This window comes from Methylocystis sp. L43, assembly GCF_015709525.1.
GTDB lineage: Bacteria > Pseudomonadota > Alphaproteobacteria > Rhizobiales > Beijerinckiaceae > Methylocystis.
Genome location: NZ_JADNRA010000011.1, coordinates 1 through 42,917 on the forward strand (window position 1 = coordinate 1; position 42,917 = coordinate 42,917).

At 59.5% G+C, this 42,917-nt stretch carries 34 protein-coding genes, 6 pseudogenes and 1 riboswitch; of the genes and pseudogenes, 19 read left to right on the top strand and 21 right to left on the bottom strand.

Features of this window, described 5'->3' with window-relative positions; translation table 11 throughout:
* The 8 genes from IYX23_RS00850 to IYX23_RS00880 form a co-directional block, all read right to left on the bottom strand.
* Positions 1-1,065 (bottom strand): efflux RND transporter periplasmic adaptor subunit (locus IYX23_RS00850; protein ID WP_196398813.1); only part of this gene is annotated, 1,065 nt, incomplete at its 3' end.
* Positions 1,062-2,216 carry a TolC family protein gene (locus IYX23_RS00855; protein WP_245435099.1) on the bottom strand — a complete coding sequence of 385 codons (1,155 nt, stop codon included), beginning with the start codon at positions 2,214-2,216 and terminating at the stop codon, positions 1,062-1,064. The genes IYX23_RS00850 and IYX23_RS00855, both read right to left, overlap by 4 nt.
* An 89-nt stretch (positions 2,217-2,305) precedes the next feature.
* Complete coding sequence (locus tag IYX23_RS00860; RefSeq protein ID WP_245435141.1) at positions 2,306-2,707, bottom strand: FixH family protein; 402 nt, start codon at positions 2,705-2,707, stop codon at positions 2,306-2,308.
* A gap of 2,352 nt (positions 2,708-5,059) precedes the next feature.
* A complete protein-coding gene (locus IYX23_RS20025; protein WP_109026906.1) occupies positions 5,060-5,356 on the bottom strand; it encodes a DUF6522 family protein in 297 nt (98 codons plus the stop codon).
* 957 nt (positions 5,357-6,313) lie between these two features.
* On the bottom strand, positions 6,314-7,060 hold the full coding sequence (locus IYX23_RS00865) for an ABC transporter ATP-binding protein (protein ID WP_109026905.1): 747 nt from the start codon (positions 7,058-7,060) through the stop codon (positions 6,314-6,316).
* Between the two features lies 1 nt (position 7,061).
* Positions 7,062-8,195 (bottom strand): FtsX-like permease family protein, encoded by a 1,134-nt coding sequence (locus IYX23_RS00870; protein WP_109026904.1) that lies wholly within the window; start codon positions 8,193-8,195, stop codon positions 7,062-7,064.
* Entirely contained in the window at positions 8,192-9,442 is a 1,251-nt protein-coding gene (locus IYX23_RS00875; RefSeq protein ID WP_109026903.1) for an efflux RND transporter periplasmic adaptor subunit, read from the bottom strand. Before IYX23_RS00875 ends, IYX23_RS00870 begins: the two co-directional genes overlap by 4 nt.
* 288 nt (positions 9,443-9,730) lie before the next feature.
* On the bottom strand, positions 9,731-10,384 hold the full coding sequence (locus tag IYX23_RS00880; protein ID WP_109026902.1) for a TetR/AcrR family transcriptional regulator: 654 nt from the start codon (positions 10,382-10,384) through the stop codon (positions 9,731-9,733).
* A gap of 494 nt (positions 10,385-10,878) precedes the next feature.
* On the opposite strand from IYX23_RS00880, the gene IYX23_RS00885 reads away from it, so the two are divergent.
* The 3 genes from IYX23_RS00885 (at position 10,879) to IYX23_RS00895 (ending at position 12,820) form a co-directional block, all read left to right on the top strand.
* On the top strand, positions 10,879-11,448 hold the full coding sequence (locus IYX23_RS00885; protein WP_109026901.1) for a hypothetical protein: 570 nt from the start codon (positions 10,879-10,881) through the stop codon (positions 11,446-11,448).
* Positions 11,449-12,315: 867 nt separating this feature from the next.
* Positions 12,316-12,567, top strand: a complete 252-nt coding sequence (locus IYX23_RS20030) for a transposase (protein WP_246695852.1) — start codon at positions 12,316-12,318, stop codon at positions 12,565-12,567.
* 88 nt (positions 12,568-12,655) lie between these two features.
* Positions 12,656-12,820: a hypothetical protein gene (locus IYX23_RS00895; RefSeq protein ID WP_154454016.1), complete on the top strand. Its 165-nt coding sequence runs from the start codon at positions 12,656-12,658 to the stop codon at positions 12,818-12,820.
* A gap of 16 nt (positions 12,821-12,836) precedes the next feature.
* Here the strand turns inward: IYX23_RS00895 and IYX23_RS00900 are convergent, their stop codons facing one another.
* Complete coding sequence (locus tag IYX23_RS00900; protein WP_124740573.1) at positions 12,837-13,385, bottom strand: hypothetical protein; 549 nt, start codon at positions 13,383-13,385, stop codon at positions 12,837-12,839.
* A 749-nt stretch (positions 13,386-14,134) separates the two neighbouring features.
* On the opposite strand from IYX23_RS00900, the gene IYX23_RS00905 reads away from it, so the two are divergent.
* The 9 genes from IYX23_RS00905 to IYX23_RS00945 all read left to right on the top strand — a co-directional run bounded on the left by IYX23_RS00905 (position 14,135) and on the right by IYX23_RS00945 (position 23,338).
* On the top strand, positions 14,135-15,112 hold the full coding sequence (locus tag IYX23_RS00905; RefSeq protein WP_158273654.1) for a YncE family protein: 978 nt from the start codon (positions 14,135-14,137) through the stop codon (positions 15,110-15,112).
* 287 nt (positions 15,113-15,399) lie between these two features.
* Complete coding sequence (locus IYX23_RS00910; RefSeq protein ID WP_245435097.1) at positions 15,400-16,101, top strand: sigma-70 family RNA polymerase sigma factor; 702 nt, start codon at positions 15,400-15,402, stop codon at positions 16,099-16,101.
* 21 nt (positions 16,102-16,122) lie between these two features.
* Positions 16,123-16,368 carry a hypothetical protein gene (locus IYX23_RS00915; protein WP_109026897.1) on the top strand — a complete coding sequence of 82 codons (246 nt, stop codon included), beginning with the start codon at positions 16,123-16,125 and terminating at the stop codon, positions 16,366-16,368.
* 112 nt (positions 16,369-16,480) lie between these two features.
* Entirely contained in the window at positions 16,481-17,458 is a 978-nt protein-coding gene (locus IYX23_RS00920; protein ID WP_204982133.1) for a multicopper oxidase domain-containing protein, read from the top strand.
* 28 nt (positions 17,459-17,486) lie between these two features.
* Entirely contained in the window at positions 17,487-19,328 is a 1,842-nt protein-coding gene (locus tag IYX23_RS00925; protein WP_245435095.1) for a hypothetical protein, read from the top strand.
* A gap of 191 nt (positions 19,329-19,519) precedes the next feature.
* Positions 19,520-20,125, top strand: coding sequence for a GTP cyclohydrolase I FolE (gene folE / locus IYX23_RS00930; RefSeq protein WP_109026895.1), 606 nt, complete (start codon positions 19,520-19,522; stop codon positions 20,123-20,125).
* Between the two features lie 495 nt (positions 20,126-20,620).
* The gene (locus tag IYX23_RS20035; protein WP_246716394.1) at positions 20,621-21,277 is read left to right on the top strand and encodes a hypothetical protein; all 657 of its coding nucleotides are present in this window, start codon (positions 20,621-20,623) and stop codon (positions 21,275-21,277) included.
* A gap of 3 nt (positions 21,278-21,280) precedes the next feature.
* The gene (locus IYX23_RS00940) at positions 21,281-22,927 is read left to right on the top strand and encodes a cbb3-type cytochrome c oxidase subunit I (protein WP_246716395.1); all 1,647 of its coding nucleotides are present in this window, start codon (positions 21,281-21,283) and stop codon (positions 22,925-22,927) included.
* 12 nt (positions 22,928-22,939) lie between these two features.
* A complete protein-coding gene (locus tag IYX23_RS00945) occupies positions 22,940-23,338 on the top strand; it encodes a SirB2 family protein (RefSeq protein ID WP_109026893.1) in 399 nt (132 codons plus the stop codon).
* Positions 23,339-23,380: 42 nt separating this feature from the next.
* Here the strand turns inward: IYX23_RS00945 and IYX23_RS00950 are convergent, their stop codons facing one another.
* From IYX23_RS00950 to IYX23_RS20045, 9 genes and pseudogenes are all read right to left on the bottom strand, one after another.
* The gene (locus IYX23_RS00950; RefSeq protein ID WP_109026892.1) at positions 23,381-24,589 is read right to left on the bottom strand and encodes an NnrS family protein; all 1,209 of its coding nucleotides are present in this window, start codon (positions 24,587-24,589) and stop codon (positions 23,381-23,383) included.
* A gap of 413 nt (positions 24,590-25,002) precedes the next feature.
* Positions 25,003-25,622 (bottom strand): annotated as a pseudogene (gene nthA, locus IYX23_RS00955) (nitrile hydratase subunit alpha).
* 72 nt (positions 25,623-25,694) lie between these two features.
* A pseudogene (locus tag IYX23_RS20570) lies at positions 25,695-26,615 on the bottom strand (SH3-like domain-containing protein); the annotation flags it as partial.
* Between the two features lie 292 nt (positions 26,616-26,907).
* Positions 26,908-27,633, bottom strand: a complete 726-nt coding sequence (locus IYX23_RS00965; RefSeq protein ID WP_246716396.1) for an RNA polymerase sigma factor — start codon at positions 27,631-27,633, stop codon at positions 26,908-26,910.
* 16 nt (positions 27,634-27,649) lie between these two features.
* Positions 27,650-27,775, bottom strand: coding sequence for a hypothetical protein (locus IYX23_RS20415; protein WP_281431664.1), 126 nt, complete (start codon positions 27,773-27,775; stop codon positions 27,650-27,652).
* A 66-nt stretch (positions 27,776-27,841) separates the two neighbouring features.
* Positions 27,842-28,534 (bottom strand): hypothetical protein, encoded by a 693-nt coding sequence (locus tag IYX23_RS00970; RefSeq protein WP_109026890.1) that lies wholly within the window; start codon positions 28,532-28,534, stop codon positions 27,842-27,844.
* A 506-nt stretch (positions 28,535-29,040) separates the two neighbouring features.
* Positions 29,041-29,568: a DUF488 domain-containing protein gene (locus IYX23_RS00975; RefSeq protein ID WP_109026889.1), complete on the bottom strand. Its 528-nt coding sequence runs from the start codon at positions 29,566-29,568 to the stop codon at positions 29,041-29,043.
* A gap of 12 nt (positions 29,569-29,580) precedes the next feature.
* On the bottom strand, positions 29,581-29,790 hold the full coding sequence (locus IYX23_RS00980) for a DUF2945 domain-containing protein (protein ID WP_109026888.1): 210 nt from the start codon (positions 29,788-29,790) through the stop codon (positions 29,581-29,583).
* Positions 29,791-29,873: 83 nt separating this feature from the next.
* Complete coding sequence (locus tag IYX23_RS20045; protein WP_245435091.1) at positions 29,874-30,158, bottom strand: family 1 encapsulin nanocompartment shell protein; 285 nt, start codon at positions 30,156-30,158, stop codon at positions 29,874-29,876.
* A 544-nt stretch (positions 30,159-30,702) separates the two neighbouring features.
* Positions 30,703-30,762, top strand: a riboswitch (Fluoride riboswitch).
* Between the two features lie 115 nt (positions 30,763-30,877).
* On the opposite strand from IYX23_RS20045, the gene IYX23_RS00990 reads away from it, so the two are divergent.
* Complete coding sequence (locus IYX23_RS00990; RefSeq protein WP_245435089.1) at positions 30,878-32,443, top strand: MFS transporter; 1,566 nt, start codon at positions 30,878-30,880, stop codon at positions 32,441-32,443.
* 53 nt (positions 32,444-32,496) lie between these two features.
* Positions 32,497-32,823: pseudogene (locus IYX23_RS00995) on the top strand (transposase); the annotation flags it as partial.
* Between the two features lie 61 nt (positions 32,824-32,884).
* Here IYX23_RS00995 and IYX23_RS01000 read toward each other — a convergent pair.
* Positions 32,885-33,508, bottom strand: a pseudogene (locus tag IYX23_RS01000) (TniB family NTP-binding protein); the annotation flags it as partial.
* A gap of 560 nt (positions 33,509-34,068) precedes the next feature.
* Between IYX23_RS01000 and IYX23_RS20050 the strand changes: the two are divergent.
* Positions 34,069-34,827: a DUF3600 domain-containing protein gene (locus tag IYX23_RS20050; protein ID WP_245435143.1), complete on the top strand. Its 759-nt coding sequence runs from the start codon at positions 34,069-34,071 to the stop codon at positions 34,825-34,827.
* Positions 34,828-35,461: 634 nt separating this feature from the next.
* Here the strand turns inward: IYX23_RS20050 and IYX23_RS20575 are convergent.
* Positions 35,462-35,635: pseudogene (locus IYX23_RS20575) on the bottom strand (LysR family transcriptional regulator); the annotation flags it as partial.
* A 455-nt stretch (positions 35,636-36,090) separates the two neighbouring features.
* Between IYX23_RS20575 and IYX23_RS01015 the strand changes: the two are divergent.
* From IYX23_RS01015 to IYX23_RS01030, 4 genes are all read left to right on the top strand, one after another.
* Positions 36,091-37,173: an efflux RND transporter periplasmic adaptor subunit gene (locus tag IYX23_RS01015; protein ID WP_245435086.1), complete on the top strand. Its 1,083-nt coding sequence runs from the start codon at positions 36,091-36,093 to the stop codon at positions 37,171-37,173.
* A gap of 10 nt (positions 37,174-37,183) precedes the next feature.
* Positions 37,184-40,327 carry a CusA/CzcA family heavy metal efflux RND transporter gene (locus IYX23_RS01020; protein WP_109026884.1) on the top strand — a complete coding sequence of 1,048 codons (3,144 nt, stop codon included), beginning with the start codon at positions 37,184-37,186 and terminating at the stop codon, positions 40,325-40,327.
* A gap of 86 nt (positions 40,328-40,413) precedes the next feature.
* Positions 40,414-41,700 (top strand): TolC family protein, encoded by a 1,287-nt coding sequence (locus IYX23_RS01025; protein WP_109026883.1) that lies wholly within the window; start codon positions 40,414-40,416, stop codon positions 41,698-41,700.
* Between the two features lie 311 nt (positions 41,701-42,011).
* The gene (locus IYX23_RS01030) at positions 42,012-42,575 is read left to right on the top strand and encodes a helix-turn-helix domain-containing protein (protein WP_109026882.1); all 564 of its coding nucleotides are present in this window, start codon (positions 42,012-42,014) and stop codon (positions 42,573-42,575) included.
* 71 nt (positions 42,576-42,646) lie between these two features.
* Here the strand turns inward: IYX23_RS01030 and IYX23_RS01035 are convergent.
* Positions 42,647-42,917 (bottom strand): annotated as a pseudogene (locus tag IYX23_RS01035) (hypothetical protein); the annotation flags it as partial.

Sequence of the window (42,917 nt, forward strand, 5' to 3'; positions counted from 1 at the left end):
GAGATGGGGATAAATTAGCGCGACTTGTCCCTTAAAGGATCGATCGGAATACGCCCTTGGCCGCACGTCGACCTTTTGTCCGGGCGCAATCAAGGCGATGTCCCGCTCGGCGATGTCAGCCAAGACCCAGACCACGGAATGATCGACGATGCGAAACAGAATGTCCCCAGGCGCGGCGCGCATGCCGTTAATCGCCGCCCGCTCCAGGACATGACCGTCTTGCGGCGCCGGCCATGCAATCACACGTGGAACGCTGCGGGCGCGCCCGATCACGGCGATGGCGCTTTCGTCGAGGCCGAGATTGACGAGCCGCCGCTTGGCTCCCTCCAGACGCTGGGCGTCGATCCCGCCGCCACGCCGCATGTTGAGGACGGCGACATATTCGGCGGCTGCGCTCGAAAGATTCGGCCCATACACGCGCATCAGCGTCTGGCCCTTGCGAACGTAATCGCCCTCCGCAAACCTCCCGACCGATTCGATGAAGCCTTCGAAGCGCAGGGAGACGATCGAGATACGTCGCGGGTCGAAGTCGATCCTGCCCGTCGCTCGAACAGGGACGCTCAGCGTCCGGCGTTGGACGGGTTCGGAGCGAACGCCGGTCTTTTGCAGCTTTCCGGGGCTGATCGTGATGGTCGTGCCGTTCTCCGCCTCGTCCTCGTAGACGGGTACGTAATCCATTCCCATCTCGTCTTTCTTGGGAACGGGCGATGTGTCAGGCAGGCCCATTGGATGGCGATAGAAGCGCACGCGTCGTTCGCCACCAATCTTGGCGGAGCCTGCAGGAGGCTTGTCCTCGAAACTCACATCCTCGCTGGCGCGCACCGGCAGATAATCTTTGCCTGCCGATGTCTTCTTGGGCGTCGAGGAATAGGCTGGGCGACCGTCGGGATCCCTGTAGTAAATGATCGGGCCTGTCGTTGCAGGCGGCTTACCCGAGATACTAGGCCCGGCGTCACCCAGCGTTCCTGTAGGTGTGACCCATTTGAAACGTCCCTCGGCCAGCCAAGCGAGGCTGGCCGCGACGACGACAAAGCCCAAAAGAATTGCGAAGTGACGGCGAGTCATAGAGAGCCTCCCGCCAGACGTTCAAGCTCCGCGTATCTGGCTTGCTCTTCGACTTTGAGCTTAAGGATTTCGAGTTCGATCGCTCGCAGGCGTCGTTCGGCTTCCAGAGACGTCGCCAAGTCGGCGGCTCCGGCCGCAAAGCCGCTTCGCGCCGTCTCCACCGACAGCCGCGCCGGACTGAGCTGGCGTTGTTCGACGATCCGGATCGCCTTGCGCACCGCCTCCAGCCCGAACCACGCTTCGGCCACATCGCCGTCGAGCCGGATTCGGATGGCGTCGTAGCGCATCTGCGCGGCGCCGAGCCGCGAACTGGCGGCGCGCTGTTCGGCGTCTTTCGCTTCATATTGCAGCGGCACCTTGAATCCGAGCATGAACATGCCGCTATTGTCGCCGGTGGGACGCTGCACGAAATTCGCGCCAACGGTGACGTTCGGATAGTAATTCAGGTCCGTGAGTTCTTTAGTTCCGATCGCTGCGCGGACCTGCGCGCCGGTCGTGGCGAGGGCTGGATTGGCGACTCTCGCGAGCTCCTGAACGCCGGCGAGCGTCAGCTTTGTTTTCAGCGGCCGAAAGCCTTTGGGCATAGCGAGTGGCTCTTGCGAGCCGCGACCGACCAAGGCATTTAAGCGAGCGGCGGCGGCCTTTGCCTCGCCTTGACGGCGCGCGACCTCTGTTTCAGCCGTCGCCGCCTCGATCTCGGCTTTGATCACTTCCTGCTGGTCGACCGAGCTCGCGCCATAACGCAAGCGCAGGAGCGCGAGAATTTCGTCGAGCCGGCGCTTTAATCCAAGCGAAAGGTCGATCGCCCGATGCGCGGCGCCGTATTGCGCATAGGCGGCTTTGACGCGGGCGATCAAATCTGTGGCGACGGCGCGACTCTGATGCCTCGCAGCCTCGGCGTCGGCCTCTGCGACGCCGCGCTCCAGATCGAGTTTGCCCCAAAGTTTGAATTCCTGCTCGAAGCCGATCCAACGCTGGCCGATGCCGCGTCCATTCACATCCCATGCTTGCAGCGTTACCGTCGGATCGGCCAGCACGCCTGCCGCGCCCACTTTATGCGCTGCCGCATCGGCATCCAGCGCGGCCGCCGCTAGTTCAGGGCTTAGCTGATTTGCAAGGGCGACGACGCTTTCGACGTTGGCGCCGGGCAAGTTTCGCTCGGTTGCCGAAAGCGATGTTGAGCACATCAATACCGCCGCCGATTCCACAAATGAGATGGCGCGAAGGCGCCGTCCTCGACTCATGGCGCCACCTTTAGAATTAGTCGGCCTTGGACCGTGCCGCTCTCGCCCTGCACCTTTGCAGCGAGTGATATCCGCCACGTTCCCGCATCAGTCAGATCGACCTTGAATCGATAAATTCCGGGATCGGGGCTTTGCGCCGGTTCGATCATGCTGGTCATCGTCTCCATGCCATCTGGAGCCATATCGAGACGCATCGCGAAGATCACCGCGTCTGGCGCCGGCTTGTCGTCGGGCTTATGGACGAGACGTACCGATACGATCGCTTGCCCCGTCTTGAATTGCGCTGCGACGAGTCGGAATTCGTAGTCGTTGATATTGGCGCGGGCGAACGGCGCTAGGCCTAGGATGGCAAGCGCGACCAGCGCGAATAAGCGCGCCTTGCTCGAGGTCACGAGCATCATCAGATTCTCTCCGTATCCCATTAATGCGCATGGTCGTCGGGCGGATTGCAGCCGCGCTCAATCCCGACGAGGGACGTCATCGCGCCTCACGCGTCGATGCGACAACGGCGCTGGTTCCTGCGGGAATGGGATCGTGGATAACGATCCCCCTCGGCTAGCCGCAGCGACCGCTTGAGGTCGCGCCAAATCTGCTCCGGGCGCAACCGTGAGCGAGATTGGACTTTCGGCTTTAGACGATTGGAGGCCGAAGAGCGGGCGGGCTTCGCAATCCACCGAGCTCAATGTCGTCGGAGGGAATTAGCGGCGGCGCACACACCCAAAGAACGGCATCAACGAATGGTTGAAACTGCGGAAGCGCTGCTTGACTGGGCCCGCAGAGGATCTCAGCGCACACGGGGAGTGCTGCGCCGTCATGGCCGTTGTGGTCGGGACAATCGTCCATGCTCATTTCGATGCAAGCATGGTTCATCTTCGCGGCAAAAGCTCCGCCCGCCCCAGCTAAAGCTGTAGCGAGAATAACCACAGAGATCAAAAGGCGAAGGCAGCGAAGCATTTCTCTACTCTGTCAGCCGCAAACTACCATGGCAAGCGCCACGCCCAAACCATTTTCTGATCCGGCGAAGGTCGGCTACGGACGGTGTGCGCCCGGATAGCTGGACTCCGCTAGATTGTCTCTCGCCAGTGGCTGGCCGGAATAGGATTGGACTTGAAAAGCGTACTAAAGCGTGAAGGTGCTGAACTAAAACTTCGGAGCGGCATGATTTCGTGCTCATACCGTCGACTGTCGACCTATCGTGCGATGAGATTGTTGAAGAACTTTTGGCGCAAAGTTGTTTCATGCGCATGCCAGATACCGGCGCAAAGACCATCGTCGCTTGTCTGGCCGTGACAACGACCCAAATCGGAGCGATAGGCGATGCCCATAAGAAGGGCGAGAAGAAAGCGCCCGAGATCGACCGAAGGCGAAGGAAGGGCAGTTGCGGTGTTTGCCTGGAATGCGCCCTCGGCGTCCTTTCTCAAACGCGGTCCCCTGAGTTCCTGCCCCCGCGCACGCGAATCGGCCGTGTTCATGTTCCAAATCCAGCGACAGAGCTTCCTTGGTTAGCTCGGCTCGCCGACGTCCTTGTGATTTATCAGAGAAGATGCGCGTTCAGTAATAGCCTTAAGAGGAAGCCGAAGTTCGAAGATCAACCCGTTTGGGTTAAAATCGATCGTTGCTTGTCCACCGAACGGCTTTCCCGACTCGAGTAAGATGGTATTGCCGAATCCGTTCGCTGTCGGTCGAGGATGGATGGGCGGCCCGCCGGCTGGCGACGACATACGACGCCAGCCCCGTTTTTGCACGCGCAGTACAAGCGTGATGAATCTGTAGCCCAGAGTTTTCGAAAAAGGCATCTCGCTCTCTTTTTTTGTCCGCACCTAGTCCCTCACATCGCCCATCCTACGCCTATCGATGATGCACTTGGGTAGCGCGGCTCGAGAGAAGATGCCAAAGACGCTTAGGCTCTGCCTATGACAGAAAGGGTTCTTTCGATGTGGGTCAACCCCCGAGTTTCTTACGAGGACAAATTGAAAGCCCTCACATTAGCTTGCCTCCAAGCCAATCCGGAGCTGGTCAAAAGAATTGAAAGCCGTCCAAATTGCGCTGCAAGCGCGAGCGACGTAATCGGCATTGTCGACATTAAGGTGCTGCTTATGAAGGACGTCTCTGATCGCAGGTGCCTGTCAAATATTGAGACCCTGTCGTGTTGGTGGAATTTCAAGAAAGACGCGTTGAGTTCTCAATCAGACGAATGCATCGGTTTTTTATATGAAACTCTCCTCTATCTCACACGCTAAATTCAGATTCGCCATTCTGAACGAATCCGGGGCACGGCCAGGATCGCGGTCCTTTTTGTGGTGCGCATTGCGAGCCGGCGGGAATGGTCGATGGTAAGCAGCAGCGCCTCGTGCTGTAAATTAGAAGAGGTCGGCGAGTCGGACCCCTCAGAGGTTTGCAGACAGCTTTTCGTTGGCCCGAGCCCATAGGCCGCAGCTCGCGCGGCAACGCGTCAATGCTACGCCCTCGCCACGTCGGCCGCAGGGCGTCGGCGTCGTCATCGAGGCGGAGCACAGCTGCACGACGCTGTGGGGGTCAACACGACGGACTCGCTCCTGACGATGAGCCGGCTGCTCGGCGTGAACCGCGACCACTCGCGCACCCGCAAGGAATTCCTTGCCATGGTGCAGGGGAGGCGAGCGCTGCGCCTAGCAAGTTGTGGAAATTAGCGCCGCGCCGGCGGCGGTACTTGCAAGGCGCCCAGACGAGTCGATGTGATTTATTGGCAAGAGCGCCGGCGCAGCCATAGCTCATGGACGGGATTGTGGTCGCGAAGAGCTGGCGCGTTTAGCCAGGAGCGGGTCTTCGTGGACCGCGCCGTCCCCATCCAGGACGAAGCGCCAAAGCAATATTCCGCGCCGGAAGGTGAGGCGAGTTTTGCCATAATCCTCGCCTTCTCCCCGCTCGCAGGTCGCCACGATTGTTCCCCGCTGCAGTTCCGTGCGAAAGGCTTCGACGGAGAGTCCGAATTTTGGCGCAACGAAAGTCGCGTCCACAACGAAGTCTTCGCCGTCACGGACAATGTCCGCACATCTGGGATTGGCCATCCTGTCCTCCGCTCGCCGGGTCAAGGCCGGCACCCAAAATCAAGTGCCGTTGCTTTATAGCCGACGAGGCAGGGTCGTGTCGCGGCGAAAGAGGCGTGCTTCGATTCAGCGGTTCATCAAAACGCCTTTAGGCTCGGCTTCGGCAACAATGGGGCTGACCTGAGCTTAAAGGAGGTCGATTTTCGCTGGACCTACATCTCATCGCCGCTCAATCGCCGCCACGTGCCGTCCGGCTGAACAGCCGCGCGATCTTGCGTGCTAACGGCGCGCGTGAGCGCCGCAGAATGCGCTTCTCCGCTCTTTTCCTGCGCACGCGCCGCGGCCTTGGGCTCCAAAGCGCGCCGCAGACGCCGATACGCTCAGCGATCACCGCGTCCTGCCTTGGAGTGAAGATGACTCCTGGGAGCAGGTTGGAATGAAATCGGCGGAACGTGAGAATAGCATGGCTCTGCTCCTCTTCGAAATCTCAGACCTCATCAAAACTCACTCAGAGGGCTTATCTCATGAACAGGAACACCTTGGCGATTATAAGGGACTGGGTTGGGCGCTGGTCAGACGAACGTTTCGCCGGGGCGCTCAATCGAATGGTCATCCCTCCGGCAAGGGCAAACCTCAAGTGCGCTCCCGTGCGTCGCGCGCGGTATCCAAGCCTATAATCTTCAGAATGGCTGACGATGACCGAGGCGGCTCAGGCGTCGAGCATAATGAAAGATAGGTTGAGCCATCTTAGCAAGGCTGGCTATTTTCGCCCGCGGCAGGTTGTTTCCGCAGTGCGTAACAAATCCGTGTTAACAGGACCGATGAAATGGCGGGGCTCGAAAAGGGCGCCCGTATCGCATCGCCAACGAGAAGACGCTTCCAGTATTTTACTACGCACGCACCATGATGGGTGTCATCGCAGCTTCGACACGCGTTGTTGTTTTGGATGCTCCGCTTGAGACAAAAGAGCTCAGCCTCTCACAAAGGCGAGTCCAGTCTTGAGACGTCGATCTGCTCGTCGTGCATCCCGAACAGCCTGCCGTCCCGTAGCTGATGGATGTGATCGAAGCGATCGAAAATCTTCTCGTCATGCGTTACGGCGATGATCGCGGCGTCGTGCTCGACCGCGAGCTTGCGCAAGAGGTCCATGACGATGCCGGCGCGCTTGGAGTCGAGGGCGGCCGTTGGTTCGTCCGCGAGAATGATGCGAGGGCTGTTCGCTAGCGCCCGCGCGATGGCCACCCGCTGCGCTTCGCCACCGGAGAGCTTGGCCGGCATCGCTTTTGCGCGGTGGCCGATCTCGAGATAATCGAGCAAAGCCACGGCCCGCTTGCGCGCATTAGCAATGTCGACGCCGGCCAATTGCAACACGATCGCCACGTTATCGGTCACATCGAGGAACGGCAGCAGGTTGTGGAACTGGAAGATGAACCCGATCTTGTCGAGCCTGAGACGCCGCAAATCACCCCGAAGCCGGCGGCCATCGCGGACGACCAGTTCGCCGTCGAGCTCCATGCACCCCGAGGACGGATCCAAAATGCAGCCGATGATGTTAAGGAGGGTGGTCTTGCCGGAACCGGAGGGGCCAAGCAGCGCTACGACCTGTCGGGGGTAAACCTCTAGCGAAACATCGCGCACTGCATCGACGCGGGTTTCTCCCTCGCCAAAGTGTTTTGAGATGCGATCCAGCCGAACAAGCGGCGCGCCAGAGCTTGTGGTTTGCATCTCAGCCCCCAAGCGCGGTCGCCGGATCGACCCTGAGCGCGGCGCGGACGCCAAGGACGCTCGATAGAAGGCATACTACGAAGACAATGGCTCCCAGAATGACAACATTATCCGGCTCCAGCACCACACGTCGTGGAAAGTAGTCCTGAATATTGACGATAAGTGCGCCACCGATTGCAAATCCGATGAAGCCGAGCGCCATGGCTTGCTGCACGATCATCCCGATGATCGTTCTGTCGGGCGCTCCAATCAATTTCAAGGTGGCGATCTGCTTCAGTTTCTCCATGGTCATCGTGTAGATAATAAGCGCGATGATCACCGCGGAGACGACCAGCAGCAGGCCTGTAAAAAGCGCGATTTGTCGGCGCGCACGGTCAACGAGCGAAAGTGTCAGAATGTTCTCTTGAGCTTCCTGGGTAATGGCCGCGAGATGCTTCCACCGCTTGATTGTGCTAGCGACGGCCTCCGAAGAAGAGTTCGGATGCAGACGCGCCACGACCGCATTGACGGTGTCCCGAGTTGATCCGCCCTCGCCACGAGCGAGTTTGAGTCGCGCCGCCGACGGCGCGAGATCGAACTGCAGTTTCTGCGCGTCCTGCAGCGTGACGTAGACGGCCGGGTCGCCTCCCGAACTGACCTGGTGCTGCGTGAGACCAACCACCGTGAACATGCTTCGGCCGAGCGCGACCCGATCGCCGAGGACAAGACCGGCAGCGCGGTCGGCGACTATCTCATAGTGGCTGCGAGCAACTCCGCGACCTTCGATGATTACTGGCGGACCGCCTGGTCGCGTCGGCTCGTAACCGATGACGTAGAGCCGGAGCTTGTTGCCCATGTGCTCACTCTCTACCGTCTGATACGTGACGCTTCCGGCGGCGTCCACGCCCGCGATGCGGGCGATCGCCTCCCGCGTGTCTCCTGGAATGCGAGATATCTCCGCGAAGGGACCGCGCGTACTGGATTCCACAACCCACAAATCGACAGCCGGCGCTCGGGCGATGGTCAGCGCCTCAACGACGAGCCCGCGATAGATGCCGATCATTGCGAGCACGACTCCGAGCAGGAGGCCAAGTCCCAGGCAGGTCAATAGGAACCGACCGAGATTGTGCATAATGTCGCGATATGCAAGGTTCATTTCTTGCTGGCCTCGATCGTCCAAATAAAGCGGCCTTCGCGTAAGCCGCTCTCCAGGTTCGCCACGACACGCGCATCTCCGGGCAGGCCATCCACGATCTCAAGACGCGCGTCCTCCGTGCGATGTCGGAATTTTACCAGACGCCTCCGCAACCGGCCGGACTCGACCGTCCATACCCGGCCTTGCCGTCCGTCGTAGCCCTGCACGACGGCCTCTGGAACGAGGATCGCTCTATCAAGCTGAGCGACGGTGATCCAGACCTCCACCTGCTCGCCGAGATAGACTCGGAATGGCGGATTGTCGCCCTTAATGAGAACGCGCCGTTCCTCCGTAATGCGATCGCTTTCGAGGCCAATGCGGGCGACCCGTCCTGTGAACGCATCCTGCGGACGCGAGCGAAGGCGTGCATCGACATGTTGCCCTTCCTGGATAAATCCCGCGCGCGCTTCGTCGACATGAGCGAGACCCCAGTACGTGTCAGCCGCAATGAGCGTGAAAATTGGATCGCCAGCCTTGACGACAGAGCCCAGTTCCTTGTGGCGCTCCATAATCACGGCGTCGTAGGGAGCCGTGAGCGTCCTATGGCGCAACATCGTTTCTTCGAACTGATACTGAGCTCGCGCATCGGCCAGTTGCGCCTTCGCGCTGGCAATCTCGCTATCTGCAACGGCAACATCGGCGCGGGCTACGGCCTCGTCTCTGAAAGCCTCCTCTGCGACTTGCTTTGTGACGATGCTTCGCGCAACAAGCGCCTGCTTGCGCCGATTGGCTTCCTGTCTTTGCGCCATCACCGCCCGCGCCCTCTCGAGATTGGCATCCGCCCGGTTGATGTTCGTCTCGGCGATCAAGAGCGCAGCGCGCGCCTTTGCGACCTTGGCCTCTTGTTCGCTACTGGCGAGGCGCGCGAGGACCTGGCCCTTCGTCACGCGGTCGCCGTGGTCCGCGTGCAGTTCGACCAGCGTGGCCCCCACTTCGAAACCGATTTTCGACATCACACGGGCCTCGACCGTGCCAAGCCCAAAGACTCGGATCGGCACGTTCTTTTCAATTGACGCGACCTCGACGGCGATCGGACGGTTCGCGTAAACGATTAGAGCCACGGCGATGGCAAACAGTACGCCGGAGGTCGCCAGGGCGTATCTAGCGATACGCCCGCGAAGCGCTGCGGCATACAAGAGGCTGGCTCCGGTCTTTTCGCCAATAGACGTGTCAGGCCCCCTGGCCGATCGTTCGGAGGACTCATTCATGATCAGTCTCCCGGTCGCATAGAGTTCCGCTCCAATGAGGGACTATCGTTCATTCATTGCCGCCACGTCGGAGATCCTCCAGCCCTCGGCCAGCGTGCGAATGCGTTCCATGCCGGCCGGCAGTGGCGCGTCGCTCTCCCACTTCCTTGTCACGTTGAGCATGGATCGAGCCCGATTGGCCTGATCGGTAGTGTTTTCGCCATGTCGCGTCGGAGCCTCCCGACATGCCGAGCTAGAACGCCAGCGCGGCTCCCAAGTTCGTTCCCGCTTGCCATGAACTTGCGCGCATCATCGCCTGATCTTTCCTCTTGGAGTTCTTGCATTCAGCGTCTCAGCATCGGAGGCGCCTGACTTCACGCCACGGAGGTAGATGCCGAGAACTCCATGAGCATGGGTGCGAACGCCTTTGATGTCGCCCGACAGCAATGATTGCATCACCAGACCCTGGATCATCCCGATGAACAGGATCGCCGCCGCATGCGTGTCCAGATCATTGGCTGCTTCTCCAGCCGCCTTGGCCTCCTCAAGCTTTTTTGCAAGCCGCTCGGCATAGCGCTTGATGAGCATCCGTGCGATTTTCGTGGCGGGTGCGGCTTCGGCGCGCTGCAATTCACCGAACATCATTCGAGGCACGCCAGGATATTCGATCACGAACTCGATATGACTCATGAACATCGCTCGCAATCCGTCCATCGGCGAGCATGCGCCTTCTGCCGCATGATCAATGCGATCCAGCAAACGATTGGTCACCCACTCCATCACCGCCTCCCAGATCGCATCCTTCGTGGGGAAGTGACGAAACAAGGCGCCCTGCGTCACGTTCATGTGCTTAGCGATCGCTGCTGTCGTGATCTCGCTGGGGTTCTGCGCGCCGGAAAGTACGACAACTGCTTCGACGGTGAGTGATCGGCGCTCCTCGGCCGGAAGATACTTGGACTGCATGCTGCGGCTTGGCTCGGATAATAGTAAGCAATTACTATTATTGGTTAGCCGACTGCGTTGTCAAGGGACAGGCCTTCCTCTCCCGTGGCGTCGCGCTTAAGTAGAGTTGGATACGTTAGGAGCGCGGCGAGCGGGAGCTGATTACTCACTTTTCCGCTGAGCGGAACAAGCGGAGAACCGTGGCATTGATCCTCTCCATAGAGCGTTGGCTGGAAAAAAGGGGACGCCATGGCTGAGCTGCCCAGACGGCGATCAGGTTTTCTGGTTCAGCGAGATCTTAATCGAGCGATCGGAGACGTGGGATATAGGGCCCCATTAGCGTAACCGCCCCCATAACCAAGCTCTATCTTGATCTTTGTGGCTACCTTTTCATATCGCAACGCTTTACAGAGTTGCGAGATTAGGGTCGCCGACATTTCGCCGGGACCAAAGCGCTACGGCCGATGCCGCCAACTTGCCAGTTGCGCGAAGAAAGCCTTCCCTCCGGAGCTAGAATGCGCAACTTTTTTCGAACACTTGCGCCCGAGCAATTCGATGCGAGCGTCGCAATCCGCGCCGACGGAAGCTATTTTTATTCGTACGACGGCATTCTTATTTTCGTGCCCGCTCTTATTCAGGCCTGCCGAGCGGGTTTCCTGGAAGCACGCCTGGAGGCCCGACTTAAACATGCCGCTGCGCAATTGCGCGACGAAGGCTTTCGATATGCCCAATATCTTGCCCGAGGACGTTACGCAGTATTCTTGGAGCGATCGGTCGCTAGAGGCCAATCGTCCTGTTTCCCATCACGCGAGATGAAGGTGTTTTGCATTCAGCCGCAAGCCGACGGCGCTATCGTGATTGGCGGCTCTCGACCAGACGCTAACGCCCCATGTCAACTTTCCGGAACAGATGCAGAAATCGACGGACGGCTCACCGTCAGGTTAGAAAAAGGCGTCAATGTCGTCAAACATAATGCGCAGACCAAGCGGTCGAATTTGAACCATTTCCTCGTCTACCAATGGCGCATTAAATCACCAGACGCCGACCCGTTCATGGTCGTCCAGCTTCCAGAATTAGGTCGATAAGTCTGATAGCGCCTTGGTAACGCTCATCTTCGACTCGCCGGGCTGCCACGACTTCAGAAAATCGATCCAGCCCCGGCTCAACCAGGACGCTGCCGTTAGTTGCGTGCCATTTAAGCATCGGGTTTCGTTCTGGCGCGAGCGTATCGTCCTTTTACACCGATGCCCCTCATACAAGACGAGTAGAGGATCTCTCGAGCAGCGGCCATAACGCGGACGTATGCCGCCAATCACAGTTCGAGCACGGCATCATGAAGGCAATAAGCCCTTGCAGAAAGGTACAAATCTGATGACGCGCTCAGTCGCGTCGAACCAAAGCAGAGTAGCATCTAAGGCGGAGAGGATCGAGCTACCGAATTCGTTGACAGTGGACTGATGGCTATTTCGACGATGGCCTCCGCCCCGAGGCTGTTACAACTTTGGGCATGGCGCTCCGCGAACCAATGTCCAACGCCCCGTTTAACCTTGCTAAGAAAATCGAGACCGCGGTCGTCCGCCAAGTGACCGAGATCACATATCAAGTCCGCAATAGCATGCGCCTCGACAGTGCCGCACTCCTGTTGAAAAACGGCGACTGCATTAGCGCCGGCGGCTATGTGATTGGCCTTATTCATCGTTTCTCCAACCTGACAATTAGCTGGACCCTTGGAGCAGGATATCAAGTCGGGAACTTGCACAATCACAGAGCGATAGGAGCTGATCAGCGGTCAGTGCTGTTACGGCCCCACCTTCAAACGAACGATGAAAGCGGCGAGTCTGATCTCCTGATTTGGAGATAAGGCTTATGTCTAGACTTGATCTTTCGCTTGAGCCGAACGGCTCCGGGTTACGGCGCATCGAGGTGATCACTGGAGCTGGTGGTCGGCGCCGGTGGTCCGAAGGGGAGAAGGCGCTGGCAGTCGAAGGGAGTCGCTGGCTCCTGACGCGGTCGTCTCGCAGGTCGCGCGTCGACATGGCGCTACGCCACAGCAACTGTTCACCTGGCGAAGGGAGGCGCGCCGGAGGGCAGAGGCGGCGGGTTGCAATATTCTTCATCATTCCCCTCCGTTCATTTCTGATGCGGCAACTCAACTATGCCGAAAAAGGGGGGAGCCATTCCATAATCTTACGCTAAAGCGCTGATGGAGGTTCGCTGGTATCTCGGGATGGAGTTGCGCAGATAAGCCGGACCGCTGCGCGAAGGCCCTATTGCGCACCAAAGGAGCCGGCGATGAAGAAGCATGAAATCGTCTTGGCGCAGGCCCATGCGACGCTGTTCGATCTGCCCAACCGCCCCGTCCCCGACGGCGATCTTCGGCGCCATAATTTAATGGTCCCAGCGCGGAAAGCCGCGTGGGTCGTCGGATGCAAAGAAATCTCAATTGGCAACTATTAGCGAAACGCAGAATGCCTCACATGGCGCCTTGCGGAACGTCTCGGTGATCCAGACGAGTCATCGAATACCGTATGATACTGGTTGTGACAGGCAACAGTAGCGCTCCTCCAAGTATGGCTACGATCATGATCGCTATCCACGTCGTCCTGTAGTTTGCGAGCGCTTCTTCGGGCATCAACCCTTGGAAGGGCGGCATCGCTCCAATGTCAATGATGAGGCCTAGAAAGGCAAAAAACAAAGATAGCACGATCATTTGCGCAGGGGGATTCTTCGCCCAGGCATATAAATCGGCTCCAGAAGTGCGGTTGCTTTCATTTTTTGTTTCTGCAGCGCTATTTTGTGCATCATCTCCGACAAGCTCTCCGCACCGAAACACGCCGACTTGCATTCCGCCATTTTCAACACTTTTCGCGCCAGTTCCGTTCACTTGATTTGCGGAAGGCGGAACCCCGGGGCGGCTAAGGAACACGTCGTCGGATCGCCAAGGTAGTTCAATGGCGTTTGCCGCCGGCGGAGGCGTGAGTAGGAAAGTGGCGAGCGCAAGTAGGTAGAAAACGTGGTTCATGCCATTGGGTCCTGCTACTTGGAGTTATTCGCCGACTCGGAGATCGCCCATCGTGCCGAATGCATGACGCCTCTTAGATGTGATGAAAAGACGAAATCTTACTTAGAGTCGGACTCAAATTCACATCTCGATTATCCAGGGCGATGCGTCGATGGATGCCTCCGATCTCTGGAGAGCCTTAGCGGCGATTGAGCCAAGCGAGCGTTCGTTCGACCAACGCCGTGCGCGAGGATGAATTCCAAGGTATCGATTTCGGAGGACCGCAAGCCTCGCTCGCGCTATTGCGGAAGCGAGCGGTGTGGTGCCCCCTTAGCATCGACAGTCACGCGGGAAAGGCAATCCGTTCTCAGCCGCGACGTTCACTCACACGCGCCAATCACGTCACCCTTTTATAGCGGGCGTTGCTTGCTATTACCGCACCGAGCGGCTTGCGTGTCGCAGCTTTCGTTGACAACGAAGGAAATTGGTGGATCATCGCGCCTGCGAGGGTGGCGATCCCTATTCCAGGCGGTATGCCCAAGCATCGCGGACGGCTCTTCAAAGCCGAGGATTCCGGATGCCGTCTTTATATCGACGTCTGTCTATGGACTTGACCGCTCGGCTCTACATTTGGCGGCGTGCCCCGGAGCGTCTGTTGTCGCGCCAGCAAAGCTGCGCGCGCAGCACGCGGCGGCTTTCTCATTGCGCCTCGCCTTGAACGCAGGCCGGCGGGCGCTTCGAATCCATCCAAAATCAAAAGGAGAAAGCACTTGGTTTCCGCGATCATTCGCATTGTTCTCTTAACGAGCGCCCTGGCGCTTGCAATAGGCGCGCCGCAGCTGCGCGCCGAACCTGCGACGCCCATCAAGGGGACCGCCTATGTGACCTCGTGGTTCGGCGGCGTCGTTTCCGTTATAGATCTCGCATCAGGCGCACTGAAGAAGAAAATCCCAGTCGGCATCCACAATCATAACGTCACGCTGCGTCCCGATCAGAAACAAGCTTGGGTCACGAACAACAACGCGGGGACCTTATCCATCATCGATACGCAAGCAAACAGCGTGATCAAAGCGCTGCCAACAGGAAAGGGTCCGCGACACATCTTTTTCAGCGCCGATGGCAAGGAAGCATACGTTACGAACGAGTTCGACGACCGGGTCGAAATTTTTGACGCGCAGGCGGGTGCATCGCTTGGCGTCGTCAAGGTCGGCGCGATGCCGCATTTCGCGCTCGCTTCAGGCGACAGGCTTTTCGTCTCCAATTTCGGCGGCGGCGACGTGACGGTGCTCTCACGCGCAAAACGCCAGGCGCTCGCGACGATCGCTGTCGGAACAGGGCCGCTGGGCCAAGGCGCGACCAAGGACGGCAAGCGCGTTTATGTCGCCTGTCACAACGCCAATCTCGTCGCCGTGATCGACGCCGAAAGCCTTCGGCGGATCGCGGATATCGAGACCGATGCGGGACCGGTGCAAGTCACGGTCGCGCCAAATCAGACCTTCGCTTATGTCGCTAATGACGGGGCGGGCACGGTGCAGAAAATCGACCTTGCCGTGAACAAAGTCATCAAAACGATCTCCATAGCGCCGGACGCGGGTAGTCACGGCGTCGGCTTCGCCGGCGACGGTCGCTGGCTCCTCATCACCAATACGGGAGCCAACAGCCTCTCGATCTTCGACACGCAGACGGATGAGATTGTGAAGACAATCTTCGTTCCGACAGCGCCTGAAGGCGTTGCGGTCCGGCGTTGAATAGCATCTTTTTTGCGAAACGGGGGAGACGCTCGCAATTCAATGGCGCCAGACTGCCCGAATCAGTCTTGTTCTCTTTAGCTATAACGGCGCTTCGAAATTCCAAGGACTATCGTCCATGCCGCGGGCGCCGTTTAGCAGCTTTCCCTGCCCGCAGCGGATCAGAGACTTAGTTGCGCCGCAAAAAATCCCAGCCGTTCATGAGGATGGCATTTCCCTAAAGTGTTGCTACATTTGGCTGCGGTACGCGTTTGTCACGCACCCGCGTTAATTTCTCCTGAGCCGTGATGGAAATTATGCAACGATCCAATGCAGAGTGGCTGACGGCGCTTCAGGAGAGCGGTCGAGACCAACAGTTGGCGCTTGCGGACCTTCGAGCACGACTGCTTGCGGCAATTCGGGCCTATTTGGCGAAAGGCTACGCCACGCAAGAATCAACGCGTTCAGATGAAGCGCAGCACCTTGCTGAAGACTGCGCACAAGAGGCCATTCTCATTATACAATCAAAACTTGGAGACTTTCGCGGCGAAAGCCGCTTTATGACTTGGGCTTATTCAATCGCAATCAGAGTCGTGCTCGGAGAGCTGCGCCGCCGTCGCTGGCGAGAAGCTACGATCGAGCGCGCTCAGCTTGGACAGACTTTGCCGGCTTGGCCGATTCAAGAACCGGGGCCGGAGCGCAGTCTACAGCAGCGCGAAGCGTGGACTCTACTTGCGCGACTTATCGGCGCCAAGCTTACTCCCTTGCAACGGACCGCACTTGTCGCTCACGCTTTTCAGGGGATGCCCTTGGACGAGGTCGCCGAATGGTTGGGTTCTAATCGGAATAATCTTTACAAACTCATCCACGATGCGCGTAAACGGCTCAAGCAGGCTTTGCTCGAAGAAGGCGTGACGCACAAAGATCTTATTGCCGTGTTTGACGAGCCAAAATCGGGAACCCATCTCCATTCGGAGGGTAAGACTTCCTCCGTTCAACGCATCTTATAGTCAGTCGTGCCGGAACCCGACATGAAACACAAAGACTTTACCCGCCTCATTGACACCGTCTTCGCCGCTAAGAGCGGAGAGGAGATGCTGTGCACGGAATATTTTGATGAACTTCCACGTTACGTCGACATTGAGGCATCCGGTCAGGACGCCGGAGCCTTATTGCCCGAGGTTAAACACCATATGCATCAGTGCCCCGAGTGCGAAGAGGTTTATCTCGCCCTTCTGAGACTCGTGAACGCAGAAAAAACTTTTCCTTCGAGGTAAGACCTCAGCGTTCCGTCGCATCTAAGTCGTATCGGATCGAACTGGTTGGCGCGCGCGATCGGATCGATCGCCGGCATTGTCCCCGGTTCTCCGCTCGAAGGAGTGTGATGCGATGCTAAGAACCTGGGCGCAGTTGGGGATTTCACGTTCGTTCGCGTTTTTGCTCATGTGGCCAGCCGCGCTTCTCGCCGCTAGCGCAGCCTCTGCCGCCGACCAACATTTGATCACGCTCAAAGCAAGCGCAATGCCGTCGGGTCAGCTGGCCTATGAGATGGTCAGTCACAAGGTCAAATCTTCCACGGGAAAAGAAAGCGACCTTACGGATCGGTATGCGAGCGGTCCTACCATCCCTGGTCCCACGCTCGTCATGAAAGAGGGGGACGTCGCCGAGGTGACTCTTCAACATGGCATCGCCGACTCGGCGTTGCCGGTCAGCATCCATGTCCACGGCGTGCACTTCAAGATCGACAGCGATGGCACCATGAAGGTTTTGAATGGCGTCGCCGACGAAGCTGCGTTCCCAGACAAACCTTACACATACAAATGGACGGCCGCGCCTGGAACGGCAGGCACGTGGGCCTATCACGATCATGCATTCGGCAATCCGATGCTCGGAGCCGAGGACAAGGGGCTGTTCGGTACGCTCATCATCAATCCGGCGAGCGGGAAGGTTCCTGCGCTCATCGACGGCAAGATCGTCGACGTTGATCTTGCCGATGTGAAACGCGAATTCATCATCTGGATGCATGAAACGACCTTTTGGGGTCAGGAGCTCAATCATATCATCGAGGGCGGCAAGGAGATTCCGTTATGGACTAATCCGACCGTCGGCGCGCGCCTGGGCGAAAAGGTTCGCTTCCACGTCATGGGGATTGGCACCGCGTTCCATACTTTCCATCTCCATGCGCATCGCTGGATCGAGCCCGGAGCAACCGCCGGCGTTGACACCGTCAACATCGGTCCAATCAGCCGCACCTCGTTCATCGTGAAGGCCGGCGAGGGTGTTGGCCCCGGCGACTGGCACTACCACTGTCACGTTATCCAACACATGCAGTCTGGAATGATGGGTGATTTCCGCGTCATCGAATGATCAATGGCGGAACGGGGGAGTTAAAGGCATGAACCACGCAACAATCATGAACCGCGTATCCTTTCTGACGTTGGCCGTGGCGACGACCTCGCTTGCTGCGCCGCTGGCGGCGCAGGCGAAAGACGCCGTGAAATCTGACGACGTCATCATCAGCCGCCCCGGGGTCCTACCGTCGGCCGTGCTGGAGATGACCGACGAGCCCGGCAAATGGTTCAAGGATCCCAAGAGCGGCGGCTCGCTCGTTGTGGTGAAGCCTGGCGAGGCGGTGCTCATCAAGATGACGGACACCAATACGGATCACACCATCACCAGTCTTGCCTGGCAGCCTGGCGCGGACAAATTCCCGGTCGATCAGGAGAAGCCGTCGAACGCCAGCGTTACGCAGACCTTCGACAAACCGGGGCTCTATGTCTTCACTTGCAAGGTCCATCCCTACATGTTCGGCGCCGTTGTCGTCGACGATCCGAAGACGGAAGGGCTGGACATCGGCGGCGAATTGCAGCTCGTGACCGGCGCCAAAGTTCCGACGACAAGCGACATCGCCAAGAAGCTGCTCCGCACCTTCTTCGTCGCCACGACGCCGGCGCTATGGCGCGACTATCGGCAGCCGAAGTGGGAGGTGAAGCTTCCCGATCTCGGACTCAATCTCGGCGGCGCGCAGATCAATCTGAGCGCGCTCAGCCTTTCGGCGCCGAACACGCTGCTGACGCCCAAGACGCCCGGCGTCGGCGAGGTCTGGGTCAACACGCAGTTTGAAGGGGTGAGCGGCAAGACGAAGTTCGGAACGGCGACGCAAATCGACGCGGCGGATTGGACGCTCAAGAAAAAAGTCAAGGGCGTCGAGCAGAATATGAACAACCCTCACAATATGTGGCCCGATCCGACATATAAATACATTTATCAGACGGAATGGTTCGACAAACGGCTGACCACCTTCGACCGCGAGAGCGGAAAGGTTCTTAACACGCAGGTCGTTGGACAAAATCCGTCTCATGTGATGACGAGCCCGGTAAACGGCATGCTCTATGTCGCCATCAATGGCGAGGACCGCGTGGCGAAACTGTCGCCTGGCGAATTCCCTTCGGCGATGGGCAACATTAATGTCGGCCCGCATTCCGGCCCCCACGGCCATCACATCACCGACGACGGCAAATATATGATGACGCCGAACGCGCTGGCGGGAAGCGTTACCGTCGTCGATCTCGCGACCGAGAAAGCGACGGAAATTCCGACCGGCGGCGTTATTCCGATCGCGATCTGGAGCGACATGAACCATAAGGGCTATGCCGCCAATCTGCTCGGCACGCCCCCCGCCATGCTCTCCTCATTGACGGTCATCGACATTGACAACAAGAAGAAGGTCAAAGACATCGACCTCGCTGCCGATTACGACCCGATCAGCGGCGCGCACAAGGGCGAGGCTTATGGCCTGCTTCCGATCCAGACCCCGGTCAGCCCGGACGGCAAATACGTCGTCACGGCGAACACATTGAGCGCCACAGTCACGATTGTCGACGTGAAGACCGACAAGGTGGTGAAAAGCCTGCCCTGCGAAGCAGGCTGCCACGGCGTCAACTTCGGACATAAGAAGGGGGGCGGCTATTACGCCTATGTGGCGAGCAAATTCGCCAATGACTTGATCGTTATCGACATGGATAAGCTCGAAGTCGTAGGCCGCATTCTGCTCGCGGATTCGAAGGACGGTCAGATCACCGCGCATAACGGCATGGGCGGACAGGGCGTGCTGCCGTTGCCGATCGTCGAGCGTGGCATGCTGGCGCCCACGCTAAAACTCGCGGGAACGGGCAAGTTGAGCGCCGAAGTCGAGGGATGGCTCAAGCTTTTGAACAAGGAGCAACGCGGCAACTGAGCCACTGCAAGTCAGCTCCGATGGATAGCCCCAAGCAGGGCTTCCATCGGGGTGATCAGTTGTTACCGCAACAGACGCAGCACCCGCCGAATAATGTTAGGAGATGCGCGAATGATCGAGCGTCAAGCCAACAAACTGAATATCTAGTTTCGGCCCATGCAGATCGATTTCGTGACGGCCCGAGTCGTTTAATGGGTTTGGACAACAACTTTAGCGGAGTCCGAAGGTCGAAGCGTACCCAGGCTGAAGCTGAAGCGGCTGTGCGGGTTCTTATCGAATGGGCAGGCGACGATCCGAACCGCGAAGGTTTGATCGATACGCCTGAGCGGGTGGCGCGTTCTTATCGCGAATTGTTCGCTGGCTACGCCGCCGATCCTCGCGAATATCTCAAGCGCACGTTCGAAGAAGTGGGCGGTTATGACGAGCTGGTCGTATTGAAGAACATCCGCGTCGTTACTTTTTGCGAACATCACATGCTGCCGGTGATCGGACGCGCGCATGTCGGTTACCTGCCGACAAACAGGGTCGTGGGAATCTCCAAACTGGCGCGGGTCGTGCACGGATTCGCGCGTCGATTACAGATTCAGGAGAAGCTAACCGCTGAGATCGCCGAAGCCATCCAGGAAATTCTCGAGCCGCAAGGAGTAGGAGTGGTCGTCGAGGCCGAACACAGTTGCATGACCTTGCGTGGCGTGAACACGCTCGGATCCACATTGACCACTAGCCGGTTACTCGGCGTAATCCGCGACGACGCCCGCTCACGAGAGGAATTCCTCGGCATGGTGCGCCGAGCCTAGAATTTGGACCAGCGGCTGACGAAAGAAGCATTGGGAGCGGAACGCCATGGAAGATGGCATTCTCTAAGTTCTCCCGCTTGTAATTTTGCCTCGACCTGAGGGACCGGCTCTAGATGGAGACCGTTGCACGAGCGTTGTCGCCGATAATAGCTCGAGCCTTGAATCTGGAAGACGGGGGGTTTCCAAATCTGGAGATCCGCAACGGTGAGTCTCGTTGGAACGATAGTTGCTTGTGCGGTAGAAATGCGCGCTGACCTGATCGTTATGCAGACCGATGGTCGCGATAGCGCTTTGGACTCGATCATCGGGAGCACAACCGAGCGCGTCATACACGAAGCGCCTTGTCCTGTATTGGCGATTCCGCGAAGCTCCCTAGATGACGTGAACCGAGAGCGTCTGTTTGGAAGGTAGCGGCGACTCTTGAACTCGCACTGGGCGCTTTCCTTTACGATGCGCCGCGCCGGCCGTTTCGCTGTTGAGTTCTAGGAGGGCGTCGTGGAAAGCGCGCGTAAACTCTGGATCTCGCTCGTCGCCCTGTTGGCGCTTTCCTTCGCCGTGCTTTTGCTCATTGGCCGCGAAATCAGCGTCAAGGCGCCGCCATTGCCGGAGCGCGTCGTTACGGAAAGAGGCCGAACGGTCTATACAATCGACGACATCCAGCGCGGCCGGCAGGTATGGCAGTCGATCGGCGGTATGCAACTCGGCTCCGTCTGGGGCCATGGCGGCTACGTCGCGCCGGACTGGACCGCCGACTGGCAGCACCGGGAACTCGTCGCCATCCTGGACGCCTGGGCGCGCCGCGAGTTCGCGGCCGGCCGCTACGCTGATCTCAGCGAGGAGCAGCAGAGTTCTCTGCGGGGACGGCTGCGCCCGATGATGAGGCGAAACACGTTCGATCCGAAAACTGGGACAATCACTGTGTCTGAGGAGCGGGCTCAGGCGATCGTCCTCGTCTCTAGCCACTATGAGAGCCTATTCGGCGACGATCCGCGCAGCGCGGAGCTTCGCGAGAACTACGCAATGAAGAACGGCACTGTCGCCGACGCCGAGCATCGACGGGCGCTATGCGCCTTCTTCTGGTGGACCGCGTGGGCCGCGACCACGGAGCGGCCGGGAAGCCACGTCACCTACACCAACAACTGGCCGAGCTAGCCGTTGATCGACAACCGCCCGCCTGCAACCACCTTCATCTGGTCTGCGTTCAGCGTGGTTTTTCTGCTTGCCGGCATCGGGCTTCTCGGCTGGCACCGCGCCGTCAGTCATGCGCGCGGCGGCGAGACGTGCGACGTGCCCGCGCGTGATCCGATGCGCAACGTGAGGGTCACGCCGTCCATGCGCGCGACCGCCAAGTATTTTTGGGTGCTTCTTGCCCTGTTTCTCGTCCAGATCCTGTTTGGCGCCATAAGCGCCCATTACCAGGTCGAGGGGCAGCTGTTTTACGGCTACCCGATGGCGGAGATCCTTCCCTATTCGATCACCCGCACCTGGCACACGCAATTGGCCGTGCTGTGGATCGCCACGGCCTGGCTGGGCACTGGGCTCTACATGGCGCCGGCGATTTCCGGCTACGAGCCGAAGTTCCAGGCGCTCGGGGTGAATGTGCTCTGGATCTGCTTGCTGATCATTGTCGTCGGCGCCTTCGCGGGCCAATGGCTCGCGGTCATGCAACGGCTGGGATTGGAACACAATTTCTGGTTCGGGCATCAGGGCTGGGAGTATGCCGATATCGGGCGTTTCTGGCAGTGGTTCCTCTTTATCGGACTGCTGCTGTGGCTCATCCTCGTCGGCCGCGCCTTGTGGCCGGCGCTGCTGGTAAAAAATGAGTCACGCTCCATCGTCGCTCTTTTCTTCCTCTCGACCGTTGCGATCGGCCTGTTCTACGGCGCGGGGCTGATGTGGAACGAGCATACGCATCTGTCGATGGTCGAGTATTGGCGGTGGTGGCTGGTGCACTTGTGGGTCGAAGGGTTTTTCGAGGTGTTCGCCACCGCCGTCGTCGCCTTCCTGTTCACCCGCCTCGGCCTGGTCGCAGTCAAGCCGGCAACTTCGGCGGTGCTGTTCGCGACGATTGTCTTTATGGCCGGCGGCGTGATCGGCACACTGCATCATCTCTATTTCGCCGGCACTCCGACGTCGGTGCTGGCGCTTGGCGCCAGTTTCTCCGCGCTGGAAGTCGTGCCGCTCGCCTACATCGGCTTCGAGGCCTATGAGCATTGGCGGTTTTGCGGCGCCACGCCATGGATGCAGCGCTATAAATGGCCCGTGCTGTTCTTCATCGCTGTCTCCTTCTGGAATCTCGTGGGAGCCGGTCTGTTCGGTTTCCTGATCAACCCGCCGCTCTCGCTCTATTACATGCAGGGGCTCAACCTGACACCGCTGCACGGCCACACGGCGCTGTTCGGCGTCTATGGGATGCTCGGCATCGGCCTCGTGTTGTTCTGCCTGCGCGGAATGATGCCCGAACTCGTCTGGAACGAGAAGATCCTCAGCATCAGCTTCTGGTGCTTCAACGTGGGGCTGGCGATGATGGCGTTGTTCACGCTCCTGCCGCTCGGCACGCTGCAACTCCTTGCCGCGATCAATGAAGGTTATTGGTACGCCCGCTCTGAGCAGTTCATGCAGCAGCCGATCGTCGATCTTTTGGTATGGATGCGCGTGCCGGGCGACACGGTCTTCTCGATAGGCGCATTGGCCTTCGCCTGGTTCGTTGTCAGCCTGTGGCTCCGGCCGCGCCGCCAGCCTCATGAAGTGGAGCAGGAGGACAGGGAACTGGAGGCGGGACCGGCGAAGCGTGCGGCGTGATCCGCCACTTGCATGGAAGCCTATTACTTCGAGATTCGCGCCGTCCACGTCGCGGCGGCGCTGGCGAGCGGCGGCTTCTGCCTTATGCGGGCGCTCGCTTTGAACTTGCTCGCGGCGTCATGGCCACCGTCGCTGCTCGCGCGGCTTGCCTCCTACGCTATCGACACCGTGCTCTTCACGGCTGCCCTCATGCTGACGGCCGTCACGCGTCAATACCCGTTTGTTGACACTTGGCTGACCATGAAGGTCGTGGTCATGCTGCCGCTCTATATTTTTCTGGGTTACTGGGCGCTCCGAGCCAAGGCGTTCAAGTTGCGGTTGGCGGCGATGGCCGGCGCGATCGCAGCTTTTCTTTTCATTTATAGCATCGCACGCAAGCATAGCCCGCTTGGCATGTTTGCCCTCGGGTGAGAAACGTCGGCAAGCTTGGTCGACCTTTCCGGGAACTGGCCTTTAGGCGGTTTGATGCAAGCGCCTCGTCGTCACCATCCCGAAATAGAGCACCACGAAGAGGCCGTAGGCCAGGCTCCACATCCCGCCGGCGACCGCGAGGGCTGCGAAGTAGTGCTCGCCCATGAAAGGCGCGCCGATGCGCAGGATGGCCGCCAAAGTTATGGCGACGTAGATCGCGGCCGTCCACCGATCTGCGAGGAGCGGGCGACCGGTGTGGCCGCGCGTTGCGCGGGTCATCACCGCGAGCGTCATTGTTCCGATGGCGCCGACGGTGAGGGCATGCAGAGGCGCGGCAGGACCCGCGACTCCCCATAGTTCATTGCCGCCGATGAGCAGGAAGCCCAAGGGCACCCAGCCATAGCCCAGATGCAGCACGAAGAGCATCGGTTCCGCGCGCGTGCTGACGCCGCGCCAGCGGATAAGACGTAGAAAGAGCGCCGCGCCGGCGATAATGAGCGGAGCCGCGGTAAGTCCGGCGTCGGGAAACGCGACCCAGGCGACGAGCGCCACGAGCGTCGCCGCGAGCGCGAAACGATCGAGCGCGCCGAAAGGCGCGGGCTCCACTTCAGCTGGCGAATTCTTCGCCAGCCAGTTGCGGGTGAAGCTCGGCGCGATGCGCCCCCCGATGATGGCGATGAGCATGATGAGGGTCGCGACGCCGACGCGGGCCCCGATGGCGCCCGTCGCGGCAAGGTCCATCGCTTCGAGATGCGTGAGCAGATTCCCGAAGAACAGAAGCGCGAGAGCGGCGACCATGGGCAAGTTGCGCCAGTTTCGCCCCGTGGCGATCTCGCGCGCGACAACGAAGATAAAGACCGCCGGGAAAGCGAGGTCGAGCGCCGCGGAGACAAGCGCAGGCGCACTATTCGAAGTCAGGACGGCGATGCGGCCGAGAAGCCAAAGGGCGACGAGGCCGGCGAGCGGCGCGCCTTGCAGGGGCAGCCGACCGGTCCAGTTTGGAATGGCCGTCAGCAAGAATCCCGCGACGACGGCGCCGCCAAAACCGAAGGCCATTTCATGCGCGTGCCAGAGAGAGGGCGCGAAGCGTGTCGGCAGTTCGGCCGCCGCCTCCAGATAGGCGATGGAGAGCGGCAGCCCGACAGCGGCCCAGAGCGCGGCAAAAAGGAAGAAGGGGCGGAAACCCGCGGAAAGAAAGATCGCCACAGGGTTTTGACTCGCCTGAGCGCGATATCGCGGAATTGGAGGCATCGTTGACTTCCCCTTTGGAATTGATGATGGGCTGGCGCTCGGTCACCAACGCACACATCGAGCGCGCAGGTCGCGAGCCTCTCGTTAGAAACCAAGCGGAATGTCACAGAGGGGAGGGGAAGATCAATAGGCCTTCTCTTGCGACACCATTCCTTCTTCTACGCGGATTCCCCGCAGATCGCGAAGGCGTTGCAGGGAAAGCGTCGCGCGCCACGGGTGTGGGCTGCGCTGGGGTTTTTCGCCCTTGTGACCGCGACGATATAGATATCGACGACTTCTTCCGCGAACCGCCGCGGGCAGCTGAGCGATAGTGGCCGAATTCGATAACGCGATGGCCAAGCCGAACTCGCGTCACTGCCACTCGTGGTCAAACCGCGGCGCTCCCTGATCAGTGGTGCAGGATCCGTGCAACCTCATGATGGCGCTCCGGCCAGCGCGACGCCCATCATCGACTCGGTCGTCACGAGCTCCATCAGCTGCGCCTCAGTAAAATCCTCTGTCGCTGCTGGCCTTTCAGGAATTACGAACCACCGCGCCGTCCCGCTGCTGTCCCACACCCCGATCTCCGTTTCCTCGGGCAGGTGGACGCCAACCTCGGCGAGCACTTTCCGCGGCTCGCGGGCCGCGCGGGCGCGAAATACCGGATCCTTGTACCAGTACGGCGGTAACCCCAGCACCGGCCATGGAAAGCACGAGCAGAGCGAGCAGATGATCAGATTGTGCACCCCGGGCGCGTTGGCGACCGCCCGCAGGTGCTCGCCTCGGCGCCGGCCATTCCCTCGGGCAGGTCGAGTTCGGCAATTGCGGCCGGGGTGTCGGCCAGCAGCCGGGCCAAGAAGCCCGCGTCGGTCCACGCCCGCACGACGATCTTCTTGCCGTTGAGCGGCGTCATCTCCGATTCGAAGTAGGCCAGCACCTTATCGACGGTCTGGGGCGTGATGACGCCGTTTTCGATCAGAAGCGATTTCAGCGCAGCGACTTTGGCCGCGCTGGACTTCTCGCGGTCCTGCGGATACTTGAACTGGCCGCTCATGCAGGTTCCTCCAAGTATGCCTCGAACAGTTCGGCGTAAAGCGTCTGCGCGCCGGGTTCCGCGCGCGGGACCCCACAATTCGGTCGGCGTGAACTCGACGATGTAGACGGGCATTGGATCGCCGATGCCGTCGCCAGTGTGCCAGAAGTAGGCGTAGTCGCCTTCGAGCACCTGCGCCACCGTGCCGCTCCGCCCCCGCAGATAGCCGGGCAGGCGAGTGTGCGCGCCAGCTGGGACATTTGCGATCCGGACCCGCTGCCCGACGGCGAACTTCGGATGCGCGACGTCGCGCCGCGGGCTGTCGCCGCTGCGTAGATATGCGATGATCTGCTCGTCGATGGCTTCAGCCCGATCGGGTCCCCCTGGCCGAGCGCCGTCCGGCCTGGCCGCTTCGCCACGCAGTTCGCTTGTCCGCGAGGCTAATTCGTCCTCGCGCAGGTATCCCTTGTCGACGAGGAATGGGGATGCCGCTGAGCCACTTCTCGTAGTAACGGAATTTGAAGTAGTCGAATGGATCCATCGTCTCGGCGCCAGCGCGCAGATCCGCCCTGTCCACATGTCGCGGAAGCGGTCGGCACGTCGGCGATCGCGCAGGCCGGCACGGACGAGTCGAGATGGCCCGAGAGAGCCATCATCGCCACATAGATGCCGAATATCCGATTTCCCACTGCCTCGGCAGGCTGGTTCAGAAAAAAGGGTCAATTCGGATCTGGAGCGCTTTTCCGACGTTGTCCAAAATAGGCTCAGAGTTGTGGAAGGCAAAGGCCGCAACACGCCGACGGTGGAATGGGAGGATCCAGGGGCGACGCGCGCGGAAGATGCGGAGCGGCGGCGCATGAGCGCATGACGAATAAAGAAGTTGTCGCGCTGGTTTTTCAAGGCGGCGGCGCGCTCGGCGCCTATTAGGCGGGCCCGTTCGGGGCGCTCGCGGCGGGGATATTGTCCGAAGGGGCTCGCCGGCATTTCGATCGGCGCGATCAACGTCGTGATCATTTGCGGCAATCATCTGGAAAAGCGCGTCGAGCGCCTGCGCGCCTTTTGGGAACGCGTGATAAGCAGGACGCCCCTTCCCTTCAATCTGGACGGATTCCTCGGTCCCATTTTTGCCAACGCCAGCGCAAATCCCCTAGCGACGGTTGGCGCGCCCGGTTTTTAGGCTGCGTCTACCGCCTCCGGCCCTCTTATGCCCTATTCAGCGTCCGGCTATCCCACCTCATATCTTCCCTTCCGAATAGTTCCATCAAGCAGGCTTATGCGGCTGAGGTACGGGGCTCTCGACCCGCCGCTACTCTTCGCTGGCCAGCCCTTCCGCTTTACAGCGTTCGAGGACACCGGTCACGATGCGGTCGCACCGCTCGCCGGCGAAGGCGAAAACGTCGCTTAAGCCCGCGTCCATCTCCTGGGCAAGGCTTTCGCGCAACAGGCTGCGAGCTCGGAAGAAGCGCGTACGCACCGTCGCCTCGGGGATCTCCAGCGCCTCGGCGATTTCTTCGACGCTCATCTCCTCGATCGCGCGCAGCATGAACACCGTCCGGAAGGCCTCCGGCAGAAGGTCGATGCGCGCCTCCAAGAGCTTGCGCATCTGAACCCGCATCATCGATTGTTCTGGGCTACGCTCAGGCTCATCGTTCAGCGCTGTCTGGGCTTCAGATTCATGGGGCGTCATGGCAGCTTCCAAAGGAATGATCTGGGCACTCTTTCGCCGCAAGCGGCCGAGCGCTTCATTGGTCGTGATCCGCACAAGCCAGGTAGAGAGCTTGCTCTCGGCGCGATAGTTTCCAAGCGCGCGCCACGCCCGCAGATAGGCGTCCTGGACGACATCCTCCGCCTCCGCATCATTGTGCACGATGCTACGCGCCGTACGGAACAGAAGCTGGTTGTGCCGTCGCATGATGGCTTCGAACGCCACTCCGTCACCGTCAGCGGCGCGCGAGATCAGCTCTGCCTCCGGCGTGGTTTTCGAGAAGCTATTTGCCGCCTGACGCTGAAGTGATTGCATTTTCGCCTCCATTCATTGAACAGGTAGGCTACCGGCGTGCCTTTGCCGGCGCTGCCGCTATAGGGATCGCGCGCGCCGCGTCTTCCGGATCGCGCAGCAATTCCATCATGCCCGCGACCATCGCGAAAGCGATCAACGCGTCGATGAGTATCACGGCTCCTTTCCGGGCGTACGGGCAATGGCGGGGCGCCGTTCCGTCGTCGCCCTTGGCGTTGTCCGACTAATTCTCGAACTTCGTTGGGAAGGCGGCGATCAAACCGTTGGTCAGGGCATCGGCCAGCATCATCATATGAGCTTCGGCCTTTCCATATTCGGCGATGCCGTCGGCATATTTGCCCTGCAAAAGCCCCGTGGCGTAGACCACAGTTGTGTCGATATGCCCCTTGAGCATGTCGCGTACCGTGGTTTGCGGCCAGTTCTTGTTCGCCTTGGCGAGAAAATCGGCAATTTCCTGCGCGTTTGCGTAGGCGGCTGCGACGGCCTTGTCGGTGGCCGGCTTGTCGCCGGCCTTGGCGGCTTTCACGACCTCGACGGCTGCGCCGATATGCTCCTGAAGCAGCTTGGTGAGCGCGTTACCAGCTGCATCGCCATAGAAGGGCTTGATAGCGTCGCCGATATCGGCCTGGTTCTGCATCAGCCGCGCTGCGGTGGCGTCGAAAGATGGCGAGCCGTTGGCCAAGGCCGTGACTGCCGCATAGGTCCATTCCATATGCTGAGCCCACAATTCACGCATCGCATTATTGAGCGCGAGTCCGCTCGGGCTGCGAATGATCTGCGCGGCTTCGGTGTGCGAGGTGTTAACGGAATAGGCGGCGGTCGGGCGGAAAACGGGAGTAGCCATAAGTGCGGCGGCGAAGCCCGCAAGGGCGAGGCGGCGATTAACGGCCCGGTGGAACATCTGCACGCGTGTCATGACGGTTCTCCTTGGTCGATCAGTTTGCGTAGCGGCCGGTGTGATCGACTCGATGCGGCCCCGTATATTCGATGCGACCCTTTCGCGCTGCGTTCCCGTTGCACGAGATTTTTTTGGGGGAAAAGAGAAAGCTTCCGAGCACGTCGAGCGGCAGAGTACGGTCAGCTCTAAAACATCCTGCGACAACACAAGCGCTGGATAGGCTCTCATTACTTCGTAAACGGGCTGCGGAGGCGCTAAAACTCATAGCGCCTCCGCTATCGCACCAGCGTGATTTTACGGGGGTTCCCGACGGTACGATATTTCTGTGCAGAGCGGTAGCTGCCGCTCAGTTTTTCTCCGCACTTGCGCCCTGTATATTAGATGCGACCATTCCGTGCTGCGTTCCCGATGCAGAAATATTTTTAGCTTTAGGCGTGTGGCCGGGTTTGTTCGCTTGGGCGCGAGCATCGAGGCGTTGCTCGAAGCTCTGGCGTCGAAGCGCTGCCAATGCTGCGAGCGGCGGACTACGGATAGATCACGGCGCCGTCAGGTTGAATGACCGCGCCTGGAGTGAGATGGGCCGGCTCCAGACGACCTTCCCCCATAATGTGGAAAACGGTCTCCCCGCTGGCGATAAGATAATCGGCGACGATGCGGCGGTGGCATCGCCACCATACGGCTTCCGAACACATGATGGTACAGCGCCGCTTGCGTCCTCTGTCCAAGAGGTGTTGGAGGCCTGCCTGAAACTGTGCAGTAAGCGCATAATCGGCGTAGTTGTGGAAACTCTCGTTCGTCCAGAAGGCGTTGACAGTCGGAGATATGCCGCGTGACCTTCCACGAAGGCCACCGAGGGCAGCCATATGTTCATAAGAGATGGCGACGGCCGCCAAGGCGCCGGGAAGCGTGTTCTTGTCGAACTGTGGATTGGTTCGTGACTTCGGAATCGTTCTGATGTCCGCGACAAGAGCGATATCGGCTTCGCGCAGTAGACCGATGAAAGCCTCGAGGGTTCGGTTGGAATGGCCGATGGTGAAAAACGGAAGCTTCACGCGCGGCCTTCGTTATGCATAGTCGAGCGCGCCGCCCTTATGCGCTGCGATGTGATCTGTCTTGTCGCTTTTGATTTCGTACTGGGGATCGTCTTTCGACGCGTGATGCGTGTGGCCTTTATAATCGAAATCTCTAATGTGAATGGCGATGATAGTCCCCGACACGCGTCCGGCCTCGGAGTTCCAGCTCACATGATCGCCGATCTTAAACTTCCTTGCCATCGCCGCGTCCTCCCGGTTCCAAGAAGCGCTTCTCCCAAACAGATGGATCCGAAGTCTATGCCCGGCGCCAGCACCACGGAAGCCTAGGTCGTCGGCAGCCGGAAGGTGAAGGTCTCCAGAAAATTCAGTTCGACGGCCGTGCTGGAATAGCTCGTGTAACCAACGGATATGTCCCGACCGATATCTAACTCGAAGTCACCGCTGCAGGTCGTGCGCACGACGCCGCCTTCAATGGCGGGCGCCCAGATGATCCCTCCGTCCACCACACGCTCAAGATGGTGAAAAACCGGATAGCCCTGGACGCTTCCACCACTCGCGGCGGTGTAGGTGTCTAGCCCGAGCATGAGCGCGTACGGACCATGTCGCACAACTGGCTGAGCGAGGCGCTTGGGTAACCCGGACGTTGGAAGGCAGCACAACGCCCTGATTGCTGCTGGCCTCGCGAATGGTGAATGCCTGCCGCAGCGCACCCATCGGACACAGCGCGATCCTTTGCAAAGGGGATTTCCCGGGCACCCAATCTGAATCCATTGCGCCGCGCTCCACGTCGTCGATCGATTGCCGCGTCAGACCGTCTGGAATACGATCCAGAACGACTTGCCGACCAAGAAACAGCAGATGACGACGGCGGGGACGAAGATGACTGCTGAATGGGACAGGTTCACGCTACGGAAATTGCCATGCTGAGGCTGATACTGATAGCAAACAGCCACGTTACCATTTTGCCAAGCCTTTGTATCAACCCGCCAATTTTGAATCCAACAACGGGCACGCAATTAGCCGATGAAGACGGCAAAGATGCAGCTTGCGTGATCGGTGAGCAATTTTCTGTCTTTCACCCAAGGATGGCGTCCTGTCTGATGTTCTTCCTGCTACTTTCACCATTGACAGGCTTAGGTCCGATTCAGTTATCCTTGTCCCGGCGATCGAGTTCGCGCTCAACCGCCTGCGGCTGATGACCCCTGCTCTACATTGTGTCGGAGTCCGTCGTTGCTCTAGTCGACAACCGCGGATGATGTCGCGTAATACCGCCCAGTAGCGATTATAGAACGGAGCGAGGGTGGCGATCATGGATAGGCCGGCCCGAATGATAGGCTGGCGATTCCTGCTGCTGAATGGCGCGGCGGGGGCGGCGAATGTCGTCATGCTCTCGAACGTTCCGGGCTACACGGTGCTCGCGCCCTATGCCGCCGGCAGTCTGCAGGGCGTGACGCCGAGCTTCGGCACCTGGGCGACCACCGACCACATGGTGGGAATCGCGCTCGGCCTGCCACTGTCGCGGTGGTTCTCCGGGCGCTTCGGCGACTATCGCGTGCTGATCGGCGCGCTCATGTTCTACGCCATCTTCTCGCTGATGTGCGCGGCGAGCGAAACCATCTGGTTTTTCGCGCCGATGCGATTTCTCCTCGGCCTTGCCGGCGGCGTCGCCCTTCCGCTCGCCCAATCCGTGACGCTTGCGCAATATCCGGATCACCAGCGCACGCTCGGCGTCGGCTTCTGGGGCGTCATGAGCATGGCGCCCTTCACCATCGGCGTATTCATGGGCGGCTTCTGGGCCGAATATTTCGACTGGCGCTGGCTATTTTATTCCAACGTCTTGGTCGTGATGCCCGTCGCGGCGATCATTGCCGCGCTGTTCTACCGGCGCGGCTTTCAGCGCCGCATGACGCGCTTCGATACGATCGGCTTCATTCTGCTCGCCGCGGTGCTGCTCGGCGTGCAGACGATTCTCAACATGGGCAATGATTTCGACTGGTTCGCGGAGCCTCTCCTCGGATGGCTGCTGCTCGTCGTGCTGCTGGCGCTGCCGATGTTCATCTTTTGGGAGTTCGGCGAACGACGGCCCGCGCTAGACCTGCGTCTGTTTCTGCATCGCAACTTCGCCATCGCGACTTTCTGCTCGATCGTCGGCTTCCTGGTGATTCAGGGCCTGCTCTCGGTGTTCATCGTGCAATTGCAGGTGCTGCTCGGCTACACGTCCTCGCTCGCCGGCATGGTCTATCTGATCATGATTTTTCTGGCGATGGCGGCCGCGGCCGTCGTGCATGAAATCACGAGGAACGTCGACGCGCGACTGATCGTGTTCCTCAACTTCATCGGTCTCGCAGTGACCTTTGTCTGGCTCGGACAATACGACAAGAACGCCTATTTCGATGACGTCAAGACGCCGATGTTCTTTTTCGGCTTCTCGCTCGCGATGTTCTTTGCGCCGCTCGCGACCCTCGCCATGACCGGGCTCGTCGGCGAACGACTGATCCGCGCGGCGGAAGAGCTCGCGATGCTGCGCACCGTGGCCGGCGCCCTGGGCATCTCGCTGCTCGGCGTTCTCTTCTTCCGCCGAACGCCGTTCCATCAGCTCGATCTCGCCGATCATTTCGGCGGACGGCGCTTCGCCTCGCTCGACCTGCTCGCCACTTTCCTGGATCGCATGCAGGCGATGGGCATGTCGCCCACCGCCGCGCAGAGCCGCGCGGCGCAGCTCATTCGACAGCAGGCGTCGATCCTCGCGCTCAACGACGTCTTTCTGTTCGGCGCAATGGCGTTCATCCTGCTCTCGGGAGTCGTCTGGCTCGCCTATCCAAGCTACGCGTCCAAGAAGCGCAAACAATCGCTCGCACGGCTTTCCGCCGAGGAACTGATGGAGCAGCCCTGAGAGACCGTTTGAGAATGGTTGCGACGGAGATAGGGGCGTGATTCAAGCTAGGGATGTGGACCCGAGCGAATCGCGCCAAGATGGCCGCCATTGAGAAGAAAACCAAACGTTACCCGACGGATTAGACCGATGAGGAGTGGGAGCGCGTTGAGCCGTTCCTTCCCTCACCTGCGCGCAGAGGGCGCAAGCCTTCGGTCGACCCACGCGAGGTTTTGAACGCCATCCGCTTCGCCCGCGCCGGCTGCGGCTGGCGCATGCTGCCCAAGGATTTTCCGCCCTGGCAAACCATCTACTGGTGGTTTCGCCGCTTCATGCGCCGTTTTCTGTTCGAGACCATCCACGACGTGGCGCTGATGATCGACCGGGAACGCGCTGACCGCGATGCGAGCCCGTCTGTCACGCTGCGCTTAATTGTAAGAATGCGCCAGTTCGCGCCCGTTGCTGCAGCATCCAACGCAATGATTTCGTGCTGAGCACGGAAGGATTACGTAGCGGCGTGTTACGCAGAGTGGACGCGACGAGCGATTCAAATTTCATCCGCCGCCCAACGGTTCAGCGTGAACTGTTCAAACCGGCGGGCAAGTTGAACGTCACCGCTGATGGCTTCGCGCGCTTCGTTGACGCCAAAGCAAACAAGCGAGATTTGAAGGCGATTGCTCAAGAATCGAAGGGTGTTCAGCACGACTCTCTGTTCGCGATAGGAACCGGCGAGAATATTGTGGACTTCGTCGATAACAAGAACTTGAACACCGAGATCCGCAATGCGGACTGCACCATCTGCGCAATGTCTGCGCGCGGACGCTGCGGCCCGCCAAGAAGCGTGAGCAGTTCAGCATAGAAGCGGCGTTCTCCAGGTCGACTGGTCATCTCCATCGCGAGCGCAGGCGTTCGGAGCGCTCCCGTGACCGCATTGAAGCCCGGCGGGTGTTCATCACGGAATCGCTTCATGATCATGGTTTTGCCCATGCCGCTGTCGCCATAAATCGCAACGGAAGGCCTCCTCCTTCCCCGAGGATGGTCGAGCAGGAGCCCCAAACGGTCGAGGGCCTGTTTGGCCCGCGGATAGTCGGCATAACGCGCCACGCTCGATCTGCAGCGTCGGCGTCAAACCGCGCTTCCTGAAGGGTTGGCGAAAATCGGACTGGTTCAGCATATGCGCTCCTATGCGCGCATTGCGTGGGGTCGCGCCATCAATGGCCAAGCGTGACCCTTATGATCTGACTGCCACGCTTGCCTCAGCGCGCCTCGGCGCAATTTGGCCGGCGTCGCCTTCATCGCGACGCTCCAATCTCCTTTGCCCGCGGTTCACGGCCGCGGGCCTTTTTTCAACTTCAGCCGGGATCCAGCTGCTCAGCCGCCGTGCGGACGTGCGCTCGCGAGGCTTTTTTGGTTTTGCGTGGCCTTGGCGCTATCGTCCCGCCTATGTGCGGACGCTTCATGCAGCATCTGTCCTGGGAAGAGCTTTTCTCCGGGGCTCCGTTAGCGCTTGGCCTTGTCGAAGGCTTCAAGCGGGGGCATGCTGATATTTGATACGCCGATCACAGGGCAAATGACCGCTCAGATGGGCAAGGGCGCACACAGAGGCCGGCTTCGATTCAAGAGTAATGAGCTTCGGGAGGAACTCCATGGAATCGAATGAAACGACTGCGCTCGAACAGTCTCGCGAATTTTCCGAAGCCGTAGGCCTGTTCGACTCGCTTGATAAGCTGCAGTCCGCCATTGACTATTTGATGACTCATGGATTCGATCGATCCGAAATCAGCCTGCTCACCGAAGACGCGAAGACGCGCGAAAAGATTGGATCGAAACGCTCGGTCGAGATCGAGGACAGCGATGAAGCTCCTCGCATTTCCTACATCGAAGCCGAGTCGCTTAATGAAGGCAAAGCTGCGCTCATCGGCCTGCTCTTCTATGTTGGCGCCATTGCTGGCGCGATCGCCGTTTGGACCATCTACGGCAGTTTCGCCGAGGCGATCGTTGCGGGCATTGGCGCTGGTATGGCCGCCAGCCTGGTTGGCGTGGGCGTCGGCGCATTCATTCGACGTCGTCAGCGCAATTGGGTGCAGGCGCAATTAGCGCGCGGCTGGCTTCCCCAAATCCAATCCGATAGTGCTAACTTTTTTCATGGACGCCTCCCTCGAGTGAGATTCAACACCTCCACTCTGGCACATCGAGGCCGTCGGGGGGCGTCCACCCCATCAGAGCCGTTTCAACAGCGTGCTAGTCGTTCTGAGCGACGATTGCGCTACCAGTACCTCTTGCTGACTTTCTCCGTTTCTTCGACGGAGATCGTTGCGATAAATTTCGCGACAACGCTCTCGCACCGATCGCCGGCGGTATTCCCGCCCTCTCGTGACCTGACGCCACCAACCGTAATCCCTTAAGGACGCGTTGCATGACATCATCCTCGCGCCCCGTGGCGTAGATGGCGTACGTGGAATATGAGAACTCAGGAGCTCGACTTACACGATGCAACCGTCCGTCGGCCAAAAATGGCTGCGCACCGCCAATACGAAAATACCCCGCTCCGCCGACGCTCAGTATAAAGGTCAACGCGAGCGGACCCAGCGATATTGACAAGGGCGCAATGCTCAGCTTGGGAAAAGCGGCCTGGTGATTGACAGCGAATTCTGGCCCCCAATCGACGAAAACATACTCATTTGGATCGATTCTACCCTTTGGGTCGGTTGTTACCTGAATCAATTTCTCTTCAATGAGCAGTTCGCAGACAAGATCAGACCGTTGCGGCGGATTATGGAGAACGGCGAGGTCAAGCGAGCCCTCCTGCACGCGCTCGAGAAGTCGCGCAGGGGTGTCAACGTCCGCTGTTATCGCTGTTTCATACGATTCCGCATGCATCCATATGAGCCAATCTGCTAGGAGCGGATACCAGAGACTGAATTCTCCACCTATGCTGAAACCACTCGCTCGCCCCACGGGCAGAGCCACTTGTCGACAAGCGCCCTCCCATAACTGAACCATCGTCGTCGCGTAGCGCGCGAAGCGTTCGCCCGCCGACGTCAGACGCGCGCCCGCTTTATTGCGAACGAAGAGTGGTCGCTTGAGCTGACTTTCTAGAGTTCGAATTCTGGCGCTCACCGCTGCTTGCGTCAGGTGTAGACGATCCGCAGCAGCAATGAAGCTTCCACTCGCAACCACTTCCAAGAAGGTCTTCGCTAGATTGACGTCCATATTTTACATATAAATTTCTTTTGTTCTATTTTCAACAATTTTGCGTTTGCGAAAAATGAATGCAACGGTCACTCTTGGGGCTCAATCCAGACGGTGGAGCCCAAGCACGACGCAATTGAGTTGAACATGTGGACAGCAGACCCAATAAGGTGAAAGCCCTATGCGCACAGCAGCTTCGACGCCACGGTTGATCGACGTAATTAAGCGAATCGCTTAGTTGGACGCGTCATCATGGCGCATGCGCACGCTATCCGCCGACGTTCCTGGAACGGACAATAACGCAACTCCCGAGCCGACATGCTGGCATCGAGAATGATGCAGTAAGCAGCAATCAACCTCCCTCGGAACACGCCGCAGCTCGCTGCCCCTAATGGCCAGAATCCGTTAATTCCCCAGAAGGTCTAATGCATCACGCCCGATACCTTGGCGCTCAGCGCTTGCTCCTGGCCCTTACAATGGCCATTCCCGTCCGGGCGAGTTCGGAAACGAACGCTGGCGCAGGTCACGAAGTCGTTCTTCAGTTCAACGAAGCGCAGATCCGTGCGGGTGGGATCGAGACTCAGCTAGTAGTGCATGAGTCGAGTTTGGGCGAACTAGTCGTGCCGGGGGTCGTCACCGTCCCCCCGCAGCAAATGCGTGTTGTCGCTGCGCCGGCTGCAGGCCTCGTCGAAACATTGCTTGTCGTACCTGACGAAGATGTGAAGCAGGGCGCGCCTATCGCCACGCTGAAATCTTGGGACCTGATCGAAGCGCAGAGAAGCTTTCTCCATGCGCTTTCAGCTGCGAATCTAGCAGCCGAGAAACTGCGGCGCGACGAACAACTGTTCAAAGAACATATCATTGCGGAGCGACGTCTAATCGTCACACGAGCCGAAGCTATCCAGGCGCGCTCAGCGCTAGAGGAACGTAAGCAAATATTGTCGCTCGTCGGAATGTCAGACGAGGACGTCGCCTCATTGCAGCGCGAACGAACACTCGCGAGTTCCCTCCAAGTGCGCGCGCCGATTGCCGGCACCATTCTGCAGCGCCATGGCAAAACGGGCGAGCGCGTTCAAGCCTCGACGCCCCTTGTTACGATCGCGTGCCTTGATCCGATTTGGGTTAATTTGCAAATACCGATTATTCGCGCTGCAGCACTTGAAAGTGTCGACCGTGTGCACCTGCCGATCGCCGGCCTCGACGGCAAACTCATTCGAATTGGCCGCTCAGTCGATACTCCCACGCAATCGGTAAATGCCGTAGCCGAATTTCGTCCTGGTCGCCGCCCGCTGCGCCCTGGCCAGGCTGTGCAAGCAATCCTACACATCAATGGCAATTCACGCACTCAATGGCGTGTTCCAGCGGATGCGGTCGTCAGCCACCAGAATCACAATTGGGTGTTCGTGCGTACAGCGGACGGTTTCGTCGCACGACCCGTGACCCTTGTTTCCGAAACGCCGCAATTCGCCTCCGTGCAGGGGTCTTTGAAAGCTGAAGAACGCGTCGCGACAGGCGGTCTATTGACCCTGCTGGCGGAACTCGCCGCGGCCGCGAAGTAATCAGGAAACAATGCTCGAAAAACTGATCCGCCTTGCGCTTGGACAACGGCTCCTGGTTCTCATCGCCGCGCTCGGACTCGCGGTCTGGGGCGCCGTCAGCTATTTCAAACTCCCAATCGACGCTTTCCCTGACGTCGCTCCAGCACAGGTGCTGGTCGCCATGCGTGCGCCGGGCCTCACGCCTGAGGAGCTGGAAGCTCGCGTCACAGCGCCGATCGAACTCGCCGCTAAAGGTATTCCTCATCTTGTCCGGATGCGCTCCATCACGCGCTATTCGGTGGCGTTGCTGACTTTCGAATTCGAGGAGGGAACCGACATTTATTGGGCGCGCGTACAAGTCAATGAGCGGCTTGCCTTAGCCCAGGATCAGTTACCCGATGGCGTCAGTGGCGGGCTTGCGCCGATCGTGACGCCGCTCGGCGAGATGCTGATGTTCACAATCGTGGGCGGTGATTTATCCCCGTCGGAACAGCGCACGCTTTTCGACTGGACGATTCGTCCCGCCCTCCGCGGCCTGCCTGGCGTCGCTGATCTCAATAGACTTGGCGGTTTCGTGCGCACATTCGAAGTCGCGCCATCGCCTTCCGCCATGGCGGCGCGCGGCGTTACAGTAAAGATGCTCGATTCGAGCCTTCGAAACAATAACAGAAATGACGGCGCCGGCCGCGTACGGGACGGCGAGGAGGCGCTGCTGGTGCGCGCCGAAGGGAGGTTACGTTCTCTCGACGATATTCGCTCGGTCGTCATCGCGGCGCACGACTCCGGCATCGTGCGTGTCGGCGACGTGGCAGAAGTGCGCTATGGCTCATTGGCGCGCAACGGCGTCGTCGTCCGCAATGGCGAGGACGAGGCGGTATGGGGCCTCGTGCTTGGCCTGCGCGGCGCCGATGCGCGCACCGTCGTAAGTGGCGTCAAGGCGAAACTCGCCGAACTCGAGCCGACCCTACCAAAGGGCGCCAGATTCGAAATCTTCTACGACCGCAGCGAACTGATCGGCAAGGCGGTGTGGACGGTGCAAAAGGTTCTACTCGAAGCGATCGTCCTCGTCGTGGTTCTGCTTGCACTATTCTTGGGCAATCTGCGCGCGGCGATCGTCGTCTCGGTCATCCTGCCGCTCGCCGCGCTCGCGACCTTCGGCATCATGCGGCTGTCGGGCCTCTCCGCCAATATCATGTCTCTCGGCGGCCTCGCTATCGCCATCGGCCTGCTCGTCGACTGCGCCGTTGTCGTCGTCGAGAATGTCGAGCATCGCATGGCGAATGCGCATGACGCGACTCTCTCTGACCGCATTTTCATGACTCTGGAGGCGACGAAAGAGGTCGCAACGCCGCTTGTCTCTGGCGTTATCATCATCGTCACCGTCTTCCTTCCGTTGCTCTCGCTCGAAGGGTTGGAAGGTCGTTTGTTTTCGCCCGTCGCGCTCACCATCGCATTCGCCCTCGGCTCTGCGCTCGTCCTGTCGCTAACCGTGGTGCCAGCGCTGAGCGCCACGCTGCTCAGGCCCGGTCATTCCGACGAGCCCTGGCTCGTGCGCAAGATCGCCGCGATCTACGAGCCCTTGCTCCTGCGCGCGCTCTCGAAGCCGTCGTGGGTCGCCGCCATCGCCTTCTTCGGCCTTATTGTCGCCGGCGTCGCCTATTCCCGCATCGGCCAGACATTCATGCCGGTGATGGACGAGGGAACGCCAGTCATCACTGTGCGCAAACATCCAACGGTTAGTGTCAAAGAAACCGCCGAGACCGACATGCGCATTCAACGCGAAATCATGAGTCGGGTGCCCGAAGTCAAGGGCATGATGGCGCGCGCCGGCGCTGACGAACTCGGCATCGACCCTGTCGGACTCAACGATACCGACAACTTCCTCTCACTCGCGCCGCCAAACGAATGGCGCGGCAAGGGCATGGCCTGGTTGATGGGCGAAATCCGCGCGGTGCTCGACTCCACGCCAGGCATTTCTTACGCCTTTTCGCAGCCGATCGACATGCGCGTGCAGGAGATGATCATCGGCGCGCGCGGCGATGTCGTTGTCAAAATCTTTGGTGACGACATCAACGAGCTCAATCGCCTCACACGCGACGTGGAGGAGATTCTGCGTAAGATCAAAGGCGCGCGCGACGTCTTCGGCCTGCAGAACGATGGCATGCGTTATCTCACCGCGCGCGTCGACCGGCTTGCCGCCGGACGCTTCGGTCTCAATGCTGAGGAGATCCAGGATGCGCTGCGCGTCTGGGTCGACGGACAACAAGTTGGCATTGTTCTCGAAGGACCGATACGCACGCCGCTTGTCATTCGTGGATCCGAAACTTCGCGCCGCTCTTCGGTGGACTTCGCGCGGCTGCCGGTGGTGTCTTCGGAAGGAAAAGTTGTCGAACTGTCGCAAATTGCCCAGGTGCAGGCGGAGGACGGCCCCATCCAAGTGATTCGTGAACAAGGTCGCCGATTCGCGACTGTGCTCGCCAACGTGTCGGAACGTGATCTCGTCGGCTTCGTTGACGAGGCGAAAAAGGCGGTCGGGCAAAATGTGAAGACGCCGCCGGGCTATCGTTACCAATGGGGCGGGCAGTTTGAGAACCAACAGCGCGCCTCAGCGCGTCTTGCCATCGTCGTGCCCATCGCGCTGGCGTTGATCTTTCTCCTGCTCTATCTGACCTTCAGTTCGATGCTGCAGGCGACGCTGGTATTTTGCAATGTGCCCTTTGCGGCGATTGGAGGCATTCTGGCCCTGTGGCTTTCGGGAGAATTCATGTCTGTGCCGTCGTCTGTCGGTTTCATTGCCCTTATCGGCATCGCCGTGCTCAACGGCGTTGTGCTGATCTCGTACATTAACAAGCTAGTCGCGGAAGGCACGCGCACGACGCGCGAAGCTGTCGTCGAGGGCGCGCGCCGGCGCATGCGGCCGGTGATGCTCACCGCGGCCATTGCAGCCTTCGGTCTAATACCCTTTTTGTTTGCACATGGGCCGGGCGCCGAGATCCAGCGGCCCCTCGCGGTCGTGGTCATCGGCGGACTGATTTCAGCGACCGTGCTGACGCTCGTGCTGCTGCCGATTCTTTACGATCGCTCCGCTAATCTTAGTCTTTTTCTACGCCAGAAGCTGAGCGCCCGTGGAACTCGATCGCCAACGGCTCGCTGGCGCGAGGACGCGCGTTTATGAGCTCTTGGTTGATCCTTGTCGCGGCAATATTTCTCGCCTATACGTCTTCCGCGTTACGCGCCGAAACTAAGGCGACACCCCCATTAATGCCAGCACAAGAAATGCTGCGCGTTGAAGTCCTTTTCGAGGGCAAGAAGAAGGTCCGGGTCAAACGCGCCAAGTCGTTACGTGTCGACAAGAGGCCGCGCGTCCGCAAGCCTGCATCCAATCAAGTGCTAGCCCAACATCTCGACATGGCCGTCGCTATCGATGCGCAAAGCAAGTCGCTTGAAGCGCAATATCGCGCGATCTCCGCGCGCTACGCCACCGCGAATTCGATCACGCCAGGATCGCCATATGTCGGCGGCTCGCAGCGTAGTGCGCTATCCGGAAACTTACGCAACTACAATGAACTGGAAATGGAAGCCGGCATGCCCCTATGGCTGCCGGGGCAGCGCGACGCCTTTGAGGCGACGGTGACGACCGGGATTCGCGAAGTTGAGCAACGCTTCGCGTTACGTCGGCTGGATGTCGCGGGCCTATTGCGTGACGCCTGGTGGAATGCGAGTCGCGCGGCGCGAAATGTCGCCGTTGCCCGGACGCGCGTGATGACAGCCCATGATATCGGCCGGGATATGACCCGCCGCGTCGAACTCGGCGACGCCGCCCAGAGCGACGCGCTGCTCGCGACGAACGAGACACTCGCCGCCGAAACGGAGCTCGCCCAGGCGGAAGGCGCCATGAAGGTTGCTCGGGTGAACTACATGGCGCTGACTGGCGGCGCGCCCCCGGAGGGCACGCTCGAATCGGTGCGTCCCGCAACTGATATAGAAGATCATCCAGCTTTGCGAACGCCGCGGGCAGCGCTCGTACGAGCTGAAGCCCAGCTGCGGCTCGTCGACGCGACACCCATCGCCAGTCCCGATATCGGCGTGTTCGGACGGCGCGAATACAACAATCAGTATTCGACCGACCCTTCGCAAATCGTCTCGAACCAACGCACGGATTCGACCACTATTGGCGTTCGCATTCGCATTCCATTGCCAACACCTGGTCGCAATGCGCCGAGACGCGCAGAAGCGCGAGCCGAAATGGATCGCGCCCGGGCCGAATATGATCGCGCCAAGCGCGTCGTAACGGCGGAGATAAAGGCGGCGCGCGTGATGCTCGCTGCTACGCGGCGCGCCGCTGAAATCGCCAACAACCGACTCTCAGTCGCCGATGAACAATTCGAACTGTCGCGCAAATCATATCGAATTGGCGAGGTAAGCGCGTTCGACCTCTATCGCGTGCGGCAGATCCAACTCGAGGCCCAGCGTATGCAGGCGAACGCCGCGATCAACGTTGGCGTCGCAATCTCGCGGCTCAACCAAGCGTTCGGTTACGCTCCATAGAGTTTTGTACCTATAATCAGTGGTTTACGCATCAAGGCCGCTGATGTTTCACGAAAGATGCCGATGCAGACCTTTATCGACTTGTGCTGACGGCGAACGAGCAAATAATCGTCGCGTGGCAAGGTCCTACAGCTCTAAATGGCGGACGCAAAGTGTACCACTAAACCGGCTTTGCTCTGTTATTTTTACGGCGGCGCAAAAGTGTACCGGTCCTGCTAGTGGGTCGCTTCAGCGAATTTGAATAGGGCGCTTCCCCCGGCTGGCTATCCCTGATTCGCTACTGCCATTGATTCGACCTTCAGGAGGCGAAGATGGCGCGGGAAGCAGTCGGCGTGAAGCGGTATGTGGTGCGCTTGAGCGGCGAGGAGCGGGCGCATCTGGAAGCCATGCTGCGCAAGGGCAAGTATGGGGCGAAGACGCTGATAAAGGCTCAAATTTTGCTGAAGGCGGACGTTTCCGAGGCGGGCGAAGGCTTGAGCGACGGCGAGATCATCGAACAATTGGAGACGAGCGCGTCGATGGTCTATCGGGTGCGCAAGCAGCTCATAGAGGAGGGCTTCGCCGCGGTCTTGACGCGCAAGCCGCACACGCGTCCCTCCGTGCCGCGGATTTTTGACGGCGAGAAGGAAGCCAGGCTGATCGCCCTGTCCTGCTCGACGCCGCCGAAAGGCTATGCGCGCTGGACGTTGCGGCTGCTGGAAAAGAAAGTCGTCGAGCTCGAAATCGTCGAGACGGCGAGCGACAGCACGATCGGTCGTGTCTTAAAAAAACATTCTCAAACCCCATCGCAAGCAGCAGTGGGTGATTCCCCCGCAGGCCGACGCCAGCTTCGTCGCGGCGATGGAGGACGTTGTCAGGATACATCCTTTGATTAGAAAATCCCTGTTCGCGCGGCGCGTTGACATCATATTTGAGAATTTCGGCGCGCATTTTCGAGCTTTGACGCTTAAATTGAGAACTCCAGCGGCATCCCGAGCGCGGCGTAGGCGAGCTCGTCGAATCGCTTTCGATAGACGGGGCGACAGAAGGGGCGCAGGCGCTGAATCGTATCCGCCGCGTTTTTCGCGGCGACTGCGAGACCGGCGAGTAGCGCGATGCGTAAATAGAGCGGCACCATAGCGTTTGCGCCTTTGCTGATGGACGGCGCTATGCGTAATGCTTCGGCGTCAAATCCTGGAACGATCTCGTTGAGCAACCAGCTCTTATTGTAGCCTTCG

What these genes read in the sequence shown, in the direction of transcription:
- IYX23_RS00860 (WP_245435141.1), bottom strand. Translation starts at nt 2,707, where the DNA reads ATGCTCGTGACCTCGAGCAAGGCGCGCTTATTCGCGCTGGTCGCGCTT.
- IYX23_RS20025 (WP_109026906.1), bottom strand. Translation starts at nt 5,356, where the DNA reads ATGGCCAATCCCAGATGTGCGGACATTGTCCGTGACGGCGAAGACTTC.
- IYX23_RS00865 (WP_109026905.1), bottom strand. Translation starts at nt 7,060, where the DNA reads ATGCAAACCACAAGCTCTGGCGCGCCGCTTGTTCGGCTGGATCGCATC.
- IYX23_RS00870 (WP_109026904.1), bottom strand. Translation starts at nt 8,195, where the DNA reads ATGAACCTTGCATATCGCGACATTATGCACAATCTCGGTCGGTTCCTA.
- IYX23_RS00875 (WP_109026903.1), bottom strand. Translation starts at nt 9,442, where the DNA reads ATGAATGAGTCCTCCGAACGATCGGCCAGGGGGCCTGACACGTCTATT.
- IYX23_RS00880 (WP_109026902.1), bottom strand. Translation starts at nt 10,384, where the DNA reads ATGCAGTCCAAGTATCTTCCGGCCGAGGAGCGCCGATCACTCACCGTC.
- IYX23_RS00885 (WP_109026901.1), top strand. Translation starts at nt 10,879, where the DNA reads ATGCGCAACTTTTTTCGAACACTTGCGCCCGAGCAATTCGATGCGAGC.
- IYX23_RS00895 (WP_154454016.1), top strand. Translation starts at nt 12,656, where the DNA reads ATGAAGAAGCATGAAATCGTCTTGGCGCAGGCCCATGCGACGCTGTTC.
- IYX23_RS00900 (WP_124740573.1), bottom strand. Translation starts at nt 13,385, where the DNA reads ATGAACCACGTTTTCTACCTACTTGCGCTCGCCACTTTCCTACTCACG.
- IYX23_RS00910 (WP_245435097.1), top strand. Translation starts at nt 15,400, where the DNA reads ATGGAAATTATGCAACGATCCAATGCAGAGTGGCTGACGGCGCTTCAG.
- IYX23_RS00915 (WP_109026897.1), top strand. Translation starts at nt 16,123, where the DNA reads ATGAAACACAAAGACTTTACCCGCCTCATTGACACCGTCTTCGCCGCT.
- IYX23_RS00920 (WP_204982133.1), top strand. Translation starts at nt 16,481, where the DNA reads ATGCTAAGAACCTGGGCGCAGTTGGGGATTTCACGTTCGTTCGCGTTT.
- IYX23_RS00925 (WP_245435095.1), top strand. Translation starts at nt 17,487, where the DNA reads ATGAACCACGCAACAATCATGAACCGCGTATCCTTTCTGACGTTGGCC.
- folE (WP_109026895.1), top strand. Translation starts at nt 19,520, where the DNA reads ATGGGTTTGGACAACAACTTTAGCGGAGTCCGAAGGTCGAAGCGTACC.
- IYX23_RS00945 (WP_109026893.1), top strand. Translation starts at nt 22,940, where the DNA reads ATGGAAGCCTATTACTTCGAGATTCGCGCCGTCCACGTCGCGGCGGCG.
- IYX23_RS00950 (WP_109026892.1), bottom strand. Translation starts at nt 24,589, where the DNA reads ATGCCTCCAATTCCGCGATATCGCGCTCAGGCGAGTCAAAACCCTGTG.
- IYX23_RS00965 (WP_246716396.1), bottom strand. Translation starts at nt 27,633, where the DNA reads ATGGAGGCGAAAATGCAATCACTTCAGCGTCAGGCGGCAAATAGCTTC.
- IYX23_RS00970 (WP_109026890.1), bottom strand. Translation starts at nt 28,534, where the DNA reads ATGACACGCGTGCAGATGTTCCACCGGGCCGTTAATCGCCGCCTCGCC.
- IYX23_RS00980 (WP_109026888.1), bottom strand. Translation starts at nt 29,790, where the DNA reads ATGGCAAGGAAGTTTAAGATCGGCGATCATGTGAGCTGGAACTCCGAG.
- IYX23_RS00990 (WP_245435089.1), top strand. Translation starts at nt 30,878, where the DNA reads ATGATAGGCTGGCGATTCCTGCTGCTGAATGGCGCGGCGGGGGCGGCG.
- IYX23_RS20050 (WP_245435143.1), top strand. Translation starts at nt 34,069, where the DNA reads ATGGAATCGAATGAAACGACTGCGCTCGAACAGTCTCGCGAATTTTCC.
- IYX23_RS01015 (WP_245435086.1), top strand. Translation starts at nt 36,091, where the DNA reads ATGGCCATTCCCGTCCGGGCGAGTTCGGAAACGAACGCTGGCGCAGGT.
- IYX23_RS01020 (WP_109026884.1), top strand. Translation starts at nt 37,184, where the DNA reads ATGCTCGAAAAACTGATCCGCCTTGCGCTTGGACAACGGCTCCTGGTT.
- IYX23_RS01025 (WP_109026883.1), top strand. Translation starts at nt 40,414, where the DNA reads ATGCCAGCACAAGAAATGCTGCGCGTTGAAGTCCTTTTCGAGGGCAAG.
- IYX23_RS01030 (WP_109026882.1), top strand. Translation starts at nt 42,012, where the DNA reads ATGGCGCGGGAAGCAGTCGGCGTGAAGCGGTATGTGGTGCGCTTGAGC.